Origin of the sequence: Bartonella sp. HY761, from assembly GCF_026743145.1 — a bacterium.
Taxonomy (GTDB): Bacteria; Pseudomonadota; Alphaproteobacteria; order Rhizobiales; family Rhizobiaceae; genus HY038.
In genome coordinates this window covers 2,017,774-2,075,444 of sequence record NZ_CP104887.1, presented here as the reverse complement: position 1 = coordinate 2,075,444, position 57,671 = coordinate 2,017,774, and the positions used below count along the sequence as shown (strand labels likewise).

At 38.6% G+C, this 57,671-nt stretch carries 40 protein-coding genes, 1 tRNA gene and 3 pseudogenes (2 of these 44 only partly in view); 24 read left to right on the top strand and 20 right to left on the bottom strand.

Annotation, left to right across the window (positions count from 1 at the left end; genetic code table 11):
• Positions 1 to 1,172 carry the 3' portion of an NCS2 family permease gene (locus N6A79_RS08965; protein WP_268545669.1) on the top strand. The gene continues 325 nt to the left of window position 1, outside the view, so only the last 1,172 of its 1,497 coding nucleotides appear in the window; its start codon lies off the left edge, out of view; the stop codon is at positions 1,170 to 1,172.
• Positions 1,173 to 1,241: 69 nt separating this feature from the next.
• On the top strand, positions 1,242 to 3,038 hold the full coding sequence (ade, locus tag N6A79_RS08960) for an adenine deaminase (RefSeq protein ID WP_268545668.1): 1,797 nt from the start codon (positions 1,242 to 1,244) through the stop codon (positions 3,036 to 3,038).
• A 56-nt stretch (positions 3,039 to 3,094) separates the two neighbouring features.
• Here ade and N6A79_RS08955 read toward each other — a convergent pair whose 3' ends face one another.
• The 4 genes from N6A79_RS08955 to N6A79_RS08940 are packed head-to-tail and all read right to left on the bottom strand — an operon-like array spanning position 3,095 to position 6,910.
• Positions 3,095 to 4,126: a sulfate/molybdate ABC transporter ATP-binding protein gene (locus N6A79_RS08955; RefSeq protein WP_268545667.1), complete on the bottom strand. Its 1,032-nt coding sequence runs from the start codon at positions 4,124 to 4,126 to the stop codon at positions 3,095 to 3,097.
• A gap of 37 nt (positions 4,127 to 4,163) precedes the next feature.
• A complete protein-coding gene (gene cysW, locus N6A79_RS08950) occupies positions 4,164 to 5,015 on the bottom strand; it encodes a sulfate ABC transporter permease subunit CysW (RefSeq protein WP_268545666.1) in 852 nt (283 codons plus the stop codon).
• Entirely contained in the window at positions 5,008 to 5,871 is an 864-nt protein-coding gene (cysT, locus tag N6A79_RS08945) for a sulfate ABC transporter permease subunit CysT (RefSeq protein WP_268545665.1), read from the bottom strand. The genes cysW and cysT overlap by 8 nt, the downstream gene beginning before the upstream one ends.
• 13 nt (positions 5,872 to 5,884) lie before the next feature.
• Positions 5,885 to 6,910: a sulfate ABC transporter substrate-binding protein gene (locus N6A79_RS08940; protein WP_268545664.1), complete on the bottom strand. Its 1,026-nt coding sequence runs from the start codon at positions 6,908 to 6,910 to the stop codon at positions 5,885 to 5,887.
• Between the two features lie 464 nt (positions 6,911 to 7,374).
• Between N6A79_RS08940 and N6A79_RS08935 the strand changes: the two genes are divergently transcribed.
• Complete coding sequence (locus tag N6A79_RS08935; RefSeq protein WP_268545663.1) at positions 7,375 to 7,668, top strand: hypothetical protein; 294 nt, start codon at positions 7,375 to 7,377, stop codon at positions 7,666 to 7,668.
• A 970-nt stretch (positions 7,669 to 8,638) separates the two neighbouring features.
• Here the strand turns inward: N6A79_RS08935 and N6A79_RS08930 are convergent.
• The gene (locus N6A79_RS08930) at positions 8,639 to 10,198 is read right to left on the bottom strand and encodes an RNA-binding protein (RefSeq protein WP_268545662.1); all 1,560 of its coding nucleotides are present in this window, start codon (positions 10,196 to 10,198) and stop codon (positions 8,639 to 8,641) included.
• Positions 10,199 to 10,464: 266 nt separating this feature from the next.
• Here N6A79_RS08930 and rtcR point away from each other — a divergent pair, with 266 nt between their 5' ends.
• The 12 genes and pseudogenes from rtcR to N6A79_RS08870 all read left to right on the top strand — a co-directional run bounded on the left by rtcR (position 10,465) and on the right by N6A79_RS08870 (position 29,928).
• Positions 10,465 to 12,081 (top strand): RNA repair transcriptional activator RtcR, encoded by a 1,617-nt coding sequence (gene rtcR, locus N6A79_RS08925; RefSeq protein ID WP_268545661.1) that lies wholly within the window; start codon positions 10,465 to 10,467, stop codon positions 12,079 to 12,081.
• A 140-nt stretch (positions 12,082 to 12,221) separates the two neighbouring features.
• A protein-coding gene (locus N6A79_RS08920; protein WP_268545660.1) for an IS5 family transposase occupies positions 12,222 to 12,979 on the top strand; the annotation gives its coding sequence in 2 pieces (ribosomal slippage) (positions 12,222 to 12,555 and positions 12,555 to 12,979; 759 coding nt in all).
• Between the two features lie 271 nt (positions 12,980 to 13,250).
• On the top strand, positions 13,251 to 14,909 hold the full coding sequence (locus N6A79_RS08915; protein ID WP_442784280.1) for a SulP family inorganic anion transporter: 1,659 nt from the start codon (positions 13,251 to 13,253) through the stop codon (positions 14,907 to 14,909).
• Positions 14,910 to 15,121: 212 nt separating this feature from the next.
• Positions 15,122 to 17,218, top strand: coding sequence for a hypothetical protein (locus N6A79_RS08910; RefSeq protein ID WP_268545658.1), 2,097 nt, complete (start codon positions 15,122 to 15,124; stop codon positions 17,216 to 17,218).
• Between the two features lie 262 nt (positions 17,219 to 17,480).
• Positions 17,481 to 19,448 (top strand): hypothetical protein, encoded by a 1,968-nt coding sequence (locus N6A79_RS08905; RefSeq protein WP_268545657.1) that lies wholly within the window; start codon positions 17,481 to 17,483, stop codon positions 19,446 to 19,448.
• Positions 19,449 to 19,595: 147 nt separating this feature from the next.
• Positions 19,596 to 20,252 (top strand): annotated as a pseudogene (locus tag N6A79_RS08900) (IS1595 family transposase).
• A gap of 136 nt (positions 20,253 to 20,388) precedes the next feature.
• Positions 20,389 to 21,045 (top strand): IS1595 family transposase, encoded by a 657-nt coding sequence (locus tag N6A79_RS08895; RefSeq protein ID WP_268545656.1) that lies wholly within the window; start codon positions 20,389 to 20,391, stop codon positions 21,043 to 21,045.
• Positions 21,046 to 21,154: 109 nt separating this feature from the next.
• Positions 21,155 to 23,041: a hypothetical protein gene (locus tag N6A79_RS08890; RefSeq protein ID WP_268545655.1), complete on the top strand. Its 1,887-nt coding sequence runs from the start codon at positions 21,155 to 21,157 to the stop codon at positions 23,039 to 23,041.
• A complete protein-coding gene (locus tag N6A79_RS08885; RefSeq protein WP_268545654.1) occupies positions 23,041 to 23,961 on the top strand; it encodes an OmpA family protein in 921 nt (306 codons plus the stop codon). The genes N6A79_RS08890 and N6A79_RS08885 overlap by 1 nt, the downstream gene beginning before the upstream one ends.
• Positions 23,954 to 25,264, top strand: a complete 1,311-nt coding sequence (locus tag N6A79_RS08880) for an EH signature domain-containing protein (protein WP_268545653.1) — start codon at positions 23,954 to 23,956, stop codon at positions 25,262 to 25,264. The genes N6A79_RS08885 and N6A79_RS08880 overlap by 8 nt, the downstream gene beginning before the upstream one ends.
• An 11-nt stretch (positions 25,265 to 25,275) precedes the next feature.
• The gene (locus N6A79_RS08875) at positions 25,276 to 28,422 is read left to right on the top strand and encodes a DEAD/DEAH box helicase (protein WP_268545652.1); all 3,147 of its coding nucleotides are present in this window, start codon (positions 25,276 to 25,278) and stop codon (positions 28,420 to 28,422) included.
• A 369-nt stretch (positions 28,423 to 28,791) separates the two neighbouring features.
• Positions 28,792 to 29,928, top strand: a pseudogene (locus tag N6A79_RS08870) (IS3 family transposase).
• 175 nt (positions 29,929 to 30,103) lie between these two features.
• On the opposite strand, the gene N6A79_RS08865 reads toward N6A79_RS08870, so the two are convergent.
• Positions 30,104 to 30,433, bottom strand: coding sequence for a plasmid mobilization protein (locus tag N6A79_RS08865; RefSeq protein WP_268545651.1), 330 nt, complete (start codon positions 30,431 to 30,433; stop codon positions 30,104 to 30,106).
• Positions 30,434 to 30,731: 298 nt separating this feature from the next.
• Here N6A79_RS08865 and N6A79_RS08860 point away from each other — a divergent pair, with 298 nt between their 5' ends.
• The gene (locus tag N6A79_RS08860; RefSeq protein WP_268545650.1) at positions 30,732 to 31,076 is read left to right on the top strand and encodes a hypothetical protein; all 345 of its coding nucleotides are present in this window, start codon (positions 30,732 to 30,734) and stop codon (positions 31,074 to 31,076) included.
• Between the two features lie 108 nt (positions 31,077 to 31,184).
• Here N6A79_RS08860 and N6A79_RS08855 read toward each other — a convergent pair whose 3' ends face one another.
• On the bottom strand, positions 31,185 to 31,940 hold the full coding sequence (locus N6A79_RS08855; RefSeq protein ID WP_268545649.1) for a helix-turn-helix domain-containing protein: 756 nt from the start codon (positions 31,938 to 31,940) through the stop codon (positions 31,185 to 31,187).
• A 500-nt stretch (positions 31,941 to 32,440) separates the two neighbouring features.
• Here N6A79_RS08855 and N6A79_RS08850 point away from each other — a divergent pair, with 500 nt between their 5' ends.
• The 6 genes from N6A79_RS08850 to N6A79_RS08825 all read left to right on the top strand — a co-directional run bounded on the left by N6A79_RS08850 (position 32,441) and on the right by N6A79_RS08825 (position 40,724).
• Positions 32,441 to 32,623 (top strand): helix-turn-helix domain-containing protein, encoded by a 183-nt coding sequence (locus N6A79_RS08850; RefSeq protein ID WP_182417273.1) that lies wholly within the window; start codon positions 32,441 to 32,443, stop codon positions 32,621 to 32,623.
• A 19-nt stretch (positions 32,624 to 32,642) separates the two neighbouring features.
• On the top strand, positions 32,643 to 33,737 hold the full coding sequence (locus N6A79_RS08845; RefSeq protein WP_268545648.1) for a tyrosine-type recombinase/integrase: 1,095 nt from the start codon (positions 32,643 to 32,645) through the stop codon (positions 33,735 to 33,737).
• A gap of 206 nt (positions 33,738 to 33,943) precedes the next feature.
• Positions 33,944 to 34,678: a hypothetical protein gene (locus N6A79_RS08840; RefSeq protein WP_268545647.1), complete on the top strand. Its 735-nt coding sequence runs from the start codon at positions 33,944 to 33,946 to the stop codon at positions 34,676 to 34,678.
• Positions 34,679 to 34,815: 137 nt separating this feature from the next.
• Positions 34,816 to 35,573 (top strand): IS5 family transposase gene (locus tag N6A79_RS08835; RefSeq protein ID WP_268545646.1). Its coding sequence is split into 2 segments (ribosomal slippage): positions 34,816 to 35,149 and positions 35,149 to 35,573, totalling 759 coding nucleotides; the frame shifts between segments, so codons are not numbered across the junction.
• Between the two features lie 292 nt (positions 35,574 to 35,865).
• Positions 35,866 to 38,082 (top strand): AAA family ATPase, encoded by a 2,217-nt coding sequence (locus N6A79_RS08830; RefSeq protein WP_268545645.1) that lies wholly within the window; start codon positions 35,866 to 35,868, stop codon positions 38,080 to 38,082.
• A complete protein-coding gene (locus N6A79_RS08825; protein ID WP_268545644.1) occupies positions 38,082 to 40,724 on the top strand; it encodes a hypothetical protein in 2,643 nt (880 codons plus the stop codon). Before N6A79_RS08830 ends, N6A79_RS08825 begins: the two co-directional genes overlap by 1 nt.
• Positions 40,725 to 40,763: 39 nt before the next feature.
• On the opposite strand, the gene N6A79_RS08820 is transcribed toward N6A79_RS08825, so the two are convergent.
• The 9 genes from N6A79_RS08820 to N6A79_RS08780 all read right to left on the bottom strand — a co-directional run bounded on the left by N6A79_RS08820 (position 40,764) and on the right by N6A79_RS08780 (position 52,426).
• Positions 40,764 to 41,339, bottom strand: a complete 576-nt coding sequence (locus N6A79_RS08820) for a recombinase family protein (RefSeq protein WP_268545643.1) — start codon at positions 41,337 to 41,339, stop codon at positions 40,764 to 40,766.
• 166 nt (positions 41,340 to 41,505) lie between these two features.
• Complete coding sequence (locus N6A79_RS08815) at positions 41,506 to 42,540, bottom strand: hypothetical protein (protein WP_268545642.1); 1,035 nt, start codon at positions 42,538 to 42,540, stop codon at positions 41,506 to 41,508.
• A gap of 22 nt (positions 42,541 to 42,562) precedes the next feature.
• Positions 42,563 to 45,835 (bottom strand): type I restriction endonuclease subunit R, encoded by a 3,273-nt coding sequence (locus tag N6A79_RS08810; protein WP_268545641.1) that lies wholly within the window; start codon positions 45,833 to 45,835, stop codon positions 42,563 to 42,565.
• Between the two features lie 16 nt (positions 45,836 to 45,851).
• Positions 45,852 to 47,660, bottom strand: coding sequence for a GmrSD restriction endonuclease domain-containing protein (locus N6A79_RS08805; protein WP_268545640.1), 1,809 nt, complete (start codon positions 47,658 to 47,660; stop codon positions 45,852 to 45,854).
• A gap of 113 nt (positions 47,661 to 47,773) precedes the next feature.
• Entirely contained in the window at positions 47,774 to 49,060 is a 1,287-nt protein-coding gene (locus tag N6A79_RS08800) for a restriction endonuclease subunit S (protein ID WP_268545639.1), read from the bottom strand.
• A 2-nt stretch (positions 49,061 to 49,062) separates the two neighbouring features.
• The gene (locus N6A79_RS08795; RefSeq protein WP_268545638.1) at positions 49,063 to 51,066 is read right to left on the bottom strand and encodes a type I restriction-modification system subunit M; all 2,004 of its coding nucleotides are present in this window, start codon (positions 51,064 to 51,066) and stop codon (positions 49,063 to 49,065) included.
• A gap of 212 nt (positions 51,067 to 51,278) precedes the next feature.
• On the bottom strand, positions 51,279 to 51,752 hold the full coding sequence (locus N6A79_RS08790; protein ID WP_268545637.1) for a 5' nucleotidase, NT5C type: 474 nt from the start codon (positions 51,750 to 51,752) through the stop codon (positions 51,279 to 51,281).
• Positions 51,749 to 51,904: a hypothetical protein gene (locus tag N6A79_RS08785; protein WP_268545636.1), complete on the bottom strand. Its 156-nt coding sequence runs from the start codon at positions 51,902 to 51,904 to the stop codon at positions 51,749 to 51,751. The genes N6A79_RS08790 and N6A79_RS08785 overlap by 4 nt, the downstream gene beginning before the upstream one ends.
• A 9-nt stretch (positions 51,905 to 51,913) precedes the next feature.
• A complete protein-coding gene (locus N6A79_RS08780; RefSeq protein ID WP_268545635.1) occupies positions 51,914 to 52,426 on the bottom strand; it encodes a hypothetical protein in 513 nt (170 codons plus the stop codon).
• A gap of 104 nt (positions 52,427 to 52,530) precedes the next feature.
• Here N6A79_RS08780 and N6A79_RS08775 point away from each other — a divergent pair, with 104 nt between their 5' ends.
• The gene (locus N6A79_RS08775) at positions 52,531 to 52,875 is read left to right on the top strand and encodes a hypothetical protein (RefSeq protein WP_268545634.1); all 345 of its coding nucleotides are present in this window, start codon (positions 52,531 to 52,533) and stop codon (positions 52,873 to 52,875) included.
• Positions 52,876 to 53,143: 268 nt separating this feature from the next.
• Here N6A79_RS08775 and N6A79_RS08770 read toward each other — a convergent pair.
• The 4 genes and pseudogenes from N6A79_RS08770 to N6A79_RS08755 all read right to left on the bottom strand — a co-directional run.
• A tRNA-Arg gene (locus N6A79_RS08770) sits at positions 53,144 to 53,220 on the bottom strand.
• 185 nt (positions 53,221 to 53,405) lie between these two features.
• Complete coding sequence (fumC, locus tag N6A79_RS08765; RefSeq protein WP_268545633.1) at positions 53,406 to 54,797, bottom strand: class II fumarate hydratase; 1,392 nt, start codon at positions 54,795 to 54,797, stop codon at positions 53,406 to 53,408.
• A gap of 267 nt (positions 54,798 to 55,064) precedes the next feature.
• Positions 55,065 to 55,871 (bottom strand): hypothetical protein, encoded by an 807-nt coding sequence (locus N6A79_RS08760; protein ID WP_268545632.1) that lies wholly within the window; start codon positions 55,869 to 55,871, stop codon positions 55,065 to 55,067.
• Between the two features lie 113 nt (positions 55,872 to 55,984).
• Positions 55,985 to 56,461, bottom strand: a pseudogene (locus N6A79_RS08755) (DUF1134 domain-containing protein); the annotation flags it as partial.
• A 474-nt stretch (positions 56,462 to 56,935) separates the two neighbouring features.
• On the opposite strand from N6A79_RS08755, the gene N6A79_RS08750 reads away from it, so the two are divergent.
• Positions 56,936 to 57,671, top strand: partial view of a DNA translocase FtsK gene (locus tag N6A79_RS08750; RefSeq protein ID WP_268545631.1) — the start only. The gene runs 2,162 nt beyond the window's last position; only the first 736 of its 2,898 coding nucleotides appear in the window; it begins with the start codon at positions 56,936 to 56,938; its stop codon lies off the right edge, out of view.

Here is a 57,671-nt window from a genome sequence, read left to right as displayed (position 1 = left end):
CGCTTTTTGCTTATACTTTGGTAAGTGGCGCAAATGTACCATTACCGATTGCGCTTGGCTGTGTGCTTTGGGCCGGTGTTTTATTTACTCTTCTTGCTTTTTTTAATTTGCGCAGCGTGGTGATTGAAGCCATTCCGGTTAATCTTCGTTATGGTATTGCTTGCGGTATTGGGCTTTTTATTGCTTTAATCGGCTTGGAAGGATCAAAATTTATTATTGCAGACCCTGATACGATCGTTGCCTTAACACCGATTACCCCCGTTACCCTTACTTTCATTGCGGGTTTTATTATCACCGTTGGTTTGGTTAGTCGCGGCGTCAAAGGCTCGCTGATGCTTGGCATGATTGTCACGACATTGCTTGCTATTCCTATTGGCCGGATTTGGGGCGATGGTAGTGCCTATACCTATGGTAGCGGTCTTGAAACTATTGTGAATTGGAGCGGTGTTTTTGCAGCGCCCGATTTTAGTTTTATTGGTACAATTGATCTTATTGGCTCGTTGCAAATTCTATATATCCCATTTATTTTTGTTTTTCTTTTCACCAATTTTGTGGAGGCGCTTTCAACCTTTATGGGGCTTGCAGAAGCCTCTGGTCTAAAAGATGAAAATGATATGCCGCATAATATTCGTGAATCCATGCATGTTGACGCGGTCGCAGCATTAATCTCCGCGCCGCTTGGCACAAGTCCAGCCACTGTTTATCTTGAATCGGGCGCTGGTATTTCACAAGGTGGGCGCACGGGTCTTGTGGCAGTTGTTGCAGGTTTGCTTTTTGTACCATTTTTATTCTTGTCGCCATTACTATCGTTAGTACCATCTATTGCAACTGCGCCGGTATTAATTTTAACCGGACTTTTCATGGCAGAACCATTGGGGCGTATTGATTGGAAAAACTTTGAAGAATCTTTGCCAGCATTTTTGGCTGTTTTGCTTATTCCACTTACTTTTTCGATTACCCTTGGCCTATCCTTGGCAGTTATTACCTATGTGTTGATGAAAATTGTTACAGGAAAAATACGCGAAATTCGGCTTGTCATGTGGTTTGTAGCACTTATTGCTGTTATGCTCGTTGCACAAATTCAAGCTTATAAGTTTGCGCCTACCGCGCCTGAAAAGCCGACAGAACAAAGTCAGCTAATCAGCCCATTAAATAACGGTTTAGTATTATAATTTGGGTTTGGCTTATAACGCCAAATCCGCATCTTAAAGAATGATTGAAATAATTTAAGGAAATGAACAATGAAACAATGGCATGAAGTTGCGCCGCAATTGGTTGATGTCGCCATGGGACGCAAAGCGGCTGATTTGGTTGTTAAAAATGGTAAATGGGTCAATGTCCATTCTGGTGAAATTATTGCCAATATTGATGTTGCCGTGAGTGCTGGGCGCATTGCTTATGTTGGTGAAGATGCCACCTATACAATCGGCACTGAAACGCAGGTGATTGAAGCTAATGGCCGCTATTTGGTGCCAGGGCTTTGTGATGCGCATATGCATGTTGAAAGCGGCATGGTCAATGTAACCGAATTTGCCCGTGCGGTTATTGGCCATGGTACAACAACCATGTTTATTGATCCCCATGAAATTGCCAATGTGCTTGGGGTTGAAGGCGTGCGCTTAATGAATGATGAAGCGCAACAAATGCCAATTAATATTTTTGTGCAGGCACCAAGCTGTGTGCCAAGCGCACCCGGGCTTGAAGAAGCTGGCGCCGAGCTTAGTGCGAATGATATCAGCGAAATCTTGTCTTGGCCTAATATTATTGGTCTTGGCGAAATGATGAATTTCCCAGGTGTTGCTAATAATGATGCGAAAATGGTTGCTGAAATTGCAGCTACTCAAAAAGCTGGTCTTACCGTTGGCGGCCATTATGCTTCACCAGAGCGCGGCCGTGCTTTTCATGCCTATATTGCAGGTGGCCCTGCCGATGACCATGAGGGTACAACCCTAGACGATGCAATGGCGCGTGTTCGCCAAGGCATGCGCTCTATGCTGCGCCTTGGCTCTGCTTGGTATGATGTTGCGTCACAGGTTAAAGCTATCACCGAACATGGTTTGGATTCTCGCAACTTCTTGCTTTGCACCGATGACAGCCATTCCGGCACACTGGTATTTGACGGCCACATGAACCGCGTTGTCCGCCATGCCATTTCGCAAGGTTTAAAGCCAATTACCGCTATTCAAATGGCCACCTTAAACACTGCACAGCATTTTGGTCTTGAGCGTGATTTGGGCTCAATCACCCCAGGTCGCCGTGCTGATATTATTATTACATCTGACCTAGCAGAATTGCCGATTGAAGTGGTTATCGGCCAAGGTAAGCTTTTGGCTGAAAATGGCAATCTTGTTGTTAATATTCCAGCTACACAATATCCAGCTCACGTAAAAAACACTGTGCATCTTGGCAAAGTGTTAAAAGGCGATGATTTTGATGTTGTTGCTGATAATGCTGCAAAGGTGCGGGTACGTGTTATTGGCATGGTAGAAAACCAAGCGCCTACCAAGGCGCTTGAAGCCATATTGCCAGTTGAAGATAACATTGTTAGCATGGATATTACCAATGATGTTTGCCAAATTGCACTGGTTGAACGCCACCGTGCAACAGGCCATGTCACCAATGCTTTTGTGTCAGGCTTTGGCTATAATAAGCCTTGTGCTTTGGCGTCAACTGTTGCCCATGATAGCCATCATATGATTGTTGTTGGTACCAATAAGGATGATATGGCAATGGCAGCCAATCGTCTGGGAGAAGTTGGCGGCGGTATGGTAATGATATCTGAAGGCAAAGAGCTTGCTATGGTAGAATTACCAATTGCAGGCCTTATGTCTGATGAGCGCGCCGAAATTGTTGCAGCTAAAGCGCAAAAGCTTGTTGATGCTATGGCGGAATGTGGCTGTACTTTAAATAATGCCAATATGCAGCATTCGCTTTTGGCATTGGTGGTTATTCCGCAATTGCGCATTTCTGACAAAGGACTGGTTGATGTAACCCGCTTTGAAATTGTTGATGTTATTATGGAAAAAATGGCGCAATAATTAAAAAAGGCCACCATTTCAATGAAGTGGTGGCCTTAATGTCTTGCTGAAATATTTTAAATATTAAAAATTTTATAAAAGCGCGGTATAAAATGAACAATATCGCCAATTTGTCCTTGATAATCGCGCGGCAATTCAATTTCCACCATATCACCGCTATCAAGTTTTACTTCGCCGCGCCTTGCTGATCCGACACGGCGGCGGGCAATGAGCTTACCGTTAAGGCTTTGCTGATCCGCATTTGTAAGTTCAATTTCATGTGGGCGAAAAAACAGCTTGGCTTTACCATCGGGTAAATCGCTTTTTATGTTAATTTCATTGCCGTTATATAGAAATTTCCCTGACTTTATCTCAATAATAATATTACTGGATTCGCCAATGAAGTCATAGACAAAGGGGGTCTTCGGGTTGTCGTAAATTTCGTCAGCCGAGCCTAATTGCTCGATTGTGCCTTTATGCATAATGGCAACGCGATCAGAAAGTTCAAGTGCTTCTTCTTGATCATGGGTAACAAATATGGTGGTAAAACCAGTTTTATCATGCATTTCACGCAGCCAATGGCGTAACTCCCGGCGAACTTGCGCATCTAATGCGCCAAAGGGTTCATCAAGAAGCAGGATTTGCGGTTCAATTGCCATGGCGCGGGCAAGGGCAACACGCTGACGTTGCCCACCCGATAATTGATTGGGATAGCGGTTTTCAAGTCCTGTTAGCTGTACAAGATCCAAAAGCTCCATCACTTTATTTTTAATAAAGGCTTTTGATGGGCGCGTTTTTGAAGGGCGAACATTGAGGCCAAATGCAATATTGTTAAAAACGGTTAAATGCTTGAAAAGCGCATAATGCTGAAAAACAAAACCGACATTACGCTCACGTATTGAGTGTAAGGATGCATCTTTATCGCCAAAATAAACAGTACCAGAAGTTGGGAATTCAAGGCCAGCAATAAGGCGCAAAAGCGTGGTTTTACCGGAGCCTGATGGGCCAAGCAGGCCTAATAATTCGCCTGAGCGAATATCAAGTGAAATATCGTTTAATGCAGCAAAGCCGTCAAATTCTTTATTTAAGGAATTTAGGCGAACATCCATAGTCAATCCTCGAAACTATATTTTGCATCAGCTCATATTAATGGCCTGTGCGTGCTCCCTTACGGGCGTAAATTTTTTCAATTAATGTTTTTAAGACAAGTGTTACCAATGCAAGCGAGGTTAGCAGTGTTGCTATCGCGCAGGCAGCCGTAATGTCGGAATAATACATAAGCTCAATTTGCAGGGGCAATGTCATACTTTCCCCCTCAATGCGTGAGGAAACAAGATAAACTGCACCAAATTCGCCCATAGCACGGGCATTGCAGAGCAAAATGCCATAAAGTAACGCCCATTTAATATTAGGCAAAGTTACCAGCCAAAAGGTTTTAAACCCACTTGCACCAAGGGAAAGGGCGGCTTCTTCATCACTGGTGCCTTGGTCTTGCATCAATGGAATAAGTTCACGAGCAACAAAGGGAAAGGTTACAAACATGGTTGCAAGAATCATTCCGGGTATTGCATAGATAATTTCAATGTTGAAATATTCAAGCAACGGGCGCAAGACACTATCCATGCTGAAAACCAAAATCAGTGCAAGCCCTGCAATGACAGGTGATATGGAAAAAGGTAAATCAATTAAAGTTATGACAAAGGCCTTACCGCGAAAACGAAATTTGGTAATTGCCCATGCGCCCAAAATGCCAATCAAACTGTTACACGTTACCGCGATTAAAGCGACAATAAGTGTGAGTTTAATCGCGTTTAGCGTGCTTGCCTCACTGATGGCTTGCCAATAGGCATTAAAACCTTCACCAAAAGCTTCAACAAAGACAATTGCCAATGGCAAAAAAAGCATAATGGTCAAGAATAGTAATACAACTGCTATAGCTATCCATTTAAACCAAATATTATCGCTTGTCGGATTTTGTGGTGTGATATGATTAGCCATTGCCAAATCTCCTGCGATTATAGGCTTGCAATAGATTAATAGCCAACAAAATGATAAAGGCAATAACAAGCATGGTTGCGCCAATAGCTGCGGCATTGGCATATTTATTAGCAGCATTGCCCTCTAACTGAATAACAATCATCAATGGGGCAATTTGCGTTTCGCGTGGTAAATTCCCAGCAATAAAAATGACCGAGCCGTATTCACCAATTGCTCTACCAAAAGCAAGGGCAAAACCAGTCATAATTGATGGTAAGAGGGCCGGCAAAATAACCTTAATAAAGGTTTGAATACGGCTTGCACCAAGGCTTGCAGCGGCTTCTTCAACATCTTTTTCAAACTCGGCAATCGCCGGTTGAATGGTGCGCACAACAAAGGGAATACCGATGAAAATAAGCGCAATAACAATACCGGTTGAGGTATTGATAATGCTGATGCCAAGGTTGTTGAGTAGCGATCCAAGCCAACCAATAGGCGAATAAAGCGTTGCAAAAGCAATACCTGCAACAGCGGTTGGCAAGGCAAAGGGTAAATCAATACAGGCATCAACAAGGCGGCGACCTGGAAAATTATAACGCACCAGAACCCAAGCAATGAGCAGCCCAAAAAATACATTAATTAATGCAGCAAGCATTGATGTCCAAAGGCTTAGCCAAATGGCATGGCTAACGGTGGGCGTTTTGATAATATCAATATATTCGCTAAAACTTAGCGAAAAGGTGCGGAAAAATATCACCGCAATTGGCAGCAATATCAATATCCACATATAGGTCATAAAAATCCCGAAGGTTAAACCAAAGCCGGGTATAATGCTTGGTGTCTTCCATGAGTTAGGCTTTGCTGTTGTTGATGCCATATTTTATTGGCTCCTATTGGTTGCCACTAAAAATTTGGTCAAAGAAACTGCCTTCATCGAAAAATTCTGCTTGTGCTTTTTTCCAACCGCCAAAATCTTCAATTTTTACCAATGTCAAAGGTGGGAATTTTTGCAAAAGTGCTTTATCGACAAGCTCAGGATTTGATGGGCGGTAGCCATATTTTGCTGCCAAAGATTGCCCCTCTTGGCTATAGAGATGTTGTAAATAAGCGGTGGCTATTTCTCTTGTACCATTTTTATCGACATTGCCATCAACAAGGGCAACAGGTGGTTCAGCAAGGATAGAGATTGATGGTACAACAATTTCGAAATTTTCGCCGCGTTTTTCTTCCAATGTGCGGATGGCTTCATTTTCCCAAGCAAGCAACACATCACCAAGGCCACGTTGGGTGAAACTTAAGGTTGAGCCACGCGCCCCAGTATCTAATACAGGGACGTTGCGATAAAGGTCACGTACATATTGGCGGGCTTTTTCTTCATCACCATTAAAATTTTTGCGCGCCCAAGCAAGGGCAGCTAAAAAATTCCACCGTGCACCGCCAGAAGTTTTGGGGTTAGGGGTAATAACCTTTACATCAGAGCGGGTAAGGTCGCCCCAATCCTTTATGTTTTGTGGATTGCCCTTGCGTACCAAAAATACAATCGTTGACGTATAAGGGGCATTATTATGGGCGAGTGTACCACGCCAGTTTTCAGGAATTTTGCCGGTACGTGCTGCGATTTCGTTAATATCCGCTTCCAGTGCGAGAGTGACAACGTCAGCATTTAAGCCTTCAATCACTGATCGCGCTTGTGAGCCAGAACCACCGTGGGTAGTGCGAACCACTGCATCTGTGCCTTTTTCTTTTTTCCAAAAGTCGGAAAAGGCTTGGTTATATTCGCGATAAAATTCGCGGGTTGGATCATAGGAAACATTCAATATGCGGTCAGCAGCTTGCGACGCATGTATTGGAGCGAGGCTTGCTGTTGCTGCAATAAGTGAAGCGAGCACAGTTACCAATTTGCGTTTTAAAATCATCGTCACCTCCATTGATTAACGACAATGTAACGGAATAAAATAAAATGTGAAAATATAAACTATGCTAATCCGCAGATTTTATGAAAAATCTTTTCATAAAACACATATTTTTGAGTTTTTCTAAACTCTTTATGGTTTTTACGCTAAATTAAATAGCAATATTTTGCGTTAAAAAGTCAATGCTCACTAGCCGATAGTAAAAATAAATTGTTTCAAATGTTGTTTAAATGAAAATTTAGTTTATTGAAATCATATGTTGCAAAAAGTGGAAAACACCAGTTCAAAGGCTTGTAAAAATATGGCAGACTAAAATTGCTTAGTAACATTTAATTTATCTATCCCTTTATAAATACAATATTATTTGATTAGACGATCTTGACCTTCCTTGATACCGTCCTAGGTATTGTTAGATAATATTTTGAAATTTTCGCTAAAATATTAGCGGCAAAACAAGGACGAAGATAATGAAAAAGCTTTTATTAGTATCAGTTGCAATGTTGTCATTAGCTGCAAGCAATGTTTTTGCAGCAGAGCGTACCATAAATGGTGGTTCCAAAGAAAATACATATGTTGAGGGCCAGAAAGATGGTTCTCCAGTAGAAACGAAAGCTCCACCAAAAGAAGGTCGTCATTTTGGCGATGGCTCACAAGAAAATTCTTATGTTGAAGGCCAAAAGAACGGCTCACCAGTAGAAACGAAAGCCCCACCAAAAGAAGGTCGTCATTTTGGTGACGGCTCGGTTGAAAACAAACAATAATCTATAATCTTGATTTATGATTAAAGTTTTGGGGCGGCTTCATATTTGAAGTCGCCCTTATTTTAAAAGATTATGCTAAATATTAGGAAATTTTTGTGTATTGATTTATTATCCACTGCTTTGCTTATTATTAGCTTTGTACTTTAAAACCCATTAATCTTTGGAATTGTCAGCTTAACTTTTGTTAAATGATACAGTGGAGACAATATGGGGCAATATTAAAGGCCACGGCAACAAGGATTGATGAAATATTCCTATTCCAAAAGTGGTATGTTAGCACTGAAATAGGGCAGATTCGAACTGCTTCGCTTTGATATGAGAGCCAAAGGTTCACATATAAAAGCTTTACCAGATGTAGTTCCATCGGCATTTGCTATGGCAAAATGAAGTTGTGGCGACAAGGGTGAATAAGAATGGTAAAAAGCATCGTGGAAGATGTATTCTTATTGCGCATTCGCCACAAATATCAAAAATGAAATTTATATAGCTATGACAACAAGGGAGTAACGAAACAAACTATCTCGCTCTAACACTGAGCTACAAGCCCATAATGTCGGGCTTGGCAGGATTTGAACCTGCGACCTAGATTTTGGAATGTAGTTCCGTCGGCATTTGTCATATCTAAAGTTTAATAAAAATCATAGCAACAAGTTTGTAGTGAAACAGTAGTCTGCGCTCTCTTTCTGAGCTCATGTTCATGTACAAGGTGGGACTTTAACCCGTGACCTAATGTAGTTCCACTGGCATTTGCCATGAATTCAATTTGGTGAGTCTTATTTAGCATTTATTTTTTGTTTTGTAAAGTATTATTTTTAAAAAATAAATAAAAACAAAGGCTTGTGTTAAAGGTATAAAAAGCCATTTCAAGCTTTGTTTAAAACTTGATGATTTTGGCCATTTGTAATGTTTGGCTGATTTTATGCTATCTTCAGCTTATAGTTGCTAGCTGAAGATAGCATATTGTTAATGCTTATAGTTCTATTGCATCAATCATTTTTGTCCATTGTTCTGTTTCCTGTTGTTTTGTCAGCATTCCGATAAGTGTAAACACTGCATCGGAAAATCCACCAATATTGAAAACACCATCAAAATTTGCTGCAGGTGTTGTGATGTAAGGTTGTATGTCGAGACATATTAACTTTGCTTTTGGGTTACGAATTTTAAGCTTCGCCCATTCTTCCATCATTTTTGTTTGACCTGGTCGAGTTAAATTATTGCCATCCACCCATGATTCATTATCTGAAATCATGATCACATAATCTACCTTAGCCTTTTCTGCATTTAATATGCTAAGTGGAGCAGAGCAATTGGTTCCTCCACCACCGAAACTAGAGAGCTTTTTTGCGTTGCGCATTACGCTATCGCGAGGGTTAATATCAATATTAAATACTTGATAATCAAATGGAAAAATTCTTGCAGAGTTATTCTTGCGCATAATAGCTGCCGATATCAGTGCTGCGACGTCAATGCACCTTACAATCGAGGTTGCGCCAGGGCGATAACCGGTGACTGACGATGACATTGACCCCGAAACGTCTGGGCAAAGTACAACGTCACCCTTTAAATCAGGTACATTGTCAATGGCTATTTCCAAAGCCGATTGTAATGCGTTTTTAACTAAGACTGGCAATTTATTGTCAGCCATTAGATAGGTAGTCATCAGCTGATAGGGAAAAACACGAGCCTTGCGAATTTCATTCTCGTCTTTTAAGCGGCTTGCAATAAATTGCGTAAAACCAGGCACTGAAAATACGTCATGACGTAAAAAAGTGTTAAGGTTTTGTCGCAGCATCTGCCAGCCGGCATGATGTGCAATTTCTGCCCAATGCTCCTTAGTAAGGTTAAGCGAGGTCAACATTTGGAAAGGCACTTCTGGCACTTTGCCATTTTGGTTGGTCTTAAAATCTTCAAACTCACGGACAATCGCAGGAAGTTCGTCAATATTATGGGCTTTACCCATAATATAGGCATAAAGTGCTTCACGAGATTTATCTTTTGGGCGTGGATGCACCATTTTGATAACATCAGCGAGCGAAGGCTTATTTCCTATATTGGCACGCAAAATTTCAATGTCGCTGGCATTTTCAAGCCATTCTTGCACAAGCCGTTTAGGGCGAGTACCAAGTGATTTACGACCAATGGTGCCAGAGCGCATAATTTGCACGAAATTACGCAGCATCTTACCATTGCGGATAACCCTTTTAAATACTTGGTTGAAATAAGTGCTCTCGTTTTTAGAAAGAATTGCGAGCAATAAAGCAGGCATATCTTTCATCAAGCCTTTTTCAAAAGCATAGATGGCAGTTTTTGCAAGAAACTCCGCGTCAACTTTTTCGCTAAGTTCTAAAATCTTATCCAACTGGTCGCAGCCATTGGCGTAAAATGTGTTGTTAAAGGTGCCAGTCACTGCAAGCTGTGCCAAGGCTTCATTTGGTGAAAGTTCATAGGCTGGTGCGCCATGATGGTTATGGCTATTGGTTGCAGGAACAAGTTTTCCGCGTAGGGAAGCAAAAAGTTTAAAGTTTGCCATTGTATTTCCTCTTTATTTTCAGCATGGCTTTTTTCATGCTTATTATTATTGACATTCTGACAAGGTATTTGGTTAAATTATCTTGCCTGCACCTATTGACTAAGCATAAGGCGTGCCAACTTCGATAAAATAACTGAAAACCAAAAATTTATTTTTTATCTTATTGATTTTATTGCTAAAATATTTTTGTAAAAATATTGTCTTCCTTTTTATGTTAAAACGGGCATAATATTATCAGTGATAATTTTTTATAAAGATTTATAATTATGGATAAAAAAACGGTTGTCTTTTCAGTTCTTGGTACAACCCTTGATATTGGTGCTTTTGCAAAACGCTGGTCAAAATGGCGGCCAACGGTTGCGCTTTGTCAGCAGGCTGATTTTCCTGTTGATCGGGTAGAGATGATCAATCACAGTAATGATAACCAGCTCGCCGAAGTTATTATTAAGGATATTGCTGAGATTTCACCCAAGACAAAAGTCGTGCAAAATTTTGTCGACATTAAAAATCCTTGGGATTTTGCTGAGGTCTATGAGCAATTACGCTCCATTGTTACTAATTATGATTTTGATCTTGAAAATGAAGCTTATTATGTAAATATCACTACCGGTACCCATGTTGCGCAGATTTGCTGGTTTTTGCTCACGGAGACGCGCACAATTCCGGGGCGTTTGTTACAGCTTTCGCCGTCTTTGAGGGATGAAAGTGGCAATAGGAGCTCTATTGGTTCTTATTCAATTATAGATCTTGATTTATCGCGCTATGACATAATTGCGCGGCGTTTTGCGCAGGAGCGTCAATCGGCGACATCTTTTTTAAAGTCAGGCATTGCTACCCGCAATGATGCTTTTAATAATATTATAGACGAAATAGAAAAAGTGGCTATTCGCTCAAAAGCACCAATTTTGTTAACTGGGCCAACGGGCGCGGGTAAATCACGCCTTGCAAGACGTATTTATGAATTAAAGAAAATGCAGCATCAGGTTGAAGGTTCACTCATCGAAGTGAATTGCGCTACCTTGCGCGGCGATCAAGCAATGTCAACCTTGTTTGGCCACCAGAAAGGTGCTTTTACAGGGGCAGCTAGCAGCCGCCAAGGTTTGATGAAAGCCGCCGATCAAGGACTTTTGTTTTTAGACGAAATTGGCGAACTTGGGCTTGATGAACAAGCTATGTGTTTGCGTGCTATTGAAGAAAAGCGTTTTTTTGCAGTTGGGGCGGATGTTGAAACCCAATCGGATTTTCAACTCATTGCCGGTACTAATCGGGATTTGCGTGAAGAGGTAACGAAAGGTCGATTTAGAGAAGATTTATATGCAAGGCTTAATCTTTGGACATTTGAATTGCCTGCATTAAAAAATCGCCGTGAAGATATTGAGCCTAATCTTGATTATGAGCTTGATAATTATCAGCGAGATGAGGGGCGAAAAGTTACTTTTAATAAAGAAGCACGTAATTTGTTTTTAGATTTTGCCATGTCTAGCAATGCCGAATGGTGCGGTAATTTTCGTGACTTGTGGGCAGCAGTTTTGCGCATGTCAACCCTTGCACCGCAGTCGCGCATTAATGAGCAAACAGTATCGGAGGAAATTAAGCGGTTAAAATATAGTTGGAGCCGTGATAATTTGGACAAAGATCAACAATTGCTTGCAACTGTTTTAGGCGAGGATAAATTGGCGATGATTGATCCATTTGATATTCCGCAGCTTGATTTTGTCGTGCGCGAATGTAAGCGTTATAAAACCATTAGTGAAGCGGGAAGGGCACTATTTGCCGTTTCAAGAACACAGAAGAAAACTGGCAATGATGCCGACCGCTTACGCAAATACCTCGCTCGTTTTGATTTAAGTTTTGAAATGGTGCAGGACATATCATCTTTTTAAAGAGCCTCTGATAAGGATATCATATCTCACCATTTCTAAAGGATTATTTGCGAAGCTTTGATTAGGGTCAGGACCTATTAATTTTTTGGATTCCTTTTTTTGTTGATTTGTGATTCATTGGTTTTGTGGAGGTGAAACTAATGAGTGATTTGTTTTTATTGAGCGAAGAGCAGATGGCGCGAATATCGCCCTGTTTTCCACTGTCTCATGGGGTTGCTCGTGTCGATGACAGGCGCTTTATCAGCGGCATTGTCTATGTCATCAAACATGGTCTGCAATGGAAAGATGCGCCCCTCGGTTATGGTCCGCATAAAACGCTCTATAATCGCTTTATCCGCTGGAGCAGGTTGGGTGTATTTGACCGCATCTTCGCAATGCTGGCCGGACAGGGCCCAAAACCTCAACGCATCATGATTGACGCCACACACCTCAAGGCGCATCGCACGGCTGCCAGCCTGTTAAAAAAGGGGATATTCCCCGCCGTATCGGGCGCACGAAAGGCGGCTTGAATTCAAAGCTGCACACGGTCTGCGATCAAGATGGAAAGCCAATATGTCTGCTACTAACTGAAGGGCAGATGAGTGACTACAAAGGAGCCGCTCTTTTGCTAGCGCATCTGCCAGATGCCAAGGAACTCATTGCAGACCGGGGGTACGATGCTGACTGGTTCCGGCAGGCATTGCTTGACAAAAAAATAAAGGCTTGCATTCCGCCCAGAAAGGGCAGAACCACCGAGATAGCTTATGACAGGCAAACTTATCGGTTGCGTCACATAATCGAAAACCTCTTTGCCAAGCTAAAAGACTGGCGGCGCATCGCGACACGCTATGACCGATGTGCACACACCTTCTTCTCGGCTATATGCATCGCCGCAACCGTAATATTCTATCTTAATTAATGAGTCCTGAGCCTAGGCGATGAAATCGCCTTTTACAATCCGTTGGGTTGATGGGCGATAGCCGAAAATTTTAAAATATTTGGCATATTTTTACCAATAGCAAATGTGCGCTTATTAAAGATCGCTTCACAGTTTTTTAAAAATGCTATAGTATTATGGAAAGTTGGTCGGCAATTTTATGGCTTGAGGGGGAAAGCTAATGTCGGGGCAGGGGATAGATAATCATAAATCTAATAATGATGGCTCAAAGCAAAGTTCTATTTTTTGGCAAATGTTTACACCAAAATTTATTACGGTTTTGCGTGAAGGGTATAGTTTTAGCAACTTCAAAGCCGATGCTTTAGCTGGCTTAACCGTTGCTATCGTTGCTTTGCCGCTTTCTATTGCCATTGCCATTGCGTCTGGCGCTTCGCCTATTCAAGGGCTTTATACTTCTATTATCGGCGGTTTTTTTGTCTCATTGCTTGGCGGCAGTCGCTTTCAAATTGGTGGGCCTGCAGGCGCTTTCATTGTCGTGGTCGCCACCACAATTAACGAACATGGCATGGATGGACTATTACTGGCGATGCTAATGTCCGGAGTATTTTTAGCCATTATGGGCTATGCACGTCTTGGTACCTATATTAAATTTATTCCCTATCCCGTAACAATCGGCTTTACTGCGGGCATTGGCGTAATAATTTTCTGCAGCCAATTGATTAATATATTGGGCTTAGAGTTGCAGGGAGGAGAACCAGGCCCGATCATTGCAAAAATGGCGGCAATATATAACGCAATAATAACTTTTAATGTTCAAAGCTTTGCCCTTTGCGCGCTCACAATCATTATTATTATTGTTTTGAAAAAATGGCGCCCTCATTGGCCGGGAATGCTCATAGCAATTGCATTGGCAAGTTTTGCGGCTTTTTTGGGTGCGCTTGATGTTGCAACGGTTAGTAGCCGCTTTGGTGCTATGCCATCGCAATTACCAATGCCGATAATGCCAGTTTTTTCGATTGATAAAATGGTCGAGATATTGCCGGCAGCCATTACTTTTGCTTTGCTTGGGGCGATTGAATCGCTGCTATCGGCAGTGGTTGCCGATGGTATGAGTGGACGCCACCATCGCTCTAATTGTGAATTAGTAGGGCAGGGCTTTGCCAATATTATTACGGCGTTTTTTCATGGTATTTGTGTGACCGGTACCATTGCACGCACTGCTACTAATATTCGCGCAGGTGCTCATGGGCCAATGGCTGGTATCATGCATGCCATTTTTATCTTGATGTTTATACTGTTTGCAGCTCAGCTCATTGGCTATATTCCGCTCGCGGCGCTTGCTGGCGTACTTGCCATTGTGTCTTGGAATATGATCGAGCGCGGTGCGATAAAAACCTTATTTATCGCATCAAAGGGCGAAGCTTTTATTTTGACGGTCACTTTTTTACTAACCATATTTTGGGGGTTGGCGGAAGCCATTATTATTGGCTTTGCACTTGGCGCGTTATTATTTATTCAACGCATGTCAAGCCTAAGCAATGTTGAAATGGATGTTCCCTTTGTGGGCGAAGATAGTGTAGATGGTGCTAATAGTACGCCTCGACCCTATGATGATAGTCGTTTGAATAATGAAGTTGTCATCTACCATATTTCTGGCATTTTTTTCTTTGGTGCCGCCGCTAATATTGGCTCGGTGCTTGATAAAATCGCTGATAGCTATAAGGTAATGATACTTGACTTTTCCGCAGTGCCATTGCTTGATGCAACAGGGGCGCATATTCTTGAAAATTTAGCGCAAACGGCTAAAAAACGCCAGATGAGATTGATAATCTGTGGTGCTTCTATCGTACTGCGCAAGGAAATGCTTGCTCATAATATTCGCCCACCCTTGGTGGAGTTTTATAGTGATGTTGTGAGCGCCCTTGAAACAACTAAAAGCGCAGAAGAATAATAGAATAGATTTAAAATTTATTGCAGAAATAAAAGTTTAAAAAGACATAATTTCATGTGTATAACGCCCTTTGTTTATTTCTATTTTTAAAAATAAATGCACTATGTCAAGCGAGCTTAAAGATCATTTCAGAACGGCGATAAATTACTTGCAGTTAAATGATCTTGCAATGAGAGTTTAGCAATTTGTGACAATTAAATAGGGTTGGAAATATGTCCAAAGAGGGTATCACAGACAATAAGAATAAAGGAAATAAGGGCAAACTTATTGTCACCCTTATTATTCTTGTTCTATTAATAGGCGGCGGCATCTACTATTATCTTGGCTTGCAGCAAAAGAAAATAAATGCTGTTTTTGAACAATTGAAAGAGCAGGGGGTCGTATTTAAGGAATGGAAGAAAAATTCTGATAAAACCTATTCTCTTGTTGAGCCAAAATTGCAAGTTAGTGCAACTACGCAGCTTAATGTTGAAAGCTTTGATGTAGCACTCAAAGATGATGGTTTGCTGGATTTAACCCTTAAAAATGTCAGCTATAAAAATGAGGTAGTAGAAGTTGCTTTGCCAACTATTACCATAACAGGTTATAAGTTGAATAAAGATATTTTTGACCCTCGTCTTAAAAACAAAATGCTGCCTTTTGCTTTGCATTTGCTAAGCAATGATTTTAAATTAATGGTGTTTGATAATTCCTTGGTTAAACTTTCTTTTAACCTGAATGAACTTAAAATTTCAGCGTCAATTGCCATGGATAAATATGAGCTTCATGATTATAATAATGGTATTGTTGCACAACAAATAATTGATAAATATAATATTGTTACCAATATAAGCACCAATAGCATATCGTTGCCACCCACTCGCCAAGTCGCCTCAATTGAGCATATTACAGTTCACGATATTAATGTGAGATTGCAAGTATTAATGGCTTCTATCGCAGACGATAAGCCAGATCAGCCATTTGAAAAAGTGAGCGGTGCAGTCGTTATCAAAAATTATAAAATTGATACAAAATCACCCTTAAAACATGAAGAACAGATGTCGATTGAAGAAATTACAACTGATGGTTTTTCTATGCGTTACGGAAAAAAAGCACCGGTTGATACGATAAACAACCTCTTGGCATTTGCTAAATCTGCTTCCATATCCGTAAGTGAGGCTATGGAAAAGGGCGAAAAAGCGGAGTTAGACTATCCAAAACTATTTGGTCTTATTCGTGATGCTCTTTATATGATCGATATGGTAGGTCCATTTCAACAAGAGGCTAAAAACGCAATTTCAATCCAGAACGATTCTGAGGTTGATATAACCGTTAATATCGAGGGGCTTAAAATTGGATATGAGCCTTTTAAGACAAGTATAGAATATAAGGGCTTGGATATTAATGCCGCTAGCCCGCTATTGGATGATCAAGCTGTTGCAGTTGGAAAAATCGGTATTGTTGGTATTAAGAGCGTAGACTTTTCGTCCCTATATCAATTTGCTGTTTCAGAATTAGATAAATTATCGAAACTTGACACAATACCAAATGACACAACATATTTTGTCGGCTTAATGGCAAATGTTGGCAAGCTATATCCTAAGATTGACGGAATAGAAGTTAAAAATGTCGATGTGAATTTACCTATGTCTAAGGGGAATGTTAAATTTGATGAAATATCGCTTAACCATAAATATGCTGTATCTGGTCCAATCCCAACATCTATTGATTTAAATGTTGTCAATTATCAGCAATTCGTCGAAGACTTTACCTATTTTCCTCAGAGTGTTGGCCTTAGCGATGGCATGCTAAAGTTATCTGCACGTATTAAAGCTGACTGGAATGAAGAAAAGAAACAAATTTTACTTCATGATAGTTTTTTAGAAACAAATGTTTTTGGTCGTGTAGATGCTAGTGCAACCATCGGTCAAGTGCAGCCATATCTTTTTTCAGGTAATACGATAGAAATGGCAGCTGCCGCATCGGGCTTAACAGTTAAAGATGTCGAAATTAGCCTTGACGATAAGGGAAAGCTTAGCGCCTTTAGAGAAGCCATTGCAAAAGAAAAAAAAATATCGGTTGAAGAAGTTAACTATGGTTTGATTTCGAGAATGGTTCCTATTATGCAAGACTATATCGATGATGATGACATTCGTGCAGGCGTCATCGTTCCTGTGGCAAAGTTTATGAAAAACGGTGGCGTTATAGCCTTTGATGCAAAGTCAAAAACTAATTTTGGTGTTGGGATCCCAGGTTTAGCTATGATGGATTTAAGCAATAACCTTGATCCATTATGGTCACTATTTGATATTGCCGTCACTGTAAAATAAAACAGTTTTAAAGGCGTTGAATAGCCATTGGTGTGTTGTTAAAATTTCAACATACCAATGGTTTTTTTATGCTTTCAACGTTATTGTTTTGTTTGGTGGAATGAAGGGGAAGCAAATGCTAAGATTGCAGTATAATTTAAACGATTGTTACATAGGTTTATTCGTGTTTTTCAAATTGATGCGCTTATCGTTTGTAGCCTTTTTTCTACTCGCTGCTTTTTGTTATCAATTTTCCCATGCAGCAACACAAAAAAACCAACCAATGCTTACTTTTTTGAAGCAAAATGGTTTATATTTCGACCATGTGGAGGAGCGTGATGACGGCGTAATAAGCATTAAAAACGCCTATCTTGCAGTTGGTCATAGCGCAAAAATTAATATCGAAACCTTGCTGATTATACCTAAAAATAATAGCCGATTTGATTTTGATATAAGCAATATAAAATATAAGGATAGTTTTGAATTTAATCTTAATAGTTTAAAAATTTCTGATTTAAAATTTGAAGAAGAATCTTCATCTCCGCTTAAATTATTATATTTTCCAGCTATTATAAATTCTTTCCTCAATATGGATATTAACCAAATTGATTTTGAGGAAATGTCGTTAATATCATCTATTGGTAATACCCCATATTCTATCAAATTTACGATGGATGCAGGTTCATTTGAGATGGTATCAAAAGGCATCATACAATCGCAATATTTTTGGGGATCGGCTATTGAAATTGGCAAAAATTCGATTAGCTACGATAATAATTCTGTCAATTTATCAATCGACCATATTAATTTTCGTGATTTAAATTATTGGCAAGTTTTTGATTTGTTTTTCGCGCCCCACAACAATAAAAAAGATGCGCCTATCTCCATCGCGAAGAGTGCAAATATTCGTCATATAAATTATTATGATAGTCGCCAGAGTATTGATTTTGAAGAGGTTAATCTATCGCGGTTATTCTTACGGCAAAATCGTGAAACCCTTGTTGATTTAATTAATAATCAAATTGCTGTTTTAGCAATGAGTGATGTCGAGCGCGGTAAAGATGGTCAACCATTGGTTGAAGACCCTTTAGCAGATTATAAAAACATCAAATTAATGCGCAGCTATTTTTATCTTTTGGATATGGTTCAAGCTGTTGATTTGGATTTTGAAGACTATGTCAAAGAATCTGAAGATGGTATGATGGAGTATCAGTTTATAATTAAAAATGGCACTATTTCCTATCAAAATAATAAGATTACATTGCAATTCAATCAAATTGATGATGTCGCTACAGATTTGGAACATCCAAGATCAATAGTGCTTTTTAGCTTACCTCGTGAATGGCAAATTGATAAAGTTCAGGCCGAAAATATAGATTTGGCTAATTTCTACAATCTTATTGATGGCGAATTTTCTAGATTGTTGGATAAGGATGGTTTGAAGAAAAATGCTAATATTGATTATTCGAAAGTGCTTATGTCCCAAATTTGGCAGAATTTTCCAAAAATTGATAGTTTTTCCATTAACAATTTAGCTTTATATGCCCCATCAAAATTTTTAAATGATAGTGACGATGCGTTCGTGCAAATTTTCAAGCTTGATAACGTATCATTGAAAAACGATTATGAAACCAGTGGACCTATTCCAACTAAAGTTGCATTTGAAATCGATAATTTTACACTTCCTAAAAAGATAATCAATCAAATGGATATGCCGCGATTTAAAGACTTGGCTTTAAATGTCAATTTACGCTTCGAGGCCACTTGGAATAGCAAGTTGAATGCCTTAAAAATTGATAATAGTTTTATCGAAAGCAAACAATTGGGGCATTTAACGGTTAGCGCTGAGTTTTCTAATGTTAATCAGTCATTGTTTTCGGGGCGGCAAAAAGATATTTTTGCCAATTTATTCGATGTTATAGTCAATAAATTGGTTTTTCAATATGAAGCACGTGGCTTGAAAGGTCGAAATCTTTTATACATCGTTGGGCTAACGGGCAGTTCAATGAATGAGCTTCAGATGAAGGGCGTTGTTAAGCAAATGCTCTTAGGGTTGCAATTAGAGGACAAAAAGGCTGAAAAATTTGCAAGTATTTACGATGCCTATATGCATGATGGCGGCAGATTACAACTTAAACTGCAAGAAAAGCGAGCTAATACCGGAAATATTGCGCTCTTGAGACCGGCCTTAGAGAAGGATATGCCATTGTTTTGGTCACTTTATGATATTGATTTTATATCAATTCCATAAATCGCCAATATTTATTTAAATTTCGATTTTGTATAGATCCCTAAAAAAACTGTTGGTGCCAGCCCCTTAAACTTAATCCTTATCTATGCCACCCCTTAAATTTATCTTGGGGCTGACACCTGACTTTATATAAGTTAGGGTCTCTTTATGTATGTAAAGCATTGTAAACTAACAAGAAATAAGCAGTTAGAGCTTATGAAATACTTCATTGCGGGTTCAACCGCTAGAACAGCTGCTGATTTGGCTGGTATTCATCGCAATACAGCTGTACGCTTTTTTCATAAATTGCGATGTTCAATTGCCGTAAAACAACAGGAACGTGCGGAACAATTTGCGGGTGAAATCGAATTAGATGAAAGTTATTTTTGAGGTCATAGCAAAGGCATGCGCGGTCGAGGAGCCGCAGGTAAAGTTGCTGTCTTTGGTATTCTTAAGCGAGGTGGTCAAGTTTATACGCAAATCATCTTGGATGCTAAAACAGATACGCTTATGCCTATAATCCGCCAGAAAATCGTACCGGACAGCATTGTTTATACAGATTGTTGGCGAGGATATAATGCGCTTGATGTTTCAGAATTTAAACATTTCCGCATTAATCATTCAATCTTATTTGCGAATGAAAAGAACCATATTAATGGCATTGAAAATTTTTGGAACCAAGCCAAACGACATATGAGAAAGTTTAACGGAGTTCCAAAAGAGCATTTCAATCTATTCTTGAAAGAATGTGAATGGCGCTTTAATATCGGTACACCTAAACAGTTGCTAGATGATCTTAAAATCATCCTTAAATCACAATCTTAGGTGTCAGCCCCAAAATACGCAAATAATTATGAGTCAGGCTCTCAGAGAATGGCCTTTATTAACGTTTTCTATCATTACATTAATAGAAAATAATATGGGGCTGGCATAGATAGCGAAAAAAAGCTATTGTTGTCAAATGGATAAGTCACGGCGTAAAAGTCGCCTTTCACAAGTAAAACAAGTTGAACTCATCAAGTATTTCGTAGCAGGCTCAACGGCTCGTTCTGCTGCCGTTTTAGCAGGAGTAAATAGGAACACAGCTATCCTTTATTTCCAAAAGTTGCGAGAGGAAATAGCTTCCCGCCTTGAACAAGAAACGCCTGAACTTATGTGCGGTGAAATTGAACTTGATGAGAGTTATTTTGGTGGAGTGCGTAAAGGCAAAAGGGGGCGTGGAGCTGGAGGGAAAACGCCCGTATTCGGATTGCTAAAACGCAATGGAAAAGTTCATGCTTTTCCTATACCAAATGCCCGTACTGAAACGCTTTTACCGATTATTAGGCAATCAATTAAGCCAGATTCCATTGTTTATACAGACAGCTTTTCTGCCTATGATGTTCTCGATGTATCTGAGTTTCACCATGAGCGGATCAACTACTCAAAAACCTTTGTGGATGATCGCAATCATATCAATGGAATTGAAGATTTCTGGAGCCAAGCCAAGCGGCATATGCGTCGCTTTAATGGCATTCCAAAAGAGCACTTTCACCTCTACTTAAAGGAGTGTGAGTGGCGTTTTAACTATCGACTAACACAGAACTTGATTAAAGTATTGTTAAGTTGGGTAAAATAATTATACTTAACCCTTATCTATGCCAGCCCCAATAATATTTCAAGTAAAGCCTTGTAAATATGCGGTGAAATTTTTATAAAGGTATCAAATATTTTACAGGAGGCGATAGTTGGGTGATTTTTTAAGCGCTATTGGGTTACCAGTTGTTCATGCCATTTTAACCATGGCAAGCTTGGTAAAAATGGATTATGCACCGGGTATTGTGGTCTTACTGTTTTCCATTGCTTTTTTATTATGTAGCGGTTTTTTTCTCTCTATAATTTATCGCCGACAACAGGCGATTGACTGGTTTACTTCACTACTCAAAGAGAATATTTCTGGCGGTAAATTTTCATCTAATATTGATCTTTTCACAAATGCATTACGTGAAACCGCTAATGATCCCTATAAAAAGCGCATATTTTCGGCATGGGAAAGCTATGATGAAAGTCTCATAAAGCGCGATTTTGATGGTAGTATCATTGTTCAAAATGTTGCACGGCCAAGTTTTTTCTTTAATCCAGATGATTTGGGCTTTGGCCTTGGCAGTTGGCGTATTGTTTCAGGGCTTTTTGTTTCCATTGGTCTATTTTTTACATTCTTAGGACTGGTTTCTGCCCTTTCGACTATGGGGCAAGGGGCAGAAATTGATAGCAATGTCATGCGGCAATTATTAACCGTGGCATCGGCTAAATTTATTATGTCCTTAACCGGGCTATTTTTTTCCATCCTATTCACGCTTTTAATGCGCGTTGCCTATGGCAGGCTTGAAGCGAAATTGCATAAATTATGTGATGTAATTGAAATAAGATTATCTTTTGTAAGCCTAGAGGATTTAGCCACCCAGCAGCTCCAAGCAACCATTGATCAGCGCGAGCATTTTAGGGCAATTGGTACCGAGCTTGTGGCGCAGCTAAGTCGCCCTTTGCGTGAAGAGCTGCCTCAGGCAATTGAGCGCTCTATGCAAGCTGCTGTTGGCCCAGTGATGGAAAAAATTAGCAAAATGGGCACCGATGGTGTTGGCGATATGGTCTCGGGATTATCTAATCAATTGGCAGGTTCTGTCACCTCTGCGCTATCCGATGTTGGTGAGCGCATTGCCGATGCTGGCACACGCCTTGGTCAGCTTGCCGATCGTCTTGATAAGAGCTCGGGGCAAATTGGTTCTGATATGGAGGGCGTTTCGCAAAATATTGTCAAAGCCGTTGATGATTTGCGGATGGCCGCCATGGCTTTTAAGGGTGATCTTGAAAGCGCATCACGAAATGAAGCGGAAGCTGTTCAACAAAGGATGCAGGCGACCAGCCAACAGGTTAGCACGACTATTGGCAATATCGGCAATGATGTTGCTGCTACCTTATCGCGCAGCAGCGAGCATATTTCACGTGTTGTCGGTGAAATGACGGAAAAAGCCGGTGAGGAATTGGTGGCTCCACTTACCCAAATGAAGGGGCATCTTGAACAGCTTATCGGCCAATTAAATAATAGTACGATGAATATGGTCAAAATGTCAGAGGGTGTGCAGGCGGGTGCCGATGCAACCCAGCGAGCAGCTACAAGCTTTAATGGTGCGTCCAATCTATTGGTTGAAGCAGTGTCGCCCGTGCGTATTGTGGTTGAGCGCATGGACGATTTAATGCGGAGTTTAACCAATACAACGCAAAATGTTGCCACCACCATTACCAAATCAAGTGAAATGACGGCACGTTCTGCCGCCAATAGTTTGGCTGCGGCGGAGCAAATTTTAATGACCCAATCAAAAGCCATGGAACAAGCGCTAGCCGGTGTTACCACCATGCTCGAGCGGATGAAAGGCCAAGGCGACCGTCTTGACACCATGGATCAAAAATTGGGTGAAGCCTTTGAGCTATATACACAAAATGTTAGAGCCGCTATTCAGACACTGCAAAAAGATACAGAGCAAATAGCCAGAAATTTTGGCCCAGCTTTGGATACAATGCGAGAAATTGTTGAGCAAGCGGAACAATTTGCACCACAGCAAAATCGGAGGCCATAATGCGCGGCGGCAATAGAAGACGCAACCGCGAGGAGGAAGAGGAAAGCGTTTTCGTGTCTATGACAGACATGACCGTCAGCTTTCTATTTGTGGTTATTTTATTGCTGGCCTATTTTGCCCAGCAATATAGTGAAAAAACAACGGTTCCACGCACAATTTATGAAGAGGTGCTAAAGGAAAAGCAAGCGGTTGAAACAGAAAATACCAGTCTAAAGATCATCATTGCTGAATTAAAAAAGCAAATTGCACAATTGCAGCAAGAGCTTGAAAAGCTAAAGAAAATAGACCCATTAGAGGCCTATTTGACGGCGGCCTCGCAAGAACGGCGAAAAATATTGGAAGTTTTACGCGATCAGTTAAAAATAGATTTTCCCGATCTTGACGTGGTGATTAGTGAAGAATCCGATGCGTTGCGCTTTCAAGGTGATGGGCTATTTGCCACCAACTCATCAACATTACGCCCTGACCGTATTATGATTGTTGATAATCTTGCCAAGCGTTTACGCCAAATTTTACCCTGCTATACAATTGGCGATCTTTCCAAATGGGATAAGTCATGTAATCCTAGCAATGCAATTATTGAATCGGTTCAGATTGAAGGGCATACGGATTCAACCGGTGATTTTCTTGCTAATTTAAGTTTGTCAACGGCGCGCGCCAATAGTACCTTTTTTAAAGTGATTGATGTTTCGCCCCAACTGGTTGATTTTTTAAACTTTCGTCATCAACCTGTTTTATCGGTAGCAGGTTATGGGCAAATGCGTCCAGTTAAGGATAATACCAGCAAAGAGGGTCGCGATACCAATCGCCGTGTTGATTTACGCATCATTATGTATACGCCAAGCCAATCAGCTGAAATTGCTAAAATAAGAGAGGCTTTGGGCGCTTTACCAGCCATAGAGGGTGATAAAAATGACTAGCCTGTTGGATAGTTTACGGCTTGTTTATGCTCCCTTACAAGTTGCTATTGCTGAGAATCCTGCTTCAATCAAAGCGGTTAAGCGCGTCTTTGATCAATGGCCAAATATGGATTTAAAGCCAATGATAAGAGATCCAGAAGCGTTGATTGCAAAAATGCGTGGTCATGTGCAAAATAATTATTGGCAAGGGGTTAAAACGTCCTTTGTCACCAGCACTGCATGGGCTTTATTTGACAAGGAAAGGATTGACCGTCCCGATCTTCAATCCTTGCGTGAATTTTATTATCGCGAGGTTGAAGCAACAAGGTCACCAAGTTTTTTAAGTACGTTGTTTAAAATTTATCTTGATAGTTTTAACAGTGCCGCCAATCATACTATGCGTTTAGCCGCTGCTTTAGCCAAGGCAAAACCCTATTTAAAAGGCTATGCACAAGGCATAGTCAGCCATTTGTCTAATGTCTTAAATCCTATGCAAATTGTCGAAGATTTGGCCAATCTTATGGTTGCAAGTGATAATCCTTGGCAAGAATTACGCAATTTAGGTTTTGCCAGCCCCCATGCGCCGGGCCTATTAAATGCGGCGCATTTGCTTTTCATTAGAAAAATTGCCCCCAATCTTAGCCAAAAGCCACAAATGGAAAAATTAGTAAAATGGCTAAGACCCGATGGTGCCCAAGCAAAAAATAATGGTGCGGCGGAGGCGATCGAAGCATTATTAACCCCGTGGCTTGATAAAAGCCCCAGTGACGAAATCAAGGATTATTTAACCCAATCTCTTACCGGAATTTACGGTGATCCGCGCATTCACACCGGTAACAACTGGAAACTTGTTTCAGAAAACCATAAAAAACTGCTTCTGCGTTGGTTGACTGGTGCTAATATCCGCTTATTTCTTGATGTTGTAACCAAGGTAGAAGCAAGCCATATGTGGGAACCACGGCGTAAATTCTGGCTTGGTCTAGACCAAAAGCAGCGCATTGATGAGGCATGGGTGGCCTTTAGTGATGATGCGGCAAAATATGCCCGCCGTTTAGCGCAATTGGGGCAAAAAGGGTTGCAATTTGGTCACCAAACAGCGGGTAGCCATCGGCGTGATACATCCCTATTGATTATGCGAATTGGCAAAAAAATCATTATTGAGGGGTCGCATAGCTATAAGATTTATATCTTTGATGAAAGCGAACAGCGTGCACCTAAATTATATCAATCGCGCTATGATTGTGAAGAGATAAGGCTGATTGATCCTGATCGGGGCATTATGCACAATGGTAATTGGCAAAACAAAGTGGAATTAAAAATATAGGGGATTGCATAATGGATTTTCGCTTTGAATTTGATGCGGAAAAAATCATAATTCATGTCGAGGCCGATCGAAAAAATCTCTGGCAGCGGCTAATGAAATCACCCAAACAGTATGATTTATTGCGTCTGCCGCCCCATGAGCAATTTTATGCCAATGGTCTTGCGCAGCTGCGTGCATTAAGTGAAGAGCTCAATGAACCACTGGTCATTGGGCCAGAAAAAATCGAATTTTCCCATCGTTTGTTAAGTGCATTGTCGAGTGATACTGCTGACTTATTTAATTTACCACCGCTTAACCGGCTTAAATTGCGCACATCGGTTGAAGGCATGCTTGGCCGCAGTGATTTTCGCCTGCATTATGAATGGTTTGCCAATGGCAAAAAACAGGTTCCACGGCGTACAGGTGCCATCATTGAAACCAGTGATGGTAAATTTCGTCTGCCAAGATGGATTTTTGATGCCCTTGAAATTGCTGATAATTATGAACCAAATAGTGATTTACCAGCCATGTGGGAGGCTTTGGCACGGTTTCGTAAGGCCATTGATCCTTCTATTTCCTATGCGCAAGCAGGGCATGAATCTTATGTATCTATGACAGATTTTTTAAGTGATTTACAAATAAGCCTTGTTGATCGCTTTTCTATTTCCCCACAAGATGATGAATTTGATGTTGTGCCATTTTATGGTGAAACGGTTGAAAGCCAGCAAGAGGCAAATGGCAGCGATCAAATTGACGAAAGCATGAGCGAGGTGACAGGCGCTGAACTTAGTCGCTTTAAGCAATTGGTGCGCGAGCGCGGTGCCTTAAATGCCTATAGCCTTGGGTCAAATCGCTATTATATGGTGGTTGAGCGTTCGGCAATGCCGGTTTTGCAATTAATGGCCAAGATGCAAAAGGCGCCAATTAAGGAGCGGCGGGATTTTATTGAAAATCCCATGCCGCATATTACCCAAACTATCGTTGAGGATTTGCAGGCTAAAGGCGAGTTTGAAGGCTTAAAACCCCATGAAGAACAAGAGCTAATTGAATCTACAATCGCGCCACTCTTTGTTGAAACACGCGAGTTTTCACAAAGAGTGGAAGGCATTGCCTATTATAGCGTGCCCTCATTGGGGTTAGTTAACGAGAATAGAACCACTTGGTTCCCCGAAGACTATCGTTCGCGCTTAAGGGAGTTTATCGGCCAGCAAAATAGCGAGCAATTGCAAGTCTTGCGCGGTGAAGTTGTTGAAGCGGTAGAGCGCGGTCTTGATGTTATTGAGTTTAAAGATCAAAAAATCAAGGTCGAGAAAGACTTGATCGTTGAAATTGATGAGGAAATTCAAATCAAACAACGCGAAGAGCAGCTGTTTGACGATAATATCCTTGATAGCGACCTTAAAATAGATGAGGTACATACTGCACCTTTGGTTTTGGTAACCAAAACCAATTATGATAGTTTACAATGGCATGAAAAATTAAAGCAAAGGGCAAGCAATTTTAGCGATGCTTTGCCAAGTGCAATCATAACACCCTTAAAAGCCCACCAAGGCGAGAGTTTTGCATGGCAGGTACAAGCATGGCGGGCAGGGCTTGCCGGTATATTAAATGCCGATGAGCAAGGTCTTGGTAAAACCTTGCAAACCATCTCCTTTCTTGTTTGGCTAAAACAAGCTATGGCGCAGCAATCGCACCTAGATGACAAAACCATTAATGGGCCAATGCTCATAGTTGCGCCCACCACCTTGCTGATCAATTGGGAGGAGGAAGTGGCAAGACATGTCGATGAAGACGGACTTGGCCATCTTATCCGGCTTTATGGTAGCGAGATAAGCAGTTTTAAAAAACGTGAAAAGGGGCAAAAACTTGGTGGAAAAGACATTGATGATGGCAAGGAGCGATTAGATTTTTCACTATTGCAAGAAGCAATTGCCGAAAATCGCGGCCATCGTTTTTGGATGTTAACCACCTATGATACCCTTACCAATTATCATATATCTTTGGGAAAAATTGGTTTTGCTGCGGTTGTTTTTGACGAAATTCAAAATCTTAAAAACCCAACAACCTTGGCGGCCAATGCAGCCCGCTCTGTTAAGGCGAATTTTCGTATTGGCTTAACCGGTACACCGATTGAAAATTCAACCATTGATCTATGGGCAATTATCGATCAGCTTGCACCTGGCTCGCTAAATTCCTTACCCGAATTTCGCAAAGAATTTGGTAATCCAAGTGAAGAAAAAATGCGCGATTTGCATCAGCGCCTTTTTGTTAGCCAAAATAATGCACCGCCTTTGGCGATAAGGCGGGTCAAGGATATTGTTGCCCGCGACTTACCAAGCAAAACCCGAAAAGTCCACCCGCGCATCATGCCAGCCTTGCAAGCGCGAACCTATGATGCCGCGCGTGACTTGCTGAAATCTGGTGGATTGGGGAGCCAATTAAAAATGCTCCACCATATCCGCACGGTATCCGTTCACCCTGATATTGAAGGGCGGGCCAGCAATGAGGAGTTTATTTTGTCCTCAGCGCGCCTTACGGCAACCATGGATATATTACGGCAGATTCGACAAAATAATGAGCGTGTTCTTGTCTTTATTGAAAGCACCAATATGCAATACCATTTTATCGAGGTGGTTAAGAGTGAGTTTGGTCTTGATAAGATTGATTTGATTAATGGCAATACCAAAATCAAGGATCGGCAAAAAATTGTCAATCGTTTCCAACAGCACTTACAAAATGATGGCGGTTTTGATCTTCTGGTTTTAAGCCCAAAAGCCGCAGGTACTGGCCTGACGCTTACTGCCGCCACCCATATTATCCATCTGTCGCGCTGGTGGAATCCCGCGGTTGAAGAACAGTGTAATGACCGTATTCATCGTATTGGCCAAACAAAGCCGGTGACGGTTCATATTCCTATGGCTATTCATGACGGCTTTCAAGAGCATTCCTTTGATTGCTTATTACAAAGCTTGATGATGCGTAAGCGCCGCTTAGCAAATGCTACGCTTTGGCCGATGGGCGATAGTGCTGGTGATACGGAAATGTTAAAGGCGGCATTACTAGAAAATTTCAATCTTGCCAAGGATAATGTTGTTGAAAAAAGCATGGCCGCTATGTTTAGGCGCGATGGCATCCAGACTTTGCGCAAAGAAAGCGACGGCTCCTATATTTTCAATTAATAGGTCTTGCGCCTAGAGAGGGTTGCGATCTAGACTTCCCAAAGGTAACGATGCGGCTGCGTTATAGGCACTGCTTATATAGAACTCATTGCCATTAAGCATTAAGCTTTAGTGAACTGAATTGGTTGTTTATGATTTACGTCTTTACCAAAAAATAGAATATTAAAAGGGTAGAGGTTAATCGTAATTATGTGGAGAGTATCCAAAAATTTTGGCTGAAATAATGATAAATGTTTAATCGGTTATTAGTGGGTGCAAAATTGGGTAATATAGTCAAGCTAGAAGAGAGGTGGTTCGAGAAATTTGAACAATAGGTATAAGTGGATTTTTTGCCTGATTTTGGCTTAGATGCCGATAACAGGAGATATCATGACAAAACGACCACGCCGGAACCATAGCCCAGTTTTTAAGGCGAAAGTAGCCCTTGCTGCCATTAAGGGTGAACAGACGCTTGTTGAACTATCGCAGCAGTTTGACGTACACGCGAACCATTTCAAACAATGGAAAGATCAGCTTCTGGAGAGTGCGACTTTCATATTTAACAATGAATGCAAGGCAGAACAGTCAGGGCCCAGCGTTGATGTGAAAACGCTTCATGCCAAGATCGGGGAGCTTACTTTAGAGAATGATTTTTTATCAGGGGCGCTCGGCAAGGCGGGCTTGCTGAGCGCAAAAAAATGATCGACCGTAAGCACAAACTATCGATCTCACGCCAGTCGAAACTTCTCGACTTCAGCCGTGGCAGTGTTTACTATTCCCCGCGACCTGTATCGGATGGCGATCTGGCACTGATGCGCCGGATTGACGAGTTGCATCTTGAATATCCGTTTGCGGGCAGCCGAATGTTGCAAGGGCTTTTGAAAGGCGAAGGGCTGGAAGTCGGGCGAGTGCATGTTGCCACGCTGATGAAGAAAATGGGTATAGAAGCAATATGCCGGCGGCCTAACACCTCTAAGCCAGCCCCGGTCACAAAGTCTATCCCTATCTGTTGCGCCATCTGACGGTTACACGGCCTAATCAGGTCTCGGCGATGGACATCAGCTACATTCCGATGGCACGTGGTTTTGTTTATCTTTGTGCCGTTGTGGACTGGTTTAGCCGTAGACTTTTATCATGGAGACTATCAATCACAATGGAAACCGCTTTCTGCATAGATGCCGTCGAGGAGGCTCTTGCGCGTTATGGTAAACCAGACATATTCAATACCGACCAAGACTCGCAGTTCACATCCATGGACTTCACGGCAGTACTGAAGAACGCGCAAATCGCCATCTCAATGGATGGCAAGGGCGCGTGGCGCGACAATGTCTTCGTTGAGCGGCTTTGGCGATCCGTCAAATATGAGGAGGTTTATCTCCTGCCTATATGAGTGTCGCTGAGGCACGTGGTGGCATCGGCCGATATATGAAATTTTACAATAGCCGACGCCCACATTCATCGCTTGACCAGATGACACCTGATCAGGCATACTTCAAAGCGCTGACACCGGTAATGGTGGCGGTATAACAAAGGCACAAATCCACTTAATAAAACGCCGCAAACTGTTCAAACAAACCGAGCGACTTCTGAACATTAAATTATAATCACTAAAAATTTGATATTTATGCTGACAAATTATCGTACCTTTAAAGCGTGCATTGCTTAATTGTTCTTAGCTAATTGCCGTAAAGGTAAAGATCATTCATAAATCTGCGATTTTATCAAAAATTGATCTTTGCAAAACACGAAACTCAGTCATCATTTCTGTAATATCGCTTGGAGATGAACCTTTTCCGCCATTGGTGACCAGCCACAGCTTTAATAGCCCTGCAACCCGTCCTAGATCGCCATGCAATGAAACGAGTGGTTTAATTGCATGATAATCCATGGGAGCCCTGATCTGTTCCAACAAACCTGTGCTTCGTAAATACATAGATAGAGACATGCATGCAAGCTGAGCATTATTTTCAATATTTTTCTTCTCTTCTTCCGTACACCAAACCTTGATATGACAACTACGTGGTCGTGTCATGAAAATCTCCTTTATTGCGGCAGCAATTAAACCTCGTAGAGCAAGAAAACTGTTGAGCATTTCATGCGAATAACAGGAGTAATGTTTCGGCTGTAGGCATACATTACATATCTTGCCATTTCTTTTCCTAAAAAACTTTACACTATCTCATAGAACCTTTGCTATATCTCGGTAACTTATTAAAAATAAACAATAATCTTGCCAAATATAAACATGATGTATATAAGTTTTGCATAAGAGTGCTATGAATTTTATCATAGATTAATCCGACTTCTCATTTCACTAAGGTTTTATAGCAATGGAAAAGGCCGTTAAATCAAAACGCACTGAATGGGGTATTGCAAGACTTCTTCTGCATAAAAACAAAGCGCAAATTTTTGCTCTTTTAGATCAAAAATACACAGCTTTAATGATAATTAATATGCTAGAATTACCTGTGCATCGGACAACATTTTATCGTTTTGTGAGCCAATACAGACATAAAGATATCAAAAATACTGTGTTGCCTAAAACCACTGATACACTAGCTGATAGCACTCCAGATAAAACAGCCACAAAAGCCCGTCCGAAAGTTTGGAAACGCCCTGAAATGCCAAGTTTTAATTACAATCGTTCTGACTACAAACTTGAGGACTTGATTTAGATATGAGCTAATAAGTTTTACAGCGGCGTTATTATAAAAATCGATATCACTTCAATTCAAAATTTATGGATTGCATCATTTACAGACTTCCTGATCAGCTTGATCGCATCAGACTGTAAAAAAAATTGAAATTTTTAATTCAAAAAAGTCTAAACAATCTGTATACGCTTCGCTATCAACAGATGGAGGCCAGCGTGAAGGCAAGTAATAACCTTTGCTTTCTCCCTTTTGTACTGAAGTACCACTATGCTCAAGATTAGGAAGTTGATTGCGCTGAAGCCAAGTTTGCCAAGCCGCAACTTTATCAGTCTCAGAAATTGAAATGAATATTTTTGCAAAATAACGTTTAGTTCTATGCTCTAACCTCAATGGCTCATCAATTTGTATTTTTGGATTTAACAAATTTGAAAAATTGCCGCTTTTCTTTTTATATTTTCTGATTTTATCATTGCTCGGCAAGACATGCCTGTAGGTAGTGCGTAAGCTGCCGCTAGGCTGTGAATGAGCTGCCGCTTGTAAATTCATACCGGAAGGAGATGCCTCATGCTTTGAAGCAACATGCGTCTCTGTTTTCATAGATGAAACTGAGTTAATATCGGCAATGTTTAATTGAAACATATCCGACGTGCGTGAACCATTACACCTATGGCGCCTTACTCTGCTTATAAAACCGCGTTCTTCCAATTTTTTAAGCCAATCACGCACTGTCCTTACACAGAGTTCAGTTTCCTGTGCTATAGTTGCTTGAGACGGCCAACACTCACCGAACTCGTTTGCAAAATTTGCTAAGCAAATGGGAACCATTTTACCGACTGGGTTGCCAATTTTTTGTTTCCGCGCCCATAGAGTAGCTAAAATTCCCATTATGCCACCTCATAAAAAAATGAAGCAGAACCAATAGCCTTATAAATTACTATATAGCGAACATAGTGCGAAACTATTGCATTTGCGCACATTGCCTTAAAAAAGTAACCAGTTGTTTTATTTGATAAAAAATGGCGCACCCGACAGAATTCGAATCTGTGACCTTTGCCTTCGGAGGGCGGAAAGTATCATTGTACGACACCTTAAATCATTGATATAATTGCAATATTAGAAAATCATAACGATAAGAATTTGCCAATTTTAATCAAATCTCGCTATATTTTTGCTACAAAATTGCTACAAATTTAAAGCTATTTTTAAGGCGTTTTATTTAATAGCTAAACATCAATATACTAGAAATACTCATGATCGATTTAACGATCTAAATCAATAAGTTAAATCTAAAAAAAATCAATTTTAGTGTTTACAACAATATATAATTGTGCTATAATAATGTATTGTTTTAATCTTTACCTAAAGAAAGGGAGTTTAATGGATATATGCTTGAAGATAAATTGCTTACCATCACGGAGACTGCAAAATTTTTAAATATTGGTGTCTCTACATTTAGAAGAATGATTACAAATGGGGACGCACCAATTTTTAGCAAAATAGGAAAAAGTATAAGATTTTCTTATCAACGTATAAGTGAATGGGTTGAGCAAAACGAAGTTGAAATTTAACAAAAAGAGATGAAAGGAAATGAATTATAATAAAAAAGCTGATATGAAGAATATTACTGTTATTCAAAATATAAATGGATCTGATACATATAGGGTACAAATTAGACAAAACGGCAACCGCTACCCTGCTAAGACATTTAATACATTAAAGGAAGCCAAGGCTTACAGAGATAAATGTCAACATGAATCTTATGAAAATACAAATCCAGTTGCCAAACCAAATTCCACTGAACGATTTCGTGATACAATTAGATGCTTTAAGGACGACCTATATTCTATTAGAAGAAAAGAACATTCTGTTATTTCTGATATGAGTAGGTTAAATAGCTTTTTAAAACGTGAAAAGTGGTTCTGCAGCCTCATTACATCCAATATAACCGATATGGATATAAATAAGTTTATATCTTCTCGAAAAAAAGAGGTTACCTTCGATACTGTTTTGCGTGAGCTTACCTTGCTTAAAGGTGTGTTTAGGTATTCGATGCGCCGTCTGCGTATAAAAGAAAATCCTTTTAATAGTGAATTTATTGATCGTCCAGCACCATCTGAGCCAAGGGATAGAATTTTATCCTCTGAGGAAAGAGAAAAGCTAATCGCAGCCTGCAAAAAATCAAAATCAAAGTGGTTAATTTATGTGGTGAACTTCCTGCTTGAGACAGGAATACGCAGAGGTGAATTAACAAGCCTTAATTTTAGCGATGTAAAGGTAAACGCTGATAATACCGTTCAAGTTCTTATACGTGATGTTAAAAACTCTCGAAAACCCAATCAGGTTATAAATAAAGTTGTTCCATTAAGCTCGGTTGCAGTTAAAATAATTAATGATTTAAAAGCATCAGCAGTAGACGACAGAATTTTTCCAATAACTGGGGACGCAATAACACGAATGTTTGCTCGTGCTACAAAGCAAGCTGGCATCCCTAATTATAGGGTTCATGATTTAAGGCATGAAAGAATTACATCTCTTGCGAATGCCAATACGCCTCCACATGTAATTCAAAAAATTACGGGACATCGTGATGTACGATCTGTTAATCGTTATATTAATCCTAACGTGGCTATCGCCAATGAATATCTTAAGCAAGCGGATGCATATTCATTCCGTATCGATTAGCATTTTTGTTAGTTAATATTAAGCTTGAAGCTATTTGGCTAATCACCAGAATTTCAATTATTATAAATAGTATAAAGTAGTATAGTGCGTTCGCGTTTTGTTGAGGCTTATCCCTTCAAAACTCTATCAGCATATTTTGAAGCCATTAACACCGATAGGTTTTTCTATCGGTGGATGTTTAATAGTGTCTAAAATTTGAGGTAAATATGAATTTTAATTTTAATGAAACTTATAAAAATGAATTTATTACAGAATTAAATGAATTTAAATTTAAAAAAAATTATTATAAAAATAAAATAAGAATAGATGGATATTCGAAGAATATCATTAATGAAATTAATTATAATTATAACTTAGAGTCAAATTTAGAATATATACTACTTAATAGTTATTTTATTACAATAACATATTCATATAAGAATCTTTTATTTAAAAATTCTAAATTAAGTCAATTAAATTCACCAATAACTAGCTCCAATGCTGACTTGTCAGCATTGCTCGTTTACGAGTTCCGAGATTATTACAATAGATTTACAAGGAAATTTACAAATGACCGCAACTTTATGACCCTTAAGCCTCATAAAGATAGACCTATTACATATGGTTTTTTAGACGCTGAAGGAACAAGATGGGGTACATTTAAAAATGAATACAACAATATACATTTACATGCCTTAATGGTGATACCTGAAAATAAGCATTTGGAATTTAAAAATTGTAATAATGCATTTTTTAAAAATCCAAAGAACCAAAGCCATTTTTCATTTGATAGTGTTGATATACAAAAAGTCTATGATTATGGATTAGGGCTTGATACTGTCCCTTATCTGCTTACCTATGCAAGTAAATTCATACCACAAAATGCGAAGCAATTAATTTGCAAAGTAGATCAAGAATTTTTACCGCGATACAGCAATGGGAACTTAGATTTTTATCATTAAATTAAGTGTTTAATAAACCAACCTATTTCGGCAAAAATTCATTTGGGTTTTTTCCCTACTAGGGTCAGGACCTATTAATTTTTTGGATTCCTTTTTTTGTTGATTTGTGATTCATTGGTTTTGTGGAGGTGAAACTAATGAGTGATTTGTTTTTATTGAGCGAAGAGCAGATGGCGCGAATATCGCCCTGTTTTCCACTGTCTCATGGGGTTGCTCGTGTCGATGACAGGCGCTTTATCAGCGGCATTGTCTATGTCATCAAACATGGTCTGCAATGGAAAGATGCGCCCCTCGGTTATGGTCCGCATAAAACGCTCTATAATCGCTTTATCCGCTGGAGCAGGTTGGGTGTATTTGACCGCATCTTCGCAATGCTGGCCGGACAGGGCCCAAAACCTCAACGCATCATGATTGACGCCACACACCTCAAGGCGCATCGCACGGCTGCCAGCCTGTTAAAAAAGGGGATATTCCCCGCCGTATCGGGCGCACGAAAGGCGGCTTGAATTCAAAGCTGCACACGGTCTGCGATCAAGATGGAAAGCCAATATGTCTGCTACTAACTGAAGGGCAGATGAGTGACTACAAAGGAGCCGCTCTTTTGCTAGCGCATCTGCCAGATGCCAAGGAACTCATTGCAGACCGGGGGTACGATGCTGACTGGTTCCGGCAGGCATTGCTTGACAAAAAAATAAAGGCTTGCATTCCGCCCAGAAAGGGCAGAACCACCGAGATAGTTTATGACAGGCAAACTTATCGGTTGCGTCACATAATCGAAAACCTCTTTGCCAAGCTAAAAGACTGGCGGCGCATCGCGACACGCTATGACCGATGTGCACACACCTTCTTCTCGGCTATATGCATTGCCGCAACCGTAATATTCTATCTTAATTAATGAGTCCTGAGCCTAAAAAAGCATAGTCTATGATATTATTTCAAGATTTTTGTTTTATAGGGGGATCGGTTATTAAGTCTCCCTTCACTCGTCTTTAAAGAGTAAATACTACGTCTTTTCAGGAAATTTCTTGAATTTGGGAAGCCCTACTCTTGCCAAAACTATGGATCCACATGATACGTGATTAATATGAAAAAATTCAAATCAATTTATCACAAGTAATTCTTGCAAAAGATATCATAAACGGTTTAGTAATGACGTTTAAATTTTCATTAAATAAAAAGATGCTTTTATGAATGAACAAATTTATACATTAGAAGAACTGGAAAATCTATCTGATGAACATCTGCTTGGTATTATCTTCACAAGCTGGGGAATTGATGATGAAAAAATAGAAATATTGGGGGAACTTCCGCCACTTGGTCATCTATCTTATGGTTTTTTACAAAATCCTTTTTTAATTAAAACAGGTGAACGGCTTTACTATCCAATTCAAGGATATGAACATATGCCATGTCGTTTTTTTATATCGCCCATCGATGCATCTAAATGTGGATCTAAAGATAAGAGACGCTTTATTAGGTGTACGTTGGAAATTTCCCCCAAAGCCGAACGAATAAAGCATAAAAATCCATTAGGTCTATGTGTAAAAAATGGTACCTCTAAAAGAGTCGTCTCATTACCAAAAGAAATTCCCATAGAGGTAATCGTAGATCCTAACCAAATTAATGAACGCTCTCAATTTATTTCAAAAGAAATTTATGATTTTTACTATGATCAAGCCATTGACGATTTGGAACAAAAAATTCAAATAAAGCGCCAAGAACTTGACAGCTCTTTTTTTGAGCATGAAAAGGAAATAAAAGCATCTCTTAGCGAAAATTCGGAATTGATCAAGCAGTCAGAAGTAACTCTTAACACGATTAATAATAATATAGATGCTCAAAAACAAGAACAAAATATCATAACGCAGAACATTAAAAATTTAATCCATGATACAACAAATGAACAAAATAAACTTCAAAAGCTTTTAAAGCGATACACGCAAATAGAGAACGAGATGAATTGCAAAATCGATAGGTTAAAGTCATATATTGCAGACAAGGCACAATTTCTCAAAACATTTGAATTTGTGGACGAGGAAGATTTGGAATTATTTCTGTTAGATTCTAAATCCAAAATGCAACCTCTTGAAGGCATCTCTTTCAGTAATGAATTAAATGGTGATTACAAAAAAGCCGTGTCCTATATCCAAGCATTTTTGGTCGAAAATAATATACTGTATCCTCGCCATGTTATTGAAAACTTCATTACACTTCTTAGGACAAAAGATCTTATTATTTTAGCAGGGGATTCAGGGTCAGGAAAAACAAACCTAGTCAAATCCTTTGCAAAAGCTGTTGGCGGAAAATATTTTATCATTCCGGTTAAGCCAAATTGGACAAGCTCAGAAGATCTACTTGGTTACTACAACCCCCTTGAAAAAAAATATCTCGCTACACATTTCTTAGAAGCAATTATTGACGCACAACAAAACCCAGAGATACCTTATTTTATATGCCTTGATGAAATGAATCTTGCGCGAGTAGAGTATTATTTTGCAGATTTTTTATCCCTGTTAGAAACACGAGATGAAACGCCAGAAATTGTACTTTATGCGGAAAATGAATCTTCACATGTTTTATCCGAACTCAAAGCAGTAGTTGATATCATTCAGTCGGCTAAAGCCAAATATAGTCAAGACGGTATTATAAACTTTATTGAACTTTTAAAAGATGAAACATTAAATAGTAAATTGCGTTTAGCCTTCGGTTTTAGTGACAAAGATTCACTAATTAAGTATCATAGTGAAATTCGGCGCATGCTATCAGCAGTAATTAGCATGCCAGCACGAATAAAGTTTCCTGAGAATCTGCATATTATTGGGGCAATCAATATTGATGAAACTACGCATTATTTGTCACCTAAAATTTTAGACCGTGCTCACATTATGCGATTTGAGTCTCCGCTTCTTTCGGATTGGGATGCAATATTAGAAGAAGTGGAAAAATACGAATTTCAAGATGTTTCAAAACCTCTTATATTTAATATAGAGGCTCTTGGATATCGAAAAGAATATCCCAAATTTGATCGCAACAATGCATTTTGCCAACTATTTATCCAACTTAATAAAGACTTTTTTCAGAAGCTTGGTGTTGAATTTGGTATGAGAACCATTCGTCAGGGACTTTATTATCTTGAACTGTTTCAAGATGTAAATAGCGATACCGATTTGGCGATTAATAATTTTTTACTGCATAAGGTATTACCTAAATTTACATTTGACGGCAATAAGAGTGTAGGCGAAAGAACTAAGATTGAACTAATAGAAACTGTCCTTACAAAACAAATACGCGACCAACTCCCAGACTATCAAAATTATACAGAAGTTTTTTCAGCTATTCATGCACTAGAGAATATCGTAAAAGATGCGAAACTTAATGATGGCATTATGAACTTTTGGTCCTAATGATGAAACAGAATTTCGAAATCAAATATCTTGAACTTAGTTGGTATGATAAAGAGACGTTAACAAAAGTTACTGAATCTTTGACTTCTTTGTATGTTGCCTATGATGACCAACGTCAAATATTTGAAACTGAAACGACAATCTATCCAAAGCTTGATAATATAATGCGAGGACAATTAGCCGTTAGGTTTTTAAATAAAAATTTCAAAAAACCACATATTGAAATGTCAAGCGGCAAAAAAGTACACTTACATCCTATTACGGATCCAGATACGAGTTTTACATGGTGGATTGTAAAAAATAAATGGTTAAAAGATCAAAAACAATGGGTGGGGGAAGCAACCAATAAAGTTGGTACAATACGTTTTTCATTAGACAATAATATTTGTGACATTGTCATCAATGGCTCTGATTTTGCGCATAAAGAATTAGAGCAATATTTAGCAACATTTAAGAACGATTTATGGGAGCTCATTTTAGATGAAAATAGTGCAGTACAAACTGATGCCAAAGAAACGCATATTTTCAATGTCAATGAAGAGATTATCAGTTGCATTAATAATTTAGTCGTTAATGCAGAAAAAATCTTGAAAACTCCTAAAGTTGAACTTCGAGAAATTCAATCTTTAAAACCTAGGAAAGCAGTTAAACCTGTAAGTCGTACTTTCTGGGAACTTGCAACAAAAGCTAATCAACGGCTTTTAACAAGCCGCGATACGGAACCCTCATATAATGTTGCGGAAAATCGCTATGTGTTATTCGCACTTGAACGATGTGCTCGTATTATCCAACAAATAGTGATTTTAACCCAAAATAAATCAACACGCTTCCAACAAAACATTGAAATGCTAAAAAATCAGTACAACTCATTTTCTAGCAGTATAAAAGTTGAACGCTCCCTGTTGGTTACTGAGTACAAAAAGCTTAAAAAACACGAAAAGCGAGAAAGCGAAAAGCTCGAAGAAAGCAGGCAAAAACTTAAAAAGTTCATTGAAAGCAATCAAGTTCGGTCTCATTCAGCAGCTTTATTTTTTAATGGTTACATGGATATAAGTGATTATTGTAAATATATCAATAACAGTCTTTTTATTCACATGAAAGATACTGCAAATACGATAAAGTTGAAACACACTTCTAAAGTTTTAACAATTGATAACAAACATTCACCGCTTTTAAATATCCTTAAACCAGGTATGCTTATAAAAATTAGTTTGTATTATACAGAACACCAAAAATCAAACTTTAACCAAATTACTATAAATCAAATCAATAATATTGAAATATTACATTCGCAATCCTACGAAAATGCTTGTAAGATTTTAAAAAGAGAAGAAGAAACTGGCAAAAGCTTAAATGCCAGTGGGTGGATAAAACAATTATCCGGACCAGAGCTTGAAGAGCAAGAACGCGAAAAAAAAGCAATTCGTAATAGAATTGAATATTATAAAAAAATCCAAAGTCTTTCAGCTTTAATAAATAAACAAGTTGAACCCAAATATCGTGCCATACAAAAACTTATAAAAAATTTTAAAGCATTAAATATCACATCATCTGCAACCTTTCCCAATTCAATGACCTTTGTTCAAAATCCAAACTACCAAGGATTACATAACTGCTATAAAGTTCTTCGCAATATAACAAACCTTGCAGATGAGGATATATTATTAAGTCTTGAACAAATTGATAAAATTGGGCTCATTAATATGCCACTTTTATATGAGCGCTGGGTTCTTATGCAAATATTATTAGTTCTTAAAGAATTCCGCTTCACTCCGCAAAACAATTGGAAATACAAACTTATTGATGCGCTTAAGACAAATCAAACGGATATAAAAATCATTCTTACTAATGATAATGCGAAGCGTTATATTGCCTTATATTATGAAAAAGTATTAGATAATAATATGCGTCCCGATTTTATTTTAGATATAAATTGGTTCGCTAAAGATGATGTAAAAAACAAATACCCCCAATTCGCACGTTTTGTATTGGATGCCAAATTTTACGACAAGGCAACATTTGACAGAGCCAACGGCATGATGGCGAAAATTGAAGAACTTTATAGCGAAAAAAATTATAGTGAAGATTCTAAAAACCCTGTTTTTCTAATTCACCCGTGTAAAAACTTGATCGAAGAACCTGTCACGGCACAATCATGGGGAAAATACAGCTTTTTAGGTGAGACAGATATATCTAATGATGACAATTATCCTATGCATAACAAAGGCGCAATTTATTTAAACCCTATTCGAAATGCATTGCATAATGATGAATTAAAACGTTTATTAGGTTTGTTCATTCAGTATAAAATTGAAGATAGTAATACAACTAGCAATGTAAATGACCGAGCCACAGCTGTACAAATTTGTTTACGATGCGGCTCAAGTAATTTCGAGGATGACGATAAACCCCGTTACTACACTAATTACAATTCCGGTGAACAAATTGAAAGAACACCTCGTTCCATTTGGTCTCATTGTATTGAGTGCAACCAAAGGCAAATTTTTAATCATTGCTCCTGTACGAAGGAAAACAAAACGCGGATTATAAAAAATGGATTATATTGGAGTTATCACTCAGCTCGGGTCACTGAACCATTTAATATGAAATGCCCCAATTGTGGCGGATGGGGTGGTTGGTAATAATTTTTAGAGCCTATTTTATTCGAAAATAAGAACGAATTAGCAATTATTTTTAACCAAAGCTCTATTGACTGTACGTCTCGATAGTCCATTTTCACGAGCTATTTGCGATATATTCATTTTCTTTGCAGCATCGCTTTGAATTTTTTTAATCATCTTATCAGTTAGGGCTTTTGGGCGCCCTAGCTTTTTACCTTGCGCCTTAGCTCTTGCCAATCCTGACTTGGTACGCTCGATAATTAAATCACGCTCAAAGTCGGCAACCATGGATAGAATACCCAAGGTTAGCTTACCTATGCTTGTATTTGGGTCTACATCACCTAATTGAAGGCATTTAAGTGCAATCCCCTGATCGCTTAATTTACGAATAGTTGTTACAACATCAATCATATCACGCCCAAGCCGATCTAGCTTGGTAACAACCAAAACATCCTCTGCTCGCATTTTAGCAATCATTTCTAAAAACATGCGTCTTTTATTAACCGGTACGCTACCGCTAATATGCTCAGAGAAAATATAGTCGGGTGAGACAGATAATCTATCTTTTATTTCTTTTAACTGATTATCGGTTGTTTGTTCTTCAGTAGAAACGCGCAAATATGCAAAAATAGCCATAGTTTTCAGCCTCCATGCGCAATAACGGTACCCAAAATATAGCACATGTGCTTTATTATTTAAATACCCTTATTGCCCACATGGGCATAAATGACCGTTTTTGCACATGCATATACTCCAAAAGTGAGCATTTATTAGGAAAACTAGAAAAGTTTATAATGACAATTTAACGATAGTGTTTGTTTTCAGGCAAATCATGGTTACAAACATAATATTTTAGACGCTCCTGACTATCTTGCTCTAATGGAAATATATATGAACTTATTGACTCATTATTTTTTAGCTTATCAATTATTAAATTATGTAATCGATGGTACGTCTTTTGTTTTGGGTTACCATATTGAATAAATTTCAAAGACGCTTTAATATTTCCAATAGTATGACCAATGTAATAGACCTGATCATCAACTGCGAGCGCAAATAGCCCACGCTCTAAATTATCGTAATTAGAAAATTTTAATTTTTTGTTTTGTAATCTCTCAGAGTCATCAAGTTTCCAACTTCCAACCTCATGAAAACCATCTTGCAATAGATCTTTTACATATAATTTTGATGCTTGAATGGTGTTAAATCTTTGCTCAGCGCTTAAATTTAGCTTTTTTCCTTCATCGTTTATTTTGAACGCTTTTTGTTTGTTATTTTCCTCTTTTCCTTTAACCCAAAGGAAAAGGTCCAGATCCCTAACTGATAACCTGTTAATATTATAATGAGATTTAAATGCCTCAATAATTAAAATAAACTGATTATAATCTTTTAAATCATCTTTAATAAAATTAGCATATCTACTTCTTTCATTATACAAAATCAATTGTTGAGCAACATAGCTGTCATATATTGGATAGTAGTCACGGTTATTATGGAAACACCATTTAGTTGCAAACGAATAACATCTTTTACCACTAACCGCTTTAATTCCATCAGCTAATTCATTAACAACAGTTATATCGTTTTTCTCAATCCTATCGTCTATATTTTCAATGGATTGAATGACATGCATCGTATCAAAAATACTATTCAATCTAGTAGAAAAAAATTGATTTAATTTATCTATTTTTTCTAATAAATTTAATTCATCATTAGATTTATTTTGAAAAAGTTTTGTCAACACACCAGTTTGCTCACGGTATGTTTTATATTTTTCGCTATAATTCCATATCTTTATATAATCATTAGCCACAGAATTTAAATCATACGCAGTCATAACGATCTCTTTTTTACTATGCTCACAGTGTCTTCAAATCAATATCATCACCATTCTTTAGCAGTCGATATAATACTTTGATGATATTGTTTAATGCTTGATCATCATCTTTATTAAGAAGAACGGCTGACAATGCTTGATGGGAACCCAGCGCTTGTATCACCGCTTTCATTACTGCGGACGGCAAGTTACCTTTCATAGCAACATCCTCACTATTACTTCGAATTTGCGCCATGACCACGTCATCTTTACGAATAATTGCAGCAAGATGATTAATCAAAACAACTTGTTCTTCTGTCGTGGAAATATCCCCAAAAACTGCAGATATAAGGTCGATAATTTCCTTTAAATAACTTAGCTTAGTAGGTGCTTTTTCATTTGTCGTTACTGGTGATATCGGAGTTAATGGAGGAACACTGTCCACATCAATTTCTGGGCTTACACCTTCCATCTTCTTTTTAAAAATACCATATCCCGTCAAAACCAAACCAGAAATATCAATTTCCTTAACTGATAATCCATGTAAACGCTTCGCAACTAACTTGCTAAAAGCTGAAAAATTTTCAAGTTCAGGATCGCCAAAATCAATGAGTTGTGCGACATAGTTGTAAATGCGTCCAAATTTACCAAGATTATTTTTAAAATCAGTGTGCGCCATTAATTCAGCACTTAATTTTTTACGCTCAAACTCTGCTTTATCTGCGCCGGCTCGATTGCCTTCGCTAATAGATTTATCAAACGCTTCCTCTTGAAAAACAATCTCACTTTTAAGCATTTCCAATTTGTCGTTATAACGCCTAACAACCTCATCCGTCGCTTTATATAGTTCTGCATGCTTATTTTGAGAAAAGGTGTTATTCTCAAATTCGCGAATAGTTTTAAAATAAGCTATTTTAAACTTCTCAAGGTCGTCCTGGGTATAAAGATGGGCTTCATCCAAGCTATCTTTTATCGAATATACAACATTGGGATCTTGTACTTCTAAAATTTCAGCTCCGTTATCATATTTTTTAAAACATGATAAAATCCACTGTGGGTCATTTACAAAATCAATTATATAAATTTGATCTTTGCCTGCATAAATACGGTTTAACCGAGATAGCGTTTGAACAACTTCAACTTCATTGGCAATTTTTTTATCCAAATACATAGCACATAGCTTTGGCTGATCAAAACCCGTTTGAAATTTATTTGCCACAACCATTAGGCGATATTCAGGGCGCTCAAAAGTAGCTCGCAAATCATTATTCGGAATACCAGGGTTCATATTGGTTTCGGTAAATTCTGCATCGTCATCAATAATAAACATATCACTATCTTCGACGACACCATCATCATCATGACGAATTTGTTTCCCTGTAAGCTTGCCTGAGAATGCAACTAAAACCCGATAGTCGCTATATTCTGGATGATCTTGGAGATAACGTTCTATCGCCATTTTATAACGCACGGCCGCAGGACGCGAGCTTGTAACAATCATTGCTTTAGCTTGCCCTTTTAGCAAATTCGCAACATTATAATGAAAATGCTCAACGATAAACTTTACTTTTTGCGTTACATTAGTCGCGTGTAAGCTCATCCATTTAGCAAGAGCCTTTTTTGCTTGCTTTCCCTCAACACGTTTATCATTATCGACGGCATCTGCACCCAATCTAAATGCAGTGGTATAGGGGACATACCCTTTTAAAACATCTAGAATAAAACCCTCTTCAATGGCTTGACGCTGAGGGTAGAGATGGAATGAATTAGGAATACCCGTTGTATCCCTAACTGTACCAAATAACATTTTAGTAGAATGTTTTGGTGTTGCCGTAAAAGCAAAATAACTAATATTTTTTGTTTGAATTTTTGCCTTTTGTAATTGCTCCAATAATTCTTCAACCGTAAGATTTTCAATATCAGCATCGGACTGCAAAGCAAGGGTAGCCTTTAATTTTGATGCGGTTGAGCCGGTCTGCGAAGTATGTGCCTCGTCAACGACAATACCATATTTACGATCGCTCAAACTAGTATTGTGTAATATTGCTTCCATAACATGTGGAAATGTCTGTATGGTGACTATGATAATTGGTTTATCACTTAATAAAGCAGCCTCTAATTGCTTGCTTTTGGATTTACCAGCATGTTCTTTATCATTTTGATTTATAGCAGCAATTAAACCCTTTTGATGATCTATTTGTTGTATGGCTTCTTGTAACTGTGCATCAAGCACCGTCCTATCAGTTACAACAATAATAGAGTTATAAAAAGGTGTGCCATCATCTTCACGCAAACGAATTAGTGAATGGCATAGCCATGAAATTGTCGATGTTTTACCAGAACCAGCACTATGTTCACAAAGGTAATTTGTTCCAACACCTTTATGTTTTACATCATTAATAATCTGATTAACCGCATCAAATTGATGATAGCGCGGAAACATTAAACGTTCTTCGACCGACCAATTACCAGCAAGATCAACCTTATTTTTCTTTTCAAGATAAACGAAATGGTGAAAAATATTTAACCAATTATCGCGCTTTAAGACATAGTTCCAGAAATAATCGATAGGGTATATTTCACCTTTAGTGCAATCTGCAACTGGGTTTCCTGCATGCCCTGCATTGCCTTTATTAAACGGTAGAAAAAATGTTTTGTCATCATTTAAAGCGGTTGTCATAAATATAGAAGATTCACTTACCGCAAAATGAACGATCGCACCACGCCTTGGCGTAAGCAAGGGCTCCTTACGCTTTGTCTTTTTATCAATCGGGGAACGATCATTTTTATATTGCTCTATTGCATCGTCAATCGTTTGATTAAACTCAGTTTTAATTTCAACTGTTGCCATTGGCAAGCCATTGATAAAAAATACAAGATCTAAAATGCCTGAATCTTTTGAAGCATGGTATTTGAGTTGTGGAACAACCCTTAAAATATTAGCATTATACTTTGCTAAGGTTGTTTGATTACGCTGATCTTCAGGCGCGCTTTCGCTTAAATCAATAGTTCCTGCCCCAGCAATACTAAACCCATTGCGAAAAACACTAATAGTTCCCTTTTTTTGAAGTTCGCTATCAAGCCGATCAAGCAATACTTTTTCAGTATTGCCACCATTTATAGCAAATAATTTATCCCATTTTTGCGGTTGTGTTGTTTTAATCCATGCAAATAAATCTTCTGGATAAAGTGCATAATCAATATGATAATTTTTACTTTGCCCAACAACCCAGCCATTATTTTTTAATTGCTCAACAATATAGCTCTCAAGGTGTTTTTCATAATGCGCTTTATCACCGACAACACTTACATTCATATTAAAACCTACCATTTTACAAAGAGAGATAAAAATCTTTAATTTTTTGTGCCATTAATTTGCGTCGTTGACTTAAAAAATCACCATAACAACTAAAATCTGCATCCTTTAACATTTGGGGCATGCAATTTTTTTCAAAATTGTTTGTTAGTGCATCAAAAGTCTTTATTGACGTCAATTCTTTTGTACAATTTTGTACATCACTATAAACTTTTTCCATATAATTTTTTGGCGCTTGCTTGCCAAGCTTTATATTAATTTGCTGCTCGGTATAGGCGTAATTAGCCACCTGATTATAATCGCTTTTATCAAACTTATTTGCAGTCAAATAGGCTTTGGGGAAAATATGATGAACATTCGCATTCTTATCTTGCACCAACAAATCCCGAACACTCATACTTTCTGACAAAAATGCAGGATCATTATTTTTACATTGCGATGCCAAATAGCATAAATAAGCGCTACTTTTAGTACTTGTATTAACCAAATCATTAACAAGCCGAGTATTCCAAAAGCCTTCATCTAGATTTGCTTGTTCAACGTTTTTTAAATAAGCCTCAATACCTTCTTCCAAAATTTGTTTGCTATCGCTTTCCATCGTCGTGTCAGATGATCCAGAATAACGCCCTGTTAAAATGGATAGAACAAACCAGCGCGACACAAAGTTTTGTATTTTAACCTCTGAAAGACCTTGATCACGCAACCTTAAATAAAGTGCATATGCAAAATTAAGGCTATTATGGGAATTAATCAATTTGGAGTTAATAAAGCCGGCAGCTTGAATTAAATTGATAAAACGTTGATAATTGGTTTTATTAAAAAATGCATGCAAGCCATTTGCAAGCTTACTATAACTTTCTTCTGCTATCGTTTCAATATTTGTATGGGTAGCAAAATCGCGCCCTGATAATAAGGCAACCAAATCACTAAAGCGACCACGATTAAATTGATAGGTATAGGCAACACGCAATACATCTATATAAGTGGGGTGATAAACATCATCGCTAGAATTTGCTACCCAATTAATGATTTTATAATCCTCTGAGCTTGCAAATTTTTTGTCATTTTCTTTAATCGCCTTATCAAAGCTTTTATCTTTCATAAGGTGGCAAAAATAATCAATCATTTTGCGCAGTCGATTTCCGCCAAATTGCTCATCCGATGCTATCTTTGACATAACAAAATCGGCACTGCTTAAAACAACGCCTTTTTGATTAATACGAATGAAAATTTCAGTGACAACATCAATATCTAACGCTGCATCAAGCTCAATAATACCAATTTGACGATTTTTTATGGCTTTTAATTTCTCAAGCTGTTCTTCGATGTAATCTTCATTAGCCTCTGGGTTTAATGTCATATAGGCTTTACGGGCTTGTGAAATCAACACTTCGCCATTTAAAATAGGAGATATATCATTTATCCATAATGGATCATTTTTAATTGCGGTATTGCAAACCTCAAAACGGGGCTCATCATTATGTGCTGTTGGCTTATAAGCAATTTTAATTCTTACTTCCTTATAATCTTTATTAAGAACCAATTTGCCAACCACAGCAGCCGTCAAGGCTGTAATGCGCTGCTGACCATCAATTAAAATCTTTTTACCCGCTGATAAAGTACCATCTTTAAGGCTTATGTTTTGGTTGCGCCATGTAATAATATAGCCAATAGGGTAATCATTATAAAGACTATCCATTAAATCGCGAACTTTAATCCCATTCCAAACAAAGGGGCGTTGAATTTCAGGAATGGCAATATCACCGGATTTAATCCATGATAATAATGTTTCTACCGGTTGTTGTTGAACTGAATAATTTGCCATGTTTCCCCCGAAAAAACAAAACCAATATTAAAATCTAATAAAGCAATGTGGCATTATATAGTAATATATACAAGCAAATTATTTACAATGCAAAGTCTAATCCTATGGTTTACTTAATGCACCATATCACGAACATCAATTTTACCGGTAACCGCATGAGAAATGACTGATGCTCGATACTCTTTCAATTTTTCAATGAGTTCTTTTTGCTTTTCTTTTAGTGCCTCAATTCTTGCATTTTCCTTATCTAAAAAGTTAACAATTTCATTTTGTTCATTTAATGGGGGGACAAACAAATTAATTCTCATGAACAATTCATTTTCTAAATCCCATTGTCCTACACGTATACCTTTTGAAAAATTTTTGTAACTTTGAATAAAGTACTCTGATCTAATCTGATTATGTATAAAATTATCATTCACTTCAAATTTTGATATAAACTTATATATATAATAAGCTGGACTTACTATCCCACGATACCTTGAAATGGCTAACGAACCTTGCCAAGCTTTCATTTTATTAATAACCAAATCACCTATATTGACTAATTGATAAGGTGATAAATCATCAGATTCTTGATTATGATTATCAGTACGGCTAGATTTAATAATTACACCATATTCTCGGTAGACAGATAAAAGTGTCTCTTGTTCGTAACCTGTTCTTTTAATTCTTCCATACAAGCTTTTTATGGGCTTTACTTCCCAATGTGCTGGCACTTCGCCTAGCCACTCTATACCGCTATCTTTCATCGGGGCATTTGGGTTTAAACCTTTGGTAACCGCATGAGAAATGGTAGATTTACGCTGCTCTTCTAAAAGGTTAATTAGCTTTTCTTGGGCAGCAATAAGCGCATTAATTTTAGCCGTTTCCCTATCAAGATACTGCGCTATTTTTGTTTGTTCCTCCTTGAGAGGAATGGGTATTAATATTTTTCTTAGTAAATGGCTCTTAACTTGCCTTTGAATAGTCCCAACGCTTAACGAAGAAACCATAAACTTATCGATAATATATTTGTCTCTTACAAGATACTTCACAAAGTTAGGATTTAAAATTTCGTGAATTTTAAAAACTAGATAAGCTGGACTTACCAAACCACGGTAAGGCGAGACACCGATAGAGCCACGCCAAGCCTGTTGGTTATTCATTACGAAATCATTGACATTCACCAATTGATATTTTTCTAAGCTATCAGCGGGTTTATGAACCAATCCTCCACCTTCAGAATATAAAATAACTCCTTTATCCAAGTAAACTGATAATAACTGATGATTTATTTGATTTGTAATCTCACTTTTTTCAAATAATGCCCAAAATGGTTTAATAATCCAATTGTTAGGTAGCTTATCTAAAACTTCATCTTCACACTTATTATAACTTGGATAGGCTTTAAACTGCATGTTTAAATCTCCCCAAGCAGCTTGGCAACTTCACTGGAAAGCAGCTTAATCTCTGCCATGATTTCATTAGGGTGGCGGGGTTTTTCAAAAACATAAAAATAGCGGTTAAAATTAATTTCATAACCAACAACACCAATTTGTTCATCCTGCGCATCTTTATAGCTTTTATCAACAACCGCATCTTTAGCATGGGGCAGCACTTCTTTTGCCATATAGGCGTCAATGTCTTGCTTTAACGGGATGTTTTCATAATCGGTTAAAGCACTATCCATTTCTACTACGCCATTAATGCACACAATGTCGGCATCCGGATTTTTGACACCAAAACTTGTGATTAGTGCATTTTTTAGCGCTTTACCCAGTTTAGCAAGCGGCATATTTTTTAAAAATTCGGTTTCAAACCAAGCATAATCCTTGCTTTCACCAAATTGCTTTTCAATATAGGCAATAAGGCTATTTTGGTCACTGTCCGTTAATTTTGCAAATTCTTTTGTTTCTTTTAATGTTGTCAATTTTTCAGCATCAAATTGCACATCTATACGCAAAGGGCGCAAAACTTTTACACGGCGATAGCCAAAATCTTGGTAATCAAAAATTTTACTTATTGGACTTTCAGCAAAATCGGCATAAATGCGGGTAATGTCATCGATAGAATTTTGGTCAACAAATTTACGCTTATTACCTTCATTCTTGCGCATAGAGCTGCCCATGGCTGTTGCATCAATTAATTGCACCTTGCCTTTTCTATGTTCGGGTTTGCGGTTAGAAACAATCCAAATATAAGTACCAATGCCTGTGCGGAAGAAAATATCTGTTGGCAGCGCGATGATTGCTTCAAGTAGATCATTTTCTAAAATATAACGGCGAATTTCAGATTCACCTGAACCTGCCCCACCATTAAAAAGTGGCGAACCTGACAGCACAATTGCACCGCGCCCACCACCATTTTTCGGCAGCTCTAATTTTGAAACAAGATTTTGCAAAAATAGCATTGAACCATCACTTGCCTTGGGCAAGCCTGCGCCAAAACGCCCTGAAAAGCCTTTTTCCTTTTGCTCTTGCTGCACTTTAGCCGCATCTTTTGCCCAAGACATGCCAAATGGGGGATTAGAGCATTGGTAATGGAAACGTTGCCCCGTAAATTGGTCATTGCTTAATGTGCTACCAAGTTTAATATTTTGCGATAAATCTCGGCTTGTGTCGGTTGGTAGTTTTTTTAACAACATGGAACCCAAAGCAACGGCATGGGTTTCTGGCTGCAATTCCTGCCCATAGGGAACAAGGACGGGCGCTATGCTATAGCGGTCTTTATAATTTTCGATATAATTCATCATATCAGTTAAAAAACCAGCGGTACCGCAGGTTTGATCATATATGGTGCGGATTAAGCCTGGGGTTTGTTCAAACAATTCATTATCAGGCTCCAACAACAAAGTTGCAGCAAGGTGAACAATATCGCGCGGTGTCATAAAGTCTTCAGACCCCGTGCCCACCTCAGAACCGAACCTTGCTATCAAATGTTCATAAACATTGCTCATTGTGCGATCTGCTACGACATTGGGATGCAGGTCAATATTTGCAAAATTATCACAAATACGTAATAATAAGTTTGCCTTTGCTAATTTGTTAATTGTTGTCGCAAAATCAAACTGCTCAAATATAACGCGGACATTATCGGAAAAATGGGCAATATAATCTTCTAAATTGGCTTTTGTTTTCGTACCGCCTAAATTAGAAAGATTATAGTTAGATGTATTATAAAAAGGATTTCCGCTAACCTCTTTTAAAATATCATCAAGCATCAAACCTTTGTCTTTAAACTGATTATAAGCGTTGATCACGGCTTGTTTGGTTGGCTCTAATACGCATTCCAATCGCCTTAAAACCGTTAATGGCAAAATGATTCTTCCAAACTCTGTATGGGGAAAATCACCCCATAAATCATCCGCATTTTTCCAAATAAAACTAGCGAGCGCAGAATCATTATTATTAGAAATATTAGCCATTTTAACATCAACCTTGTTTGTAGAATTTTGGTTTTATCAACCATTGGCGATATTGCAAGGTAAAATGCTGATCATTGTATGTCATTGATAAAACAATAAGCAGATAGAAATCACCAATAAAACATCCACTGGTCCCATAAAATAGCACCTATTAAATTCTAAATTTCATAGGCTAAAGACCAGAATACTAAACACTAAATAAAATTTTTAAATTAGAGCTCAGCAATAAGTGCCTTTAATTCAGCAAGCGATTGTTCAGCTGATATATGGGTAATCCAATGCCCATCACGGTCAAGCCATAAGTGACGGTATTTATCCCAATCATCAATCATGATGTCGCCCTTATTGCGCATATGCAGGCTTTTTTCCTTGGATAGGCAGGCAATCATTGGTTGGTCTTTACCAATATGCTTATCAACCCATGCGCGTTTGTCATTGGCTGAATCCGGCACCTCTTTAGGCACGCCCGTTAGAATAATCGGCTTATATTGTGCAACACCTTGCCATAAAGCATCAAAATCTGCCATGGGTGGCAAATTGGCATAAAAGCCGTTATAGGCTTTAACCAGCGCCCAATCGACATTATCATCAATTTTTGTCGGTGTATAACCAAAGGCATTATGATAGCCCTTGTCAAAATCAACAAGCACGCCATCCATATCTATAAAAAGTGTTGGTTTTATCATTTTGTTTCCTTATTTTTATTAAGTATTTCATTAAGTTGCGGTTTTAACTTACCAGCCTTAATATCGCGAAGCACAGGATTATCCCTTAAACTGCCAAAAGATTCGGTCCATCTCGCATCATTATTATCTTTGTCTTTATCCTTATCAGCCATAATTACTCCTCAATTAACATAGTCATCGCATAGATAACCATCAGATGGCATTGTTGTGCGGTTTATGGTTTTAAATTTATCTTTTTGCATTTCCAAATATTCAATCACACAAGCTTTATTTTGGGCGGCATTGATATCATTCCACACCACTTTGATAAGGCGACTGTTGGGCTTATATTGCAATTGCATTTGATAATTTTCTTCCCCGCCAAGGGGAAAGCTAAATAATTTACCGCTTTTTAAATCCACCACATAAGCAATAAGGCAGGACGAGCCGCAACCAATTTCAACAATGCTATATTGTCCAGCAAAATTAACGCCCTTTTTGGCAGCTTCGGTAATTCTTGTTTTAAAGGTTAAGCCGCCATTATCCTTGGTAAGCTGCAATTTAGCTGGCTTGCCTTTATAAATTTGAGTGGCTGGATAATTTTCAAATTTTTGTGCTTGCGCTGGGCTTATCAATAAAAATGCTGTAACAAACAATGCGACCAATATCTTAAAAGATATATTAAACTTTGCCATTAACCATCCTCCAATTAAAATGACTTATTCAATAGCTTAAATTAAGACGAAAATGTATGAATTGTAAACGCATTAAATTACATCTGAATTATGGGGACTCTTAAATGAAAAAGATTTATACAGCAGTGCTTATAGCCAGTATATCAACGTATTTAATAACATCATCGCATGCGCAAGATTGCAAGCCAATTGCACAGGTGCTCAAAAGCTTTAAATTAAACAAGCAAAATGTTTTAGTTAAATTTTGCCAAGAAGAGGTCTGCACTTATTATTATAAAAATCCTGCAAGTGAAAAAGCCAAGCCTTATATTGAAATTGTTGCCAACCATGAATTTATGGAAGACCAGCAATGCGCTTATGAAGTTAATACGCTAACCACCAGCGCATTTAAGCAAATTGAGAAAAATTATAAGGCTGGTAAATATGATGGCGATAATGAAGGGGAGTAAGGCGCGTTTTTGTTTATGGTCAAACCACTTCCATGATAAAAGCTAGTGAATTGTGGGTGAAGCTTCGTTAAAGATTTGCTCTTCAAGCCTATCAAGTACATTTAAAATAAGTGAAAATAAAAACAAATTTAACTGCGCTCAAAAGGATCAATGCGCTGGTTTAAAACACATTTTTGCACTTATCGCTACAAAACTGCTACAAATTTAAAATTGAACGAGAAAAATACAGTAAACAATGCCTTAAAATATTGATTTTATTATATTTTAATGGCGCACCCGACAGAATTCGAATCTGTGACCTTTGCCTTCGGAGGGCAACGCTCTATCCAGCTGAGCTACGGGTGCATAATTGATTCCTTAAAAATCAATTTTTGCTTTCTAACCTATCAAAGCGTAGGCTTCAACTAGCAATTTTGCATAAAGCCAATTTTATTAATAAATGTAACGATTGATAAGATAAATAAAAAGCAGAAAGCCTCATTGAATAGACTTTCTGCTTTTTAATTTATTGAATAAAATGAGCAAGCTGCTTATTTAGGGTGGATCATATCCTCTGGACGAACCAGACGATTATAATCTTCTTCGCTTACAAGACCGCTTTTTAGTGCTTCATCACGCAAGGTGGTGCCGTTTTTATGAGCGGTTTTTGCAATTTTTGCAGCCGCATCATAGCCGATAGCAGGTGCTAATGCGGTGACCAACATCAAGGATTGTTCCATAAGGTCTTGGATGCGAGCGCGATTAGCAAGGATACCATCAACACAATGATCGGCAAAGGAGCGCATGCAATCTGATAGCAAGCGAATAGATTGCAAAACATTATAAGCAATAACTGGCTTATAAACATTAAGCTCAAAATGCCCTTGTGATGATGCAACAGTAACAGTTGTATTATTACCAAAGACTTGGCATGCAACCATTGTAAGCGCTTCGCATTGGGTTGGATTGACTTTGCCCGGCATGATTGATGAACCCGGCTCATTTTCCGGTAAGCTCAATTCACCAAGGCCAGAACGAGGGCCGGAGCCTAAGAACCGAATATCATTGGCAATTTTAAACAAATCAGTTGCCAAAGCATTCAAACTGCCATGGAAATAAGTAATCGCACCATGACTTGCCAAGGCTTCAAACTTATTACTTGCGGTTTTAAACGGAATGCCAGTGATGGTTGTCATTTGCGCAGCAAATTCTTTATCAAAACCAATCGGCGCATTAAGACCCGTACCAACGGCGGTGCCGCCTTGCGCGAGATAAAGCACGCTTTTTAACGCTTCTTCAATACGCAATTTGCCATGTTCTAGGCTAGCGCGATAACCTGAAAATTCTTGGCCCAAAGTGACTGGTGTCGCATCTTGTGTATGGGTGCGACCAATTTTGATAATGTCGTTAAACTCATCCTCTTTAGCTTTTAATGCCAAGATAAGATGGTCAAGCGCCGGATAAAGACGCGTTACTGTTTCAATAGCCGTTGCAACATGAATTGCTGTTGGAAATGAGTCATTTGAAGATTGGCTCATATTGACATGGTCATTTGGGTGAACGGGCTTTTTTGTGCCCATTTCGCCACCAAGCATTTCAATAGCGCGGTTTGAAATAACCTCATTAGCATTCATATTGCTTTGTGTGCCAGAGCCTGTTTGCCAGACAACCAATGGAAAATTATCATCAAACTTGCCATCAACCACTTCTTCGGCAGCAGCAATGATAGCGCGTCCAATTTCGGGTGATAATTTGCCAGCAACCATATTGGCTTCAGCAGCAGCTTGTTTAACAAGCCCTAAAGCATGAACAAGCGGCAAAGGTTGTTGCTCGGTACCAATTTCAAAATTGTGGATTGAACGCTCTGTCTGTGCGCCCCAATAGCGGTCGCCGGGAACTTCAATCGGTCCGAAGGTATCAGTTTCTGTACGGGTTTTGCTCATTTTTGCAATCCTTCTGATTTTACATGGCCGGGAAACCGGTGTAAGTGCTTATGGCGCACTGCATAAAACAGGCGCGATATTTTTCTTGTACTTGCTACACGCTATCATTGGCAAGACATCGTACAATATTTTGATGACTTATATATATTTTAATCGATTTAATCATTATCATGGTTAAAATGGTTATGATAATGATTATTTGAACTAAAAAATTGCTTAAGCTGTCCTTTAGGAAAAATTGGCAATATTATTCTAAAACCAAAATGCCTAAGCTGTTTTGTTAGAAACATTAGCCGAATTCCTTTTAATCAATCCGGCAAGACTATTTGCATTTTCATCTTTTGATATAAGTTCGAAAATTGGCGAGTCTGCTCCTTCGTTAGCGGCTACATTGGCAACTAATATTGCAGCCATAGTTTTAATTTGCTCGCGCAATACACTTAGCGTCTGTTCCTTGGCTACCAATAGTTTTTTATTTTCCTCATAAAAATGGGATATTTCTTGATCGGTTAATGCCGTGATACTTTGCATATCATCTTCACCACGTAGATTTAGTTTTTTAAGATCTTGTTGGTTATCAGTGGAAACGTTTTTGTTAAACTTTTCAACCGTTGCTGAAGTCTCGTTATCGTTGCTTTCAGCCATAGTTGATCCAATTGTCAAAGCTTTTTGTTCAAGCAGCGCAGATTTTGCGACATTCAACTCTTGCTTCAAAGTAACTATTTCATGACTAAGCTGCTTATTTAAAGCTATTAATTCCTGCGTTTGTTGTTCAAAAGATGCGAGGTAATAATTACGCTCGCGCATTTTGCTCGCATGAAGTAAAGCCTCCGCGAAACGATTTTCAGACATTTTGAGCAGTTCTTCCAACCTTGCCACAGTTGTTGCATGTTCAGCCCGCAAAAAATCGCGCTCTACCTCAACTTCATTTAATGAAACGGGCACTTCCATGCGCACCGCTTTATTGGCAAGGAAAAGTGCCCTTCGCCAAACCAACGGAAAAACAAGCATCACCAAAAAACCGGTAACGGCACTACCAAAGATGAAAAATAAAATGGATTGTACCCAAATCATAGAAGCTACTCATTAATTGAAATAAGACTTGTAGTGGCTTGATAATTTCCATAAATGTTATGTAAATTTATGGTAAATTTGCCAGTGAAAGTTGTTAATGTCAGCCACCATTCTTAAAATGGATTCCATGTTGGCTTTGGCGTTAATTTTAAATAGCCAATATTAACACCAAGGCGTGCCCCAAGCCCAGTGCGGATAGGTACCAAAAGCACTTGTTTACGCTTTAATACATTAAAGCCAACGCCAGCAACAAGATAGGCAGAACCTGAAACACCGCCGTAACGCCCCCAAATATTACGCACATTATCAAGGTTATAGACAAGCATCATAACGCGTGAGCCTTGGCCGCCATAATCAAGACCAATAGATGGGCCTTGCCAAAACATGCGATAATCACCAGCATTCTTTGTATAAAGTGCCCCTTCACCGTAGGTTAAACCACCAATAAAAGCGCCTGAGCCTTCTTCACCTTGAATATAGCCATTAGGGAGTCCATGGCGTGAAAAAATATTTTGAATTGCGGTGGCAAGTCCACCCGATGTATCACCAAAAAAACGATGACCTGAATCAATAATTTCCTGCGCAGTATAATGCTCGCTGCTATTATTGCGATTTTGCGCCACTGTTGGTGTTGCTATGCTCGCACAGGATAAGAATAGAAGTATCGCAGCAATAGGATTTAAAAGCCGCAAGTGCAAAAAGCCCTTTTGTCTAGAAAAAAAGGATAAAATGGCATGGAACATTGAAACTTTCCTTTGCTGTCTTTCACCTTGTATCAAGATGTATATGGTTACTATTTAAATGATATTAACGTTGAAAAATATTCAAATCCTTAAGAATTGAACTTTTATTTAACTTGATTGAAAATTACGTCATTCAATATCTGTTGGCAAAAAACCACACTGCATTTTTCTTGTAGGAAAGTGACAATGAAAATAATTATGGCAAAAACTTATTAACTTTCGCCCGTTACAGTGCAGCTTGATGATTGTTGGCAATCAACCAAAATCGATAAGTTTATTAAGCCTGACGATTCTGGCTGAAACATGGTGTATTTGAGTGTTATGCGTAATATAAAATCTTTTACTTATGATAGTTACAAACAAACAATTAAGGCTGATCCGACCCAAAAGTCGGATGGAAAACCTATTTCAAAACCACTTTTGCTAGAATCGCTGGCAGATTATCCACCCATTTGGCGGCAGGCCTTTGCATTGGCGGAAAATGTTCGTTTTACGCGCACACCAGATATCGAAATTATTCGTAAAAAAGCTGAAAGCGATCCTGCTTATGCTGAACAATTGCAAGCTATTTATGAGCGTCAGCAAAAAAAGCCGATTATAATTGGCGGCAGTGAAATGGAGCCAAGTGAGGAAGATATAGAATCTTTACTTAAAACCGAACTTCCAACTGCTGATTTGTTGAATATCAGTCAAGCCCCAGAAAATGCGAAGGAAATTATTACCGTTGAGGTTCAATCAACGACTGAAGCCCAATCACCACTTGTTAATCAATCAATACAACTCGAACGGCCGGAAAGTGATACCATGCTTGCGAATAAAATAAACACCATCGAAACACCGGCAACAGTTGAAACTACAACCCCTGTTACAACTAATGCACCAGTTGCGAATAATAAGATTGAGGCTGTCAAATCCGAGCCAATAGCCATTTCAGATTTCGCCTTTTTCGAATTTGGTCCATTTGATATTGAACCAAGCAATCAACAAACTGATATGGTTGCAGAGGCACAGATAGAGCTTGAAAATGAGCCGCAAGCACCGCAACCATCCATTACCG

Bases quoted from the DNA above. Each gene is read 5' to 3' on its own strand.
- N6A79_RS08810 (WP_268545641.1), bottom strand. From the start codon at position 45,835: ATGAATGTAAGTGTTGTCGGTGATAAAGCGCATTATGAAAAACACCTT.
- N6A79_RS08760 (WP_268545632.1), bottom strand. From the start codon at position 55,871: ATGATTTGGGTACAATCCATTTTATTTTTCATCTTTGGTAGTGCCGTT.
- N6A79_RS08895 (WP_268545656.1), top strand. From the start codon at position 20,389: ATGGATAAGTCACGGCGTAAAAGTCGCCTTTCACAAGTAAAACAAGTT.
- N6A79_RS08775 (WP_268545634.1), top strand. From the start codon at position 52,531: ATGAAAAAGATTTATACAGCAGTGCTTATAGCCAGTATATCAACGTAT.
- N6A79_RS08800 (WP_268545639.1), bottom strand. From the start codon at position 49,060: ATGCAGTTTAAAGCCTATCCAAGTTATAATAAGTGTGAAGATGAAGTT.
- N6A79_RS08905 (WP_268545657.1), top strand. From the start codon at position 17,481: ATGCTTACTTTTTTGAAGCAAAATGGTTTATATTTCGACCATGTGGAG.
- N6A79_RS08850 (WP_182417273.1), top strand. From the start codon at position 32,441: ATGCTTGAAGATAAATTGCTTACCATCACGGAGACTGCAAAATTTTTA.
- N6A79_RS08885 (WP_268545654.1), top strand. From the start codon at position 23,041: ATGCGCGGCGGCAATAGAAGACGCAACCGCGAGGAGGAAGAGGAAAGC.
- N6A79_RS08815 (WP_268545642.1), bottom strand. From the start codon at position 42,540: ATGACTGCGTATGATTTAAATTCTGTGGCTAATGATTATATAAAGATA.
- N6A79_RS08830 (WP_268545645.1), top strand. From the start codon at position 35,866: ATGAATGAACAAATTTATACATTAGAAGAACTGGAAAATCTATCTGAT.
- fumC (WP_268545633.1), bottom strand. From the start codon at position 54,797: ATGAGCAAAACCCGTACAGAAACTGATACCTTCGGACCGATTGAAGTT.
- N6A79_RS08795 (WP_268545638.1), bottom strand. From the start codon at position 51,066: ATGGCTAATATTTCTAATAATAATGATTCTGCGCTCGCTAGTTTTATT.
- N6A79_RS08820 (WP_268545643.1), bottom strand. From the start codon at position 41,339: ATGGCTATTTTTGCATATTTGCGCGTTTCTACTGAAGAACAAACAACC.
- N6A79_RS08790 (WP_268545637.1), bottom strand. From the start codon at position 51,752: ATGATAAAACCAACACTTTTTATAGATATGGATGGCGTGCTTGTTGAT.
- N6A79_RS08805 (WP_268545640.1), bottom strand. From the start codon at position 47,660: ATGGCAAATTATTCAGTTCAACAACAACCGGTAGAAACATTATTATCA.
- N6A79_RS08865 (WP_268545651.1), bottom strand. From the start codon at position 30,433: ATGACACGACCACGTAGTTGTCATATCAAGGTTTGGTGTACGGAAGAA.
- ade (WP_268545668.1), top strand. From the start codon at position 1,242: ATGAAACAATGGCATGAAGTTGCGCCGCAATTGGTTGATGTCGCCATG.
- cysT (WP_268545665.1), bottom strand. From the start codon at position 5,871: ATGGCATCAACAACAGCAAAGCCTAACTCATGGAAGACACCAAGCATT.
- N6A79_RS08825 (WP_268545644.1), top strand. From the start codon at position 38,082: ATGATGAAACAGAATTTCGAAATCAAATATCTTGAACTTAGTTGGTAT.
- N6A79_RS08930 (WP_268545662.1), bottom strand. From the start codon at position 10,198: ATGGCAAACTTTAAACTTTTTGCTTCCCTACGCGGAAAACTTGTTCCT.
- N6A79_RS08855 (WP_268545649.1), bottom strand. From the start codon at position 31,940: ATGGGAATTTTAGCTACTCTATGGGCGCGGAAACAAAAAATTGGCAAC.
- N6A79_RS08860 (WP_268545650.1), top strand. From the start codon at position 30,732: ATGGAAAAGGCCGTTAAATCAAAACGCACTGAATGGGGTATTGCAAGA.
- cysW (WP_268545666.1), bottom strand. From the start codon at position 5,015: ATGGCTAATCATATCACACCACAAAATCCGACAAGCGATAATATTTGG.
- N6A79_RS08845 (WP_268545648.1), top strand. From the start codon at position 32,643: ATGAATTATAATAAAAAAGCTGATATGAAGAATATTACTGTTATTCAA.
- N6A79_RS08780 (WP_268545635.1), bottom strand. From the start codon at position 52,426: ATGGCAAAGTTTAATATATCTTTTAAGATATTGGTCGCATTGTTTGTT.
- N6A79_RS08940 (WP_268545664.1), bottom strand. From the start codon at position 6,910: ATGATTTTAAAACGCAAATTGGTAACTGTGCTCGCTTCACTTATTGCA.
- rtcR (WP_268545661.1), top strand. From the start codon at position 10,465: ATGGATAAAAAAACGGTTGTCTTTTCAGTTCTTGGTACAACCCTTGAT.
- N6A79_RS08880 (WP_268545653.1), top strand. From the start codon at position 23,954: ATGACTAGCCTGTTGGATAGTTTACGGCTTGTTTATGCTCCCTTACAA.
- N6A79_RS08935 (WP_268545663.1), top strand. From the start codon at position 7,375: ATGAAAAAGCTTTTATTAGTATCAGTTGCAATGTTGTCATTAGCTGCA.
- N6A79_RS08840 (WP_268545647.1), top strand. From the start codon at position 33,944: ATGAATTTTAATTTTAATGAAACTTATAAAAATGAATTTATTACAGAA.
- N6A79_RS08785 (WP_268545636.1), bottom strand. From the start codon at position 51,904: ATGGCTGATAAGGATAAAGACAAAGATAATAATGATGCGAGATGGACC.
- N6A79_RS08915 (WP_442784280.1), top strand. From the start codon at position 13,251: ATGTTTACACCAAAATTTATTACGGTTTTGCGTGAAGGGTATAGTTTT.
- N6A79_RS08955 (WP_268545667.1), bottom strand. From the start codon at position 4,126: ATGGATGTTCGCCTAAATTCCTTAAATAAAGAATTTGACGGCTTTGCT.
- N6A79_RS08875 (WP_268545652.1), top strand. From the start codon at position 25,276: ATGGATTTTCGCTTTGAATTTGATGCGGAAAAAATCATAATTCATGTC.
- N6A79_RS08910 (WP_268545658.1), top strand. From the start codon at position 15,122: ATGTCCAAAGAGGGTATCACAGACAATAAGAATAAAGGAAATAAGGGC.